Origin of the sequence: Paraburkholderia ribeironis, assembly GCF_900019265.1 — a bacterium.
GTDB classification, from domain to species: Bacteria; Pseudomonadota; Gammaproteobacteria; order Burkholderiales; family Burkholderiaceae; genus Paraburkholderia; species Paraburkholderia ribeironis.
The window spans coordinates 1-41,486 of sequence record NZ_CYGX02000077.1 but is presented as its reverse complement, the minus strand read 5'-3'; the positions used below and the strand labels follow the sequence as shown (position 1 = coordinate 41,486).

Annotated in this window: 41 protein-coding genes; 31 read left to right on the top strand and 10 right to left on the bottom strand. The window is 63.7% G+C overall.

The annotated features are described in order from the left end of the window. Nucleotides 1-288: 288 nt before the first annotated feature. The 5 genes from pncB (at nucleotide 289) to BN2475_RS28680 (ending at nucleotide 6,337) form a co-directional block, all read left to right on the top strand. Nucleotides 289-1,485: a nicotinate phosphoribosyltransferase gene (gene pncB, locus BN2475_RS28700; protein WP_094782815.1), complete on the top strand. Its 1,197-nt coding sequence runs from the start codon at nucleotides 289-291 to the stop codon at nucleotides 1,483-1,485. Nucleotides 1,486-1,693: 208 nt separating this feature from the next. Further along, the gene (locus tag BN2475_RS28695; protein ID WP_094782814.1) at nucleotides 1,694-2,356 is read left to right on the top strand and encodes a LutC/YkgG family protein; all 663 of its coding nucleotides are present in this window, start codon (nucleotides 1,694-1,696) and stop codon (nucleotides 2,354-2,356) included. A 64-nt stretch (nucleotides 2,357-2,420) separates the two neighbouring features. Continuing rightward, a complete protein-coding gene (locus BN2475_RS28690; RefSeq protein ID WP_174642065.1) occupies nucleotides 2,421-3,848 on the top strand; it encodes a sodium:proton antiporter in 1,428 nt (475 codons plus the stop codon). 54 nt (nucleotides 3,849-3,902) lie between these two features. Next, complete coding sequence (locus tag BN2475_RS28685) at nucleotides 3,903-4,892, top strand: 2-hydroxyacid dehydrogenase (RefSeq protein ID WP_094782812.1); 990 nt, start codon at nucleotides 3,903-3,905, stop codon at nucleotides 4,890-4,892. Continuing rightward, nucleotides 4,889-6,337 carry a DNA recombination protein RmuC gene (locus BN2475_RS28680; RefSeq protein WP_094782811.1) on the top strand — a complete coding sequence of 483 codons (1,449 nt, stop codon included), beginning with the start codon at nucleotides 4,889-4,891 and terminating at the stop codon, nucleotides 6,335-6,337. The genes BN2475_RS28685 and BN2475_RS28680 overlap by 4 nt, the downstream gene beginning before the upstream one ends. 54 nt (nucleotides 6,338-6,391) lie before the next feature. Here the strand turns inward: BN2475_RS28680 and BN2475_RS28675 are convergent, their stop codons facing one another. From BN2475_RS28675 to BN2475_RS28655, 5 genes are all read right to left on the bottom strand, one after another. Further along, nucleotides 6,392-6,667, bottom strand: coding sequence for a hypothetical protein (locus BN2475_RS28675; protein WP_094782810.1), 276 nt, complete (start codon nucleotides 6,665-6,667; stop codon nucleotides 6,392-6,394). Between the two features lie 80 nt (nucleotides 6,668-6,747). Then, nucleotides 6,748-8,049 (bottom strand): molybdopterin molybdotransferase MoeA, encoded by a 1,302-nt coding sequence (moeA, locus tag BN2475_RS28670; protein ID WP_094782809.1) that lies wholly within the window; start codon nucleotides 8,047-8,049, stop codon nucleotides 6,748-6,750. A 63-nt stretch (nucleotides 8,050-8,112) separates the two neighbouring features. Further along, nucleotides 8,113-8,739, bottom strand: a complete 627-nt coding sequence (mobA, locus tag BN2475_RS28665) for a molybdenum cofactor guanylyltransferase MobA (protein ID WP_094782808.1) — start codon at nucleotides 8,737-8,739, stop codon at nucleotides 8,113-8,115. Between the two features lie 11 nt (nucleotides 8,740-8,750). Then, nucleotides 8,751-9,860 carry a GTP 3',8-cyclase MoaA gene (gene moaA, locus BN2475_RS28660; protein WP_094782807.1) on the bottom strand — a complete coding sequence of 370 codons (1,110 nt, stop codon included), beginning with the start codon at nucleotides 9,858-9,860 and terminating at the stop codon, nucleotides 8,751-8,753. A gap of 257 nt (nucleotides 9,861-10,117) precedes the next feature. Next, on the bottom strand, nucleotides 10,118-13,309 hold the full coding sequence (locus BN2475_RS28655; protein ID WP_094782806.1) for an Rne/Rng family ribonuclease: 3,192 nt from the start codon (nucleotides 13,307-13,309) through the stop codon (nucleotides 10,118-10,120). Between the two features lie 734 nt (nucleotides 13,310-14,043). Here BN2475_RS28655 and BN2475_RS28650 point away from each other — a divergent pair. From BN2475_RS28650 to BN2475_RS28635, 4 genes are read left to right on the top strand one after another with little or no spacing between them, the layout of a single operon-like run. Beyond that, a complete protein-coding gene (locus tag BN2475_RS28650; RefSeq protein WP_094782805.1) occupies nucleotides 14,044-15,069 on the top strand; it encodes an RluA family pseudouridine synthase in 1,026 nt (341 codons plus the stop codon). Beyond that, nucleotides 15,062-15,721: an HAD-IA family hydrolase gene (locus tag BN2475_RS28645; protein WP_094782804.1), complete on the top strand. Its 660-nt coding sequence runs from the start codon at nucleotides 15,062-15,064 to the stop codon at nucleotides 15,719-15,721. Before BN2475_RS28650 ends, BN2475_RS28645 begins: the two co-directional genes overlap by 8 nt. Then, nucleotides 15,718-16,122, top strand: coding sequence for a Rieske (2Fe-2S) protein (locus BN2475_RS28640; RefSeq protein WP_094782803.1), 405 nt, complete (start codon nucleotides 15,718-15,720; stop codon nucleotides 16,120-16,122). Before BN2475_RS28645 ends, BN2475_RS28640 begins: the two co-directional genes overlap by 4 nt. Nucleotides 16,123-16,146: 24 nt before the next feature. Further along, on the top strand, nucleotides 16,147-17,151 hold the full coding sequence (locus BN2475_RS28635; protein WP_094782802.1) for a S49 family peptidase: 1,005 nt from the start codon (nucleotides 16,147-16,149) through the stop codon (nucleotides 17,149-17,151). Nucleotides 17,152-17,281: 130 nt separating this feature from the next. On the opposite strand, the gene BN2475_RS28630 is transcribed toward BN2475_RS28635, so the two are convergent. Together BN2475_RS28630 and BN2475_RS28625 are read right to left on the bottom strand one after the other, a co-directional pair. Beyond that, on the bottom strand, nucleotides 17,282-18,001 hold the full coding sequence (locus BN2475_RS28630) for an SAM-dependent methyltransferase (RefSeq protein ID WP_094782801.1): 720 nt from the start codon (nucleotides 17,999-18,001) through the stop codon (nucleotides 17,282-17,284). After that, nucleotides 17,998-18,615 (bottom strand): Maf-like protein, encoded by a 618-nt coding sequence (locus BN2475_RS28625; protein ID WP_094782800.1) that lies wholly within the window; start codon nucleotides 18,613-18,615, stop codon nucleotides 17,998-18,000. The genes BN2475_RS28630 and BN2475_RS28625 overlap by 4 nt, the downstream gene beginning before the upstream one ends. A 257-nt stretch (nucleotides 18,616-18,872) precedes the next feature. Here BN2475_RS28625 and BN2475_RS28620 point away from each other — a divergent pair, with 257 nt between their 5' ends. From BN2475_RS28620 to nagZ, 22 genes are all read left to right on the top strand, one after another. Then, the gene (locus BN2475_RS28620; protein WP_094782799.1) at nucleotides 18,873-19,502 is read left to right on the top strand and encodes a DUF177 domain-containing protein; all 630 of its coding nucleotides are present in this window, start codon (nucleotides 18,873-18,875) and stop codon (nucleotides 19,500-19,502) included. 101 nt (nucleotides 19,503-19,603) lie between these two features. Beyond that, nucleotides 19,604-19,783, top strand: a complete 180-nt coding sequence (rpmF, locus tag BN2475_RS28615; RefSeq protein ID WP_006401275.1) for a 50S ribosomal protein L32 — start codon at nucleotides 19,604-19,606, stop codon at nucleotides 19,781-19,783. Between the two features lie 222 nt (nucleotides 19,784-20,005). Next, nucleotides 20,006-21,112, top strand: coding sequence for a phosphate acyltransferase PlsX (gene plsX / locus BN2475_RS28610; protein ID WP_094782798.1), 1,107 nt, complete (start codon nucleotides 20,006-20,008; stop codon nucleotides 21,110-21,112). After that, nucleotides 21,112-22,101 (top strand): beta-ketoacyl-ACP synthase III, encoded by a 990-nt coding sequence (locus BN2475_RS28605; RefSeq protein ID WP_094782797.1) that lies wholly within the window; start codon nucleotides 21,112-21,114, stop codon nucleotides 22,099-22,101. The genes plsX and BN2475_RS28605 overlap by 1 nt, the downstream gene beginning before the upstream one ends. Nucleotides 22,102-22,205: 104 nt before the next feature. Further along, on the top strand, nucleotides 22,206-23,141 hold the full coding sequence (gene fabD / locus BN2475_RS28600) for an ACP S-malonyltransferase (protein WP_094782796.1): 936 nt from the start codon (nucleotides 22,206-22,208) through the stop codon (nucleotides 23,139-23,141). Between the two features lie 99 nt (nucleotides 23,142-23,240). After that, complete coding sequence (gene fabG, locus BN2475_RS28595; protein ID WP_094782795.1) at nucleotides 23,241-23,990, top strand: 3-oxoacyl-ACP reductase FabG; 750 nt, start codon at nucleotides 23,241-23,243, stop codon at nucleotides 23,988-23,990. A gap of 150 nt (nucleotides 23,991-24,140) precedes the next feature. Beyond that, on the top strand, nucleotides 24,141-24,380 hold the full coding sequence (gene acpP / locus BN2475_RS28590; RefSeq protein ID WP_004197638.1) for an acyl carrier protein: 240 nt from the start codon (nucleotides 24,141-24,143) through the stop codon (nucleotides 24,378-24,380). 255 nt (nucleotides 24,381-24,635) lie between these two features. Then, on the top strand, nucleotides 24,636-25,874 hold the full coding sequence (gene fabF / locus BN2475_RS28585; RefSeq protein WP_094782819.1) for a beta-ketoacyl-ACP synthase II: 1,239 nt from the start codon (nucleotides 24,636-24,638) through the stop codon (nucleotides 25,872-25,874). A gap of 140 nt (nucleotides 25,875-26,014) precedes the next feature. Beyond that, the gene (locus BN2475_RS28580; protein WP_342744662.1) at nucleotides 26,015-26,374 is read left to right on the top strand and encodes a protein YgfX; all 360 of its coding nucleotides are present in this window, start codon (nucleotides 26,015-26,017) and stop codon (nucleotides 26,372-26,374) included. Nucleotides 26,375-26,474: 100 nt separating this feature from the next. Beyond that, nucleotides 26,475-27,074: an RNA polymerase sigma factor RpoE gene (rpoE, locus tag BN2475_RS28575; RefSeq protein ID WP_006051939.1), complete on the top strand. Its 600-nt coding sequence runs from the start codon at nucleotides 26,475-26,477 to the stop codon at nucleotides 27,072-27,074. 83 nt (nucleotides 27,075-27,157) lie between these two features. Next, nucleotides 27,158-27,787 carry a sigma-E factor negative regulatory protein gene (locus BN2475_RS28570; protein WP_094782794.1) on the top strand — a complete coding sequence of 210 codons (630 nt, stop codon included), beginning with the start codon at nucleotides 27,158-27,160 and terminating at the stop codon, nucleotides 27,785-27,787. 4 nt (nucleotides 27,788-27,791) lie between these two features. Continuing rightward, a complete protein-coding gene (locus BN2475_RS28565) occupies nucleotides 27,792-28,835 on the top strand; it encodes a MucB/RseB C-terminal domain-containing protein (protein ID WP_094782817.1) in 1,044 nt (347 codons plus the stop codon). A gap of 34 nt (nucleotides 28,836-28,869) precedes the next feature. Beyond that, complete coding sequence (locus tag BN2475_RS28560) at nucleotides 28,870-30,384, top strand: DegQ family serine endoprotease (RefSeq protein WP_094782793.1); 1,515 nt, start codon at nucleotides 28,870-28,872, stop codon at nucleotides 30,382-30,384. Continuing rightward, nucleotides 30,381-30,644 carry a glutaredoxin family protein gene (locus BN2475_RS28555; protein ID WP_094782792.1) on the top strand — a complete coding sequence of 88 codons (264 nt, stop codon included), beginning with the start codon at nucleotides 30,381-30,383 and terminating at the stop codon, nucleotides 30,642-30,644. Before BN2475_RS28560 ends, BN2475_RS28555 begins: the two co-directional genes overlap by 4 nt. Before the next feature lie 203 nt (nucleotides 30,645-30,847). Beyond that, complete coding sequence (gene lepA, locus BN2475_RS28550) at nucleotides 30,848-32,641, top strand: translation elongation factor 4 (RefSeq protein ID WP_094782791.1); 1,794 nt, start codon at nucleotides 30,848-30,850, stop codon at nucleotides 32,639-32,641. A gap of 18 nt (nucleotides 32,642-32,659) precedes the next feature. Continuing rightward, complete coding sequence (gene lepB / locus BN2475_RS28545) at nucleotides 32,660-33,553, top strand: signal peptidase I (RefSeq protein WP_094782790.1); 894 nt, start codon at nucleotides 32,660-32,662, stop codon at nucleotides 33,551-33,553. A 174-nt stretch (nucleotides 33,554-33,727) separates the two neighbouring features. Continuing rightward, nucleotides 33,728-34,981 (top strand): ribonuclease III, encoded by a 1,254-nt coding sequence (gene rnc, locus BN2475_RS28540; RefSeq protein WP_094782789.1) that lies wholly within the window; start codon nucleotides 33,728-33,730, stop codon nucleotides 34,979-34,981. A 54-nt stretch (nucleotides 34,982-35,035) separates the two neighbouring features. After that, nucleotides 35,036-35,935 carry a GTPase Era gene (gene era / locus BN2475_RS28535; RefSeq protein ID WP_094782788.1) on the top strand — a complete coding sequence of 300 codons (900 nt, stop codon included), beginning with the start codon at nucleotides 35,036-35,038 and terminating at the stop codon, nucleotides 35,933-35,935. Continuing rightward, on the top strand, nucleotides 35,922-36,869 hold the full coding sequence (recO, locus tag BN2475_RS28530; RefSeq protein ID WP_094782787.1) for a DNA repair protein RecO: 948 nt from the start codon (nucleotides 35,922-35,924) through the stop codon (nucleotides 36,867-36,869). The genes era and recO overlap by 14 nt, the downstream gene beginning before the upstream one ends. Then, on the top strand, nucleotides 36,866-37,630 hold the full coding sequence (gene pdxJ / locus BN2475_RS28525) for a pyridoxine 5'-phosphate synthase (protein ID WP_094782786.1): 765 nt from the start codon (nucleotides 36,866-36,868) through the stop codon (nucleotides 37,628-37,630). Before recO ends, pdxJ begins: the two co-directional genes overlap by 4 nt. A gap of 26 nt (nucleotides 37,631-37,656) precedes the next feature. After that, nucleotides 37,657-38,106 (top strand): holo-ACP synthase, encoded by a 450-nt coding sequence (gene acpS / locus BN2475_RS28520; RefSeq protein WP_094782816.1) that lies wholly within the window; start codon nucleotides 37,657-37,659, stop codon nucleotides 38,104-38,106. Between the two features lie 67 nt (nucleotides 38,107-38,173). Next, nucleotides 38,174-39,202, top strand: a complete 1,029-nt coding sequence (gene nagZ, locus BN2475_RS28515) for a beta-N-acetylhexosaminidase (RefSeq protein WP_094782785.1) — start codon at nucleotides 38,174-38,176, stop codon at nucleotides 39,200-39,202. A gap of 112 nt (nucleotides 39,203-39,314) precedes the next feature. On the opposite strand, the gene BN2475_RS28510 is transcribed toward nagZ, so the two are convergent. The 3 genes from BN2475_RS28510 to BN2475_RS35120 form a co-directional block, all read right to left on the bottom strand. Continuing rightward, a complete protein-coding gene (locus tag BN2475_RS28510; protein WP_094782784.1) occupies nucleotides 39,315-40,697 on the bottom strand; it encodes a sigma-54-dependent transcriptional regulator in 1,383 nt (460 codons plus the stop codon). Nucleotides 40,698-41,044: 347 nt separating this feature from the next. Then, nucleotides 41,045-41,251 (bottom strand): CsbD family protein, encoded by a 207-nt coding sequence (locus BN2475_RS28505; protein ID WP_094782783.1) that lies wholly within the window; start codon nucleotides 41,249-41,251, stop codon nucleotides 41,045-41,047. A gap of 52 nt (nucleotides 41,252-41,303) precedes the next feature. Further along, on the bottom strand, nucleotides 41,304-41,486 hold a 183-nt coding region (locus BN2475_RS35120; RefSeq protein ID WP_218023735.1), incomplete at its 5' end, for a hypothetical protein.

Here is a 41,486-nt window from a genome sequence, read left to right as displayed (position 1 = left end):
TTAATCAGCGTTTCCTTAGGGGGACGTTTTTCGCAACGTCCCCCGAGGTGACTTTGACTTCCTTCGGTGTGCCCCCAGTGGGCTTCCTTCGAGGCGCCCCCCAAGGGGACTTCCTTCGCGGCGCCCCCCCAAGGGGACTTCCTTCGGGGCGCCGGCGCGGGAGCCCGGCGGCGCGCTGAATCCGGGCGCATTCGGGTAACATGCAGCAGGTCGGCGCGCACGGGCGTGCCGTACGCGCAAGACTCGAGTCAGGCCTTGCGTTTTTCCAGCGGTCCAGTTCGCACCATCATGATTATTACTTCGCTGCTCGATACCGATCTGTACAAGTTCACGATGATGCAAGTGGTGTTGCATCATTTTCCCGCCGCGAACGTGGAGTACCGTTTCCGCTGCCGCACGCAGAACGTCGATCTCGTGCCGTATATCGGCGAGATTCGCGACGAAGTGCGCAAGCTCTGTGAGCTGCGTTTTGCCGACGACGAACTCGACTACCTGCGGCGCATGCGCTTCATCAAGGGCGACTTCATCGAGTTTCTCGCGCTGTTCCATCTGAACGAGAAATACATTTCGATCGAACCGTCGTCGAAGGGCAACGGCGAAATCGACATCGAGATCAAGGGACCCTGGTTGCATACGATCCTGTTCGAGATTCCGATGCTCGCGATCGTCAACGAGGTCTATTTCCGCAACACCCAGCAACAGCCCGACTACAGCGAAGGGCGCGGCCGTCTTCTGGAGAAGATCCAGCTGCTGGGGGCGCGGCCGGAGTTCGCCGACTGCAAGATCGCCGACTACGGCACGCGCCGCCGCTTCTCGAAGCAATGGCACGAGGAAGTGATCCTCACGCTGAAAGACGGCCTGGGCGAGCAATTCGCCGGCACCAGCAATGTCTTCTACGCGATGAAGCACAGTCTCACGCCACTCGGCACGATGGCGCATGAATACCTGCAGGCGTGCCAGGCGCTCGGCCCGCGGTTGCGCGACTCGCAGATCTTCGGCTTCGAGATGTGGGCGAAGGAATATCGCGGCGACCTCGGTATTGCGCTGTCCGACGTGTACGGCATGCAGGCGTTCCTGCGCGACTTCGACATGTACTTCTGCAAGCTGTTCGACGGCGCGCGCCACGATTCCGGCGATCCGTTCGACTGGGGTGAACGCCTGCTCAAGCACTACGAAGCGAATCGCTGCGACCCGCGCACCAAGGTCCTTGTGTTCTCCGACGCGCTCGACATTCCAAAGGTGCTGCAACTGTACGAACGTTTCCGCGGCCGCTGCAAGCTGGCCTTCGGCGTCGGTACCAATCTGACCAACGACCTCGGCTACAACCCGCTGCAGATCGTCATCAAGATGGTTCGCTGCAATGGTCAGCCGGTGGCGAAGCTGTCGGATTCGCCCGGCAAGAACATGTGCGAAGACAAGGCCTATCTCGCGTATTTGCGCCAGGTGTTCGGCATTGCTCAGCCGGACGAAGAGGCCGCGAAGTAGCGCGGGTAGCGGGCGGGCGGCGGGCTCTCGCTCGCGTTGCTTCACACGCTGCCGCACGCTTTGATCGTCTGCCGATGCGCGCGGTGATGAGAAGTTTGACCGCGCGTTCGATGCGTGACAATACGCCGTTCGGCCAGGGTGTCCGCGCGGAAGGCGGTCGGTATAATCCTCGACATATCGCACGGCTGTCGACACGAGGATTCCGTATATGGACACATCGAGTGCCCGCCGCAACATCCTGGCACGCATCCGCGCAGCGCAAGGGCGCGAGCCTGAACCGGCGGCTGCCGAGCGCGAGGCCGCGGCAGACTATCTGGCGCGTCATCCGCGCGGGCCGCGTCCGGAGATGCCCGCCGATCTAACCGCGCGTTTCATCGAAGAAGCGCTGAAACTGGCGACGACGGTCGACACGGTTCAGACGCTGAACGACGTACCGGCCGCAGCGCATCGCTACCTCACGGAACATGCGCTGCCGCTGCAGGCCATCGCCTGGCAAACGCTGCAGGATCTGCGTTGGGCCGACGCCGGCCTCGCAGTCGAATTCCGCAAGCCGCAAGACAGCGGCGTGGTCGGCCTTACCGGCTGCTTCTGTGCGACCGCCGAGACCGGCACGCTCGTGTTGCTGTCCGGACCGCAAACCTATGCGTCAGCCGGGCTGCTTCCCGAAACTCACATTGCCATCGTGCCGGCCTCGCGCATCGTCGCCGGTCATGAAGAGGCGTTCGACCTGATCCGTAAGGAGCGCGACGAACTGCCCCGCGCGGTCAATTTTGTTTCCGGGCCTTCGCGCACGGGCGATATCGAACAGACCATCGTGCTGGGCGCTCATGGTCCTTACCGGGTGCACGTGATCATCGTCAAGGATGCCTGAGCGTGCAGCGCGGCTGCGTCCCGACGCGCACGCGGCCGTGAGCAATAACAAGGACTTTAACGATATGAAAGGACATGCCGTGTGGGCGAGCATGGTGCCCACGGCTGTACTGCTGGCTGGGTGGTCTGAACTGGCGTCTGCCGCAACATTCGATGGCGCGCGTTTGTCGGCGCTGTGGGGCCTGCCGTTTGCAGGCATGCTGCTGTCGATCGCGGTGTTTCCGTTGATCGCGCCGGCGTTCTGGCATCACCATTTTGGCAAGATCTCGGCCGCGTGGGCGCTCGCGCTTCTCGGGCCGTTCGCACTCTGGTTCGGCATCGACCTGGCGCTCGCGAAGCTGGTGCACGCGATGCTCGACGAATACATTCCGTTCATCGTTTTATTGACGGCACTCTATACGGTGGCAGGCGGCATCTGTGTGCGCGGCAATCTGCATGGCACGCCACGCCTGAACACGGCGATTCTCGCGCTCGGCACGTTGCTGGCAAGCGTGATGGGCACGACCGGCGCGGCGATGCTGCTGATCCGCCCGTTGCTGCGCGCCAACGACAATCGCCGGCATGTGGTGCATGTGGTCGTGTTCTTCATCTTCCTCGTTGCGAACGTGGGCGGTTCGCTGTCGCCGCTGGGCGATCCGCCGCTCTTTCTGGGGTTTCTCGAGGGCGTCAGCTTCTTCTGGACCACGAAGCATCTCGCGCTGCCGATGCTATTCGTCAGTGGCGTCCTGCTGGCTGCCTTCTACGCGCTCGACTCGTACTATTTTCACCAGCGTGAAGAGGAGCGCTCGCGCTTTTTCGATCCGACGCCTGACAGTTCGTTTGGCGGTATCGACGGCAAGATCAACTTCGTGTTTCTCGCCGCGGTGGTCGCGCTGGTGCTGATGAGCGGATTGTGGCGGCCGCAAATCGCCTTCGACGTATTCGGCACGCAGGTGGCCTTGCAGAATGCGGTGCGCGATGTCGCGCTGATCGGCGTCACGTTGCTGTCGCTCGCATCGACGCCCCGTGCGGCGCGTGCGGCCAATGACTTCAACTGGGCGCCGATCCAGGAAGTCGCCAAACTGTTTGCCGGCATCTTCGTGACGATCGTGCCAGTCATTACGATGCTGCGCGCCGGCGAATCCGGAGCGTTCGCAGGCCTCGTTCATCTGGTCAACGACTCGTCGGGCCACCCGCGCGACATCATGTACTTCTGGGCGACCGGCCTGCTGTCGTCGTTTCTCGACAACGCGCCGACCTATCTCGTGTTCTTCAACCTGGCCGGCGGCGATGCGCAGACGCTGATGACCACCGGTGCGACCACGCTCGCCGCGATTTCGGCCGGCGCGGTGTTCATGGGCGCCAATACGTATATCGGCAATGCGCCGAACTTCATGGTCAAAGCGATCGCACAATCGCGCGGCGTACCCATGCCGAGTTTTTTCGCCTATCTGGGCTGGTCCGGCGCGGTGCTGCTGCCGCTCTTTATCGTGACCGGGTGGCTCTTTTTTTGACGTTGATGTCGACGCCGAGACGCTCCGACTCGACGCGCCATACGGAGAATTGCAATGCAGAAGATCCTCGTCGCCCGTTCGATCTTTCCCGATGTGATCGAACGGCTCAAACAGTATTTCGACGTCGACTGGAATCAGGGCGACGTGTTGCCCGCCGACGAACTGAAGCGCCGTCTCGCTGATAAAGACGGCGCACTGACCGCAGGCGAGCCGATCGACGCAAGCGTGCTGGCGGCGGCGCCGCGTCTGCGGGTGGTGTCGAATATGGCGGTGGGCTATAACAACTTCGACATGGCGGCGTTCAATGCCGCGAACGTGCTCGGCACCAACACGCCGGACGTGCTGAACGAATCGACCGCCGATTTCGGCTGGGCGTTGATGATGGCCGCAGCGAGGCGCATCACCGAATCGGAGCACTGGCTGCGCGCGGGCAAGTGGCAGAAGTGGAGCTACGACAGCTTTCTCGGCAGCGACCTGTACGGCTCGACGCTCGGTGTGATCGGCATGGGCCGGATCGGCCAGGCGCTCGCGCGTCGCGCGCGCGGCTTCAACATGCAGGTGATCTATCACAACCGCTCGCGCGTGGCGCCGCAGATCGAGGCCGAGTTGAACGCCGCATACGTGTCGAAGCAGGATCTGTTGCGGCGCGCCGATCATGTCGTGCTGGTTCTGCCGTACACGCAGGAAAACCATCACACGATCGGTGCGGCCGAACTCGCGCTGATGAAGCCGACCGCGACCCTCACCAACATCGCCCGCGGCGGTATCGTCGACGACGCGGCGCTCGCCGACGCGCTTCGTTCGCGACAGATTGCGGCTGCGGGTCTGGACGTGTTCGAAGGCGAGCCGAATCTGCATCCCGCTCTGCTGAGCGTGCCGAATATCGTGTTGACGCCGCACATTGCCAGCGCGACCGAAGCCACGCGTCGCGCAATGGCGAATCTCGCCGCCGACAACCTGATTGCGGCGCTCGGCGAGGGACCGCGCGCCGGCCAGCCGCCGAATCCGATCAACCCCGACGTGATCGGCAAGGCGCGTTCATGACCATGATTCTGGTGGCGGCCGTCGCGGTGCTGGCGGTCGCATTGGTCGTCGCGTTGGCGTTGCTGATGCGCGGACAGAGCGGCGCCGAACAGCATGAGCAGTTCGAGTTGCTCAACCAACGCATCGACGTTGCGGCGGATGCGCAGTCCCATGCGTATGAACGCCTCGAACGGCAACTGCGTAATGACATCACCGAGACGGCACGCATGTCGCGTACCGAGCAGAGCAGCGGCTTCGCGCACTTTCAACAGACGCTGGCCTCGCAGTTCAGCAGCATGACCACGGTGCAGGGCGGCAAGATCGACGGCTTCGCGCAGCAGCTCGACGCGGTGCGCCACAGTCTGCAAGTGCAGGCGCAACAGGCGCGCGACGAACAGAGCCGCACGCTCAAGCAGTTCGGCGACACGCTGAGCCTGCAGCTGGGGCAACTGACCGAGGCGAACGACCGGCGCTTCGCCGAAGTGCGCGCGACCCTCGAACAGCGGCTCAAGGATATCGAGGCGAACAACGCGGCGAAGCTCGAGGAGATGCGCCGAACCGTCGACGAGAAGCTGCACGCCACGCTCGAACAGCGTCTCGGCGAGTCGTTCAAGCTGGTGTCGGACCGGCTCGAGCAGGTGCATCGCGGCTTGGGCGAAATGCAGACGCTGGCGGCCGGCGTCGGCGATCTGAAGAAGGTGCTGACCAACGTCAAGACCCGCGGCACGTGGGGCGAAGTGCAACTGGAAGCGTTGCTCGAGCAACTGCTCACCGCCGATCAATATGCAAAGAATGTTGCGACGGTGCCCAATAGTACGGAGCGCGTCGAGTTTGCGATCAGGTTGCCGGGACGCGCGGAGCAGGGCGGCGCGGCCACGCCCGTCTGGCTGCCGATCGATGCGAAGTTTCCGCGCGAGGACTACGAGCGTCTGATCGACGCGCAGGAGCGCGCCGATCCAGTCGCGGTGGAAGAGGCATCGCGCGCACTCGAAGCGCGGATTCGGGCTGAGGCTCGCACGATCGCCGAGAAATACGTAGCGCCGCCGCATACAACCGACTTCGCGCTGCTGTTCCTGCCCACCGAAGGGCTATACGCCGAAGTGCTGCGCCGGCCGGGGCTCACGGACCTGCTGCAACGCGACTATCGCGTGACGATCGCGGGACCGACCACGCTGACCGCGTTGCTCAATAGTTTGCAGATGGGTTTCCGCACCCTCGCGATCGAGAAACGCTCGAGCGAGGTGTGGCAGGTGCTCGGTGCGGTGAAAGCGGAGTTCGGCAAATTCGGCGACGTGCTGGCGAAGACCAAGGCGCAACTCGAAACCGTCACGCGTTCGATCGAAGCGGCGCAAACGCGCACCCGCGTGATGAGCCGCAAGCTGCGCGACGTCGAGGCGTTGCCCGGCGACGAGGCGAGCGGGTTGCTCGGCGACGCGCTGTCGGGTATGGATCCCGACGAGCAATAGGGCTGCGGGGTGGGCTGGATGATCCGCGGGCGGCAGCGCGGATCGTCGCGGGCATTACGCCTCTTCCGGTGCGTCGGCGAGATGAATTTCGATGCCACCGAAGCGCGATGCCACCCAGTTGTACGCATGGCACGCGATCCACAGCAGCACGAACCCGAGGATCGCATTGAGCAGCAGCGCGCTGAACACTGTGCTCAATTCCACCGAGCCATAGCGCACGAACGCAACCAGCACGCCGAGCAGCACGATCGGCACCGAGAAAGTCAGGTACACGAGGATAAGCGCTTTGGCTGTCTGGCCAGGTGCGATGAACGAGATCTGTTTTTTCATGTAAGTCCAACCCGTGTGTCGTAGTGGTAATGGGTAAAACTGCAAATGACCGCGCTGGCCGGCGCCGCGTCAGTGAGGCGTCAGATGAGACCGTCGAACAGCATGATCGCCACGCGTTCTCCTTGCTCAATCTCCCCTTCGTCGTGTCCGAGCACGATAAAGCAATTGGCTTCGCTCATCGAACTCAGCACGCCCGAGCTTTGCGAGCCGGTTGGCGTGACATGCCAGTGACCGTGCGCGTCCTGTTCGGCGACACCGCGCTGGAATTCGGTGCGGCCGGCGCGCTTGCGAATCGGCCGACGGCTGGCAGCGTGAATCACCGGCAGCGGCCGTGTCGTTGCGCCTGACATCAGCAGCAGCACGTCCCGCACGATCTGATAGAACGCCACCATCACGGCGACCGGATTGCCCGGCAAACCGAAAAATAGTGCGGGTGCCCCGGCGCCTGGCCGCGCGCCGGACCAGACGCGGCCAAATGCGAATGGCCGGCCCGGGCGCATCGCCAGACTCCAGAAGGCGACGTCGCCGAACGTCTGCAGTAGTTGCCGCGTGAAATCGGCTTCGCCGACCGAGATGCCGCCCGAGGTCAGCACGACGTCGGCGCTCGCCGCGGCGCTGCGCAACGCGGCTTCCAGCGCGGCGGGCTCGTCGCGCACCACGCCGAGGTCGAGCATGTCGACGTTCAGGCGGCGCAGCATCGCAAACAGCGTATAGCGGTTGCTGTCGTACACGGAGCCCGGGTCGAGCGGCTCGCCGAGCGAGCGCAATTCGTCGCCGGTCGAGAAGAACGCGACGCGCAACCGTCGCCGCACCTCGACCTCGCCGATGCCGAGCGACGCCAGCAGACCGAGGTCCGATGCCCGCATGATGCGGCCGGCCCGTAGTGCGGCATGGCCGCGGGCGAGGTCTTCGCCGGCCAGGCGCCGATTGGCGCCCGCCGTCACGGCGTCGGCCGCAAAGCGGATCGACGCGGCGTCGGCGCTGCGTTCGACGAGTTCCTGCGGCACGACCGTATCGCAGTCCGCGGGCATTGAGGCACCCGTCATCACGCGCACGCATTGGCTCGCATCGACGCGGCCCGCGAACGGATGCCCGGCCAGCGCCTTGCCGGCAATGGAGAGGTGAACGCTGCCCGTGCCGTTTGCCAGTGCCGCCTGGTTGAACGCATAGCCGTCCATCGCGGAGTTGTCGTGCGATGGGACGTCGATCGGCGACACGATATCGGCCGCCAGCACACGGTCGAGCGCGTCGCGCAACGCCACGCGCTCGATGGCCGTGACCGGCGTGGCCCACTGGCGAACAATCGCCTGAGCGGCCGAAACCGGCAGCGCATGAGGATCGTACTGCGCGACGCAGCGGGAAAATTCGTTAAGCGTGGTCATGAAGAGGACTGGGCGTCGCGACCGGAGACGGGTGTGGCTGTTGCCGTGCGGCCGGAGCGGATGTCAACCGGGGCCTCGATTGCGTTCGAGATCGGCGAGTTCTTGCAACGAGTTGGCATTGTAAAACGCGCGCTCGTCGGTAAAGACGACTTCCACTGTCCTGTGGCGCGCGTACCACGCGCGAACCTTGCGTTCACCAGCGTCCAGAAACGCCGCGAGGTCGTCCGCGAGCTCTGTGCGCAGCAGCGCGAACACAGGGTGCAAGGACTGTTCGCCATGGGCGTCGATGGTCGCGACAGTGGCGATGTCGGCCTCGTTCGAGTCCAGCGCGTGCGCGAGGCGGACGGCGAGGTCGATGGGCAGCCAGGGCGAGTCGCAGGGCACGCTCAGTAGATACGCGGTGCTGGCCGCGCGCAGCCCGGCGAGCAAGCCTGCCAGCGGTCCCGCAAAGCCGGCCAGCGTATCGGCGACGATCGCGGCGTGAAACGGTGCGCCGAGTGCGGCGTAGGTGTCGGGATGACGGTTGGCGCTGATCAGCAGCGCGCCGGTTTGCGGCGCGAGGCGCTTGAGTACATGCGCGGCGAGCGGCTCGCCGTGCAGCGGTTGAAGTCCCTTGTCGACGCCGCCCATGCGCATGCCACGGCCGCCCGCAAGCAGCAGGCCGGTGATCTGTTCACGGGTGGGTTGCATGCGCCGGCCGTTCAGCCGCCGATGTACGACATTTCGACGCGGCGGCCGGCCTGTTCGCGTGAGTCGGCCGTCTGGCTGCCGCGCAATTGCGAATAGCGGTCGCCGCGGCCCTGCCAGATTTCGGCGACGGCCGTGGCGATGTCGGCGTCGCTCGCGCCGCCGCGCAGCAACGCGCGCAGATCGTGACCGGACGACGCGAACAGGCACAGGTACAGCTTGCCTTCGGTTGACAGGCGCGCCCGCGTGCAACTGCCGCAAAACGCCCGCGTGACGCTCGAGATCACGCCGATTTCGCCGCTGCCGTCCGCATAACCCCAGCGCTGCGCGGTCTCGGCGGCGCTGTGCGCTTCGAGCGCAACGAGCGGGAATTGCTCGGCGATGCGTTCCACGACGTCGGCCGACGGCAGGACTTCGGCCATGTTCCAGCCATTCGAGGTGCCGACGTCCATGTATTCGATGAAGCGCAGCACGGTGCCCGAGCCTTTGAAATGGCGCGCCATCGGCACGATTTCGCTGTCGTTGGTGCCGCGCTTGACGACCATGTTGACCTTGACCGGCGCGAGACCGACCGCGTGCGCCGCGGCGATACCGTCCAGCACGTCGGCGGCCGCGAAGTCGGCGTCGTTCATGCGGCGAAACAATGCGTCGTCGAGCGCATCGAGGCTGACTGTCACGCGGGTCAGGCCGGCGTCTTTCAGGCTGCGCGCCTTGCGCTCCAGCAGCGAGCCGTTGGTGGTCAGCGTCAGGTCGAGCGGGCAGCCTGCTGGCGTGGTCAGCCGCGCGAGCCGCTCGATCAGGAATTCCAGATTTTTACGCAGCAGCGGTTCACCGCCCGTCAGACGGATTTTCTCGACACCGTGTGCGACGAACAGCTGCGCCAGCCGTTCGATTTCCTCGAAGCTCAGCAACGCGCTGTGCGGCAGGAACGCGTAGTCCTTGTCGAATACCGCGCGAGGCATGCAATAGACGCAGCGAAAATTGCAGCGGTCCGTCACCGAAATGCGCAGGTCGCGCAGCGGGCGCGCAAGCGTATCGTGCAGCGCGCCGCTGGGCGTCTGCACCGGGCCGGCAATGACCGGCGCCGCGCTGAGGTCGGCTACTGGAATGATGCGTCGGGACATGAAGCGCTTCGTTTGTTGCTCGAATGGACAGCGGATTATTCATTTTATCGGAAATGCGTCCAACCGCAGGCCGGCCCGAGGCCTTATCGGGGTATACGGGGAGCGCTGTTCCACGACGCGCCGCCCTCGAATACAAAACGCCAGATGCGGTGTATCGGGCGTTTCGGTGAACAACGACCGTCAACCTATTTCAGGGCGGGTCAATCGCAAAAAAAAGCCCGCCGGTGATGGCGGGCTTTCTCGATGGCGGCGGCAGCTTACTGCGGATGCTTGGCCGTTTCCACCTGTTGCATCGGGGCGTTGTCGAGCGGCGGCAACGCCTTGCGCTCACGCACCACGCGAGCTGGCTTGACGACCTGCGCAGCTGCTTGCTGCGCGGCGCGCAGCTTGTCGGCGTCGGTGTTCACCCAGACGAGACCGGCCTGTTCCAGCACCGGCTTCAGGGCTTCCGCCGACACAGCGCCGCTACGCGGAGCCTGCGTCGTTTGCGGCGCGGCCGCGATCGGCGCCGGCTCGACCACCGCCGGTTCCTCGGCCACGGTCGGTTGCGGCTCGACGATCTCGGCTTGCGGCACCGGCGTCACCACCGGTGCTTCGACCGTGGCAGCCGGGGCAGCAGTTTCGACCGGAGCCGGTGCGGCTTGCGCTTCGACAGCCGGCACGGCGGCCGGCGTTTCGGCCGGCGCCTGAGCCGGAACCTCGACATGCGCCGCCGGTTCGACCAGCGAGACCGTCTCGCTCGCGGCCGGCGCGGCTTGTGCGGCCGGTGCGCCTTGTGCGGCCGGTGCGGCCTCGACCGGCGCGCCGGCTTCCGCCACCGGCGCTTGCGCAGCCTGCTCGACCGCCGGTGCCTGCTCGACCGGTACGACCGTTTCCATCTTCGCAGCCTTCTCGGCGGCGAGCGCCGGCGATTCGGCTGCAGCGTGCAGTTCGGGCACAACAGCGGTTTCGGTTGCGACAGCGGTGACCACCGCTTCCACCGGCGTCACCGGCTTCGCTTCGGTGGCGACGGTGTCGCCTTCGGCTTCCGCAACGTCCGCTGCGAGGTTGCCGTTCACGTCCTCTTCACGCTCACGACGGCCACCGCGACGGCCGCGACGGCGGCGACGGCGCTCTTCGCCTTCACGCGCCACCGCTTCCTGATCGACCGGCGCACCACTTTCGACGCCAACGGTCTGGTTGCGCACCAGTTCCTCAGCCGGTTGCGCGTCGGGTTGCGTCAGTGCGTCGGCCATTTCCGCCTGCTGCTTACGGCGTTCACCGCGCTCGGCACGCTCGACCCGGTCACGGCGCTCGCCGCGTTCCTGACGTTCGCCACGCTCGGCGCGCGGCGCGCCTTCCACTGCTTCCGCACGTTCGGCACCACGAGTGTCGCGATCGCGGGTCTCGCGACCCTCACGCGCCTCGCGCGGCTCACGCGCTTCACGACTGCCACGCGGCTCGCGGGCTTCGCGCGGTTCACGGCCTTCGCGTGCCTCGCGGGTGTCACGCGCCTCACGACCTTCACGCGGTTCGCGTTCCTCGCGGCGCTGCGACGGCTGCTGGCCTTGAGCCTGACGGCCACCGGCGCCTTCGCCGCGACCTGCCGCATCGCGACCGCCAGCGCCGCCACGGCGATTGCGGTTGCGCTCGCCACCGCGTTCGCCGACGCGCTCACCACGCTCTGCGCGTTCGCCGCGCTGCGGACGCGCCTGCTTTTCGGTGGCTGCCGGTGCGGCGGGCTGCATGCCGAACAGGTTCTTCAGCCAGCCGATGAAACCGCCGCTCGCCGGCGCTGCCGCGACCGGAGCCGGGGCGGTCGCCCGGCGCACCGGCGCGCTCGGCGCCGGCTTTTCGGGTGTGATGCCTTTGACCGCCGCTTCCTGCTTCGGCTTCACTTCTTCGGTGCGCTTGCTGTAGCCGGTTTCCGATTCCAGTTCGCGGGCCGCTTCTTCGGCCATCTTCCACGAAGCGCGCGGGTCGTCGAGGCGCGCATCGTCGTGACGCAGGCGCTCGAGCTTGTAATGCGGCGTGTCGAGGTGCTTGTTCGGGATCAGCACAACGTTGACCTTGAAGCGCGACTCGATCTTGTTGATTTCGGCGCGCTTTTCGTTCAACAGGAAGGCGGTCACTTCGACCGGCACCTGGCAGTGGATCGCCGCGGTGTTTTCCTTCATCGCTTCTTCCTGAATGATCCGCAGCACTTGCAGCGCGGACGATTCGGTATCGCGGATGTGACCCGTGCCGTTGCAGCGCGGGCAGGTTACGTGGCTGCCTTCCGACAGGGCCGGGCGCAGCCGTTGACGCGACAGCTCCATCAGGCCGAAGCGCGAGATCTTGCCCATCTGGACGCGCGCGCGGTCGTGCTTCAGCGCGTCTTTCAGGCGCTGTTCGACTTCGCGCTGGCTCTTGGCCGATTCCATGTCGATGAAGTCGATCACGATCAGGCCGCCCAGGTCGCGCAGACGCAGCTGGCGGGCGACTTCGTCGGCGGCTTCGAGGTTGGTGCGGGCCGCCGTTTCCTCGATGTCCGCACCCTTGGTGGCGCGCGCCGAGTTCACGTCGATCGCCACCAGCGCTTCGGTGTGGTCGATCACGATCGCGCCGCCCGAGGGCAGCGGCACCGTGCGCGAATAGGCCGTTTCGATCTGGTGTTCGATCTGGAAGCGCGAGAAGAGCGGCACGTCGTCGTGATACCGCTTCACCTTGCTGACATTGTCCGGCATCACGATGTCCATGAAGGCGCGGGCCTGGTCATGGATTTCGGTGGTGTCGATCAGGATTTCGCCGATATCCGGCTGGAAGTAGTCGCGAATCGCGCGGATGACGAGGCTCGACTCGAGGTAGATCAGCATCGGCTGACCGCTGGTACCGCTTTGCGACGCGGCTTCGATCGCGCGCCACAGCTGCATCAGGTAGTTCAGGTCCCACTGCAGTTCTTCCGCGCTGCGGCCGATGCCGGCCGTGCGCGCGATGATGCTCATGCCGTCCGGCAGTTGCAGCTGCGCCATGGTTTCGCGCAGTTCCTGGCGGTCGTCGCCCTCGATGCGGCGCGACACGCCGCCGCCGCGCGGGTTGTTCGGCATCAGGACCAGATACCGGCCGGCCAGCGAGATGAAGGTGGTGAGGGCTGCGCCCTTGTTGCCGCGCTCTTCCTTTTCGACCTGGACGATCAGCTCCTGGCCTTCCTTCAGCGCGTCCTGGATGCGTGCGGAACGCATGTCGACGCCGTCGCGGAAATACTGGCGCGCGACTTCCTTGAACGGCAGGAAGCCGTGGCGGTCTTCGCCGTAATTGACGAAACACGCTTCGAGCGACGGCTCGATGCGGGTAATGATGCCCTTGTAAATATTGCCTTTGCGCTGTTCGCGACCGGCGGTTTCTATGTCGATGTCGATGAGTTTTTGCCCATCGACGATGGCGACGCGCAGCTCTTCCTGCTGCGTCGCATTGAACAACATGCGTTTCATTGAACGGCTCCAGAGCGGCTTGGCCTTCCCCCTGAGCTGCGCGGTTGTCAGTCGCGAGAGCGCAGAGGACAGCGGCATGCCGCGCCTCATTGTGTTTTCACAAGCACGCTGGAGCGGAAAAAATGGCGGGAGAATTGCCTGAGAGGGGCCGGCCCCAATTGAAAATGGGCGCGGTGCCGCAGGGCACATGCGAACACGGCTTCAAATAACGACCCGACACGCCGCGGGTTCTGCCGGCAGACCTTCATGAGCCTTCGTCCACTCACGCCGGTGCGCCAACTGGGCGCGTGACCGGAGGGCCGAAGGCTGCGGTCATGCCGCAACGGGAAGTTCGCGCAGGCGGCGCGTCTTTTCCTGCTGGGGGTGTCTCGCCTCATTTTGACGTCGCCATGTCTTGTATTTTCTACAAGACGCCTTGGGCGCACGCCGTATTTTCGCGACTTGCAGCTTCGTACAGCAGGGCGTCAGACCGCCCGATACCGAAGCTGGAAGTTAAATTCTTTTTTACCAAAATTCCGTTACCGTCGAAGCCGACCTTGACCGAACGCGCCTGTGGGCGCCGTCCCTGCCGGGCACTGACTTCGTGCGTGCAACTTGTTGCATCTCATTTGCGGGGTGAGCAACCAGACCCCGGCGCAAGTAAAATACCCGTTTAGCGCTTGCGCCTGCGCAATCCGCCCGGATTCCGGACACTACGCCGGCCGCCGCAGACTGCTGGGCAAATTATATTCAGAATGAAAGAGTTAGGCAAAATATCCCAGAAATCGGTCGCAAGCGACCAGGTGTCGCTGATCGAGATCGACGACAGCGCGGCCGGACAGCGTATCGACAACTTCCTGCTGCGCGTCTGTAAGGGCGTGCCGAAAAGCCATATTTATCGCATCCTGCGCAGCGGGGAAGTGCGGGTGAATAAGGGCCGGATAGACGCGCAATACCGTCTCGAGCTGGGCGATCTGGTGCGCGTGCCGCCCATCCGCGTCGCGCAGCCGAACGAGGCCGTCGCTCAGGCGCCGGTGCCGGCTGCGGACTTCCACATCATTTTCGAAGACGACCATCTCCTCGTCATCGACAAGCCCGCTGGCGTGGCGGTGCATGGTGGCAGCGGCGTCGCATTCGGCGTGATCGAGCAGATTCGCGAAGCGCGGCCCCAGGCGAAATTCCTCGAACTGGTGCATCGGCTCGATCGCGAGACCTCCGGCATCCTGATGCTCGCGAAGAAGCGGGCCGCGCTCGTCAATCTGCACGAGCAGATCCGCGAGAACAAAATGGATAAGCGCTACTATGCTTGCGTTCACGGCGAGTGGGCGAGCGACTGGGGCCGGCGCCGTGCGGTGAAGGAGCCGCTGCACAAGTATCTGACCGCGGACGGCGAGCGCCGCGTGCGTGTCCAGGCTGACGGCCTCGCGTCGCACACGGTTTTCAATCTGATCGAGCGCTGGCCGGAGTATGCGCTGCTCGAGGCGGAACTGAAGACCGGCCGCACGCATCAGATTCGCGTCCATTTGCAGCATCTGGAACTGCCGATCGTCGGCGACGCCAAATACGGCGACTTCGCGCTGAACAAGGCGCTGGCGCGCGCCAACGCGAAGCCTGGCCTGAAGCGCATGTTTCTGCATGCCTACCGGCTGAAGCTCGCGCATCCGGCTACCGGCGCGCCGTTGCAGCTCGAGGCGCCGTTGCCGGCCGACTGCCGCGGCTTCATCGCGCAGCTCAACGAATTACGAAATGGGTCAAACCCGGAGACGACACCGCATGGCTAGAGAGCAATTTGATCTGATCGTCTTCGACTGGGACGGCACGCTGATGGATTCGACCGCGCACATCACGCGCAGCATTCAGGCCGCATGTCGCGATTTCGGTTTGCCGGTTCCCGCCGACGAAGCCGCGAGTTACGTCATCGGGCTAGGCTTGCGCGATGCGCTGCAGATCGCCGCACCCACCCTCGCGCCGGCCGACTATCCACGTCTGGCCGAGCGTTACCGCTTCCATTATCTGGTGAAGGATCAGACCACCGAGCTGTTCGCCGGCGTGCGCGAAATGCTGCAGGAATTGCGCGATCAGGGCTACCTGCTCGCCGTGGCGACGGGCAAGAGCCGCGTCGGGCTGAACCGCGCGCTCGACCAGTCGCGCCTGACCAGCCTGTTCGACGGCACCCGCTGCGCCGACGAGACGTTCTCAAAGCCGCATCCCGCGATGCTGCATGAACTGACGCGCGAACTGGGGCAGGATACGTTGCGCACGGTGATGGTCGGCGATACGACGCATGATCTGCAGATGGCGATCAATGCGGGCGTCGCGGGTATCGGCGTTACCTATGGAGCGCATCCGGCCGGCTCGCTGAGCGCGTTGTCGCCGAAATTTGTCGCGTCGAGCGTGAGCGCGTTGTCCGGCTGGCTCCGAGAAAACGCATGAGCGCGGATACGGCTGAGACGGCTGCGCAAGCGGTGCGCATTTGCGCGGCGCAGGAGCTGATCGACGGCGGCGCCGGCGTGCGGCGCGCCGCACGGCTCGGCGGCGGCGATGTCGTAGTATTTTTCGTCCGCTACGACGGTCGCGCGTACGGTTATCTGAACCGCTGCGCGCACGTGCCGATGGAGCTCGACTGGGCAGAAGGCCAGTTCTTCGAATCGTCCGGTTTATACTTGATGTGCGCGACACATGGCGCGATTTACGCCCCGGATACCGGCAAATGCGTTGGTGGTCCGTGTCGCGGCAGCAGATTGCGTCCCGTGCAGGTCGAGGAACGCGACACGCCTGACGGCCGCGCGGTATTCTGGCTGCCTGACGGTGAATTGCGCCCGGCCACGCCCTGATCTCCCTTTCTCTTCACTGCCCGCATGTCCGACAATTTGACTCCTGAGCCACAGGATCCGGCCCCGGCCAGCCGCTCCCGCACGCCTGCCAACGAGCCCGGCTGGGAGCGGGCAGCGCTCGAGCGCATCGCGCTCGCGGCGATTGCCGAGCAGCGCGCGGCGCGTCGCTGGAAGATCTTCTTCCGCTTTGTGTTTCTGATCATTCTGGTGCTGATTGCGTGGGCCGCGCTCTCTTTCTCCGGCGACAGGGTGGCTACCACCGGCCGCCATACGGCGATGGTGGCAATTGACGGCGAAATCTCCGCTGATTCGAATGCGAACGCCGAAGATATCAACACAGCGCTGCAAGCTGCGTTCGACGATAGCGATACGGCGGGCGTGATCCTGCGCTGCAATAGCCCGGGCGGCAGTCCGGTGCAGGCGGGCATCATTTACAACGAGATCCGCCGTTTGCGCGCCAAATATCCGTCGATTCCGCTCTATGCGGTGGTTGGCGACATGTGCGCGTCGGGCGGCTACTACGCGGCTGCGGCGGCCGACAAGATTTACGTCGACAAGGCGAGCATCGTCGGTTCGATCGGCGTCCTCATGGAGGGCTTCGGTTTCACCGGTCTGATGGACAAGCTCGGGATTCAACGCCGTTTGCACACATCGGGGGAGAACAAAGGCTTTTTCGATCCGTTTTCGCCGGAAACGCCGAAGATGGATGAACATGCGCAAAGCATGCTGGATCAGATCCACGCGCAGTTCATCGAGGCGGTGCGTCAGAGCCGCGGCAAGCGTCTGCATGAAACTCCGGACATGTTCTCGGGCCTGTTCTGGACGGGCCAGAAGAGCGTTGAACTGGGCCTTGCCGATGGCTTCGGCAATCCGGATTACGTTGCGCGCGAGCTCTTCAAAGCACCGGATATTGTCGATTACACGGTGAAAGAGAGCATTACGGATCGCGTGGCACGCAAATTCGGTGCGGCGGTCGGCAGTGGCGCTGTCCACGCGATGGCGCTGGGCGGCAAGTTCGGCCTGCGCTGAGAAGCCGTATGCAAAAAAGCCCCGCGCGATCGCCAGCGATCGCGCGGGGCTTTTTCACGCGTTTTTTTTCATTTTCCAGCTACGTTTTTGCGCGCTCAACCGACGATCAAACCACGATCGGGGGTGGGCATTAGCATGCCAGAATCAGGAAAATCGCCGGACGCTTATGCAGGTCGATCGCTGGCTTTTTCTTCCAGTCGGCTACGGTGTAGCTGGCGATCTTTTCCGTCTCCAGCGTCAGATCGACCGCGACACACACCAGCGTGGACGGCGCGCATGTTGCCAGCAAGGTGTCGAGCAGCGCGCGATTCCGGTACGGCGTCTCGATAAAAATCTGCGTCTGCTTGCCCTTGCGCGACTGTTGCTCGAGTTCGCGCAGACGCTTGGCCCGTTCAGTGGCATCAACCGGCAAATAGCCGTGAAACGCGAAGCTCTGGCCGTTGAGCCCCGAGGCCATCAAGGCCAGCAGAATCGAACTGGGTCCGACAAACGGCACGACCTTCACGCCGCGCTCATGCGCGCGGCGCACCAGCAACGCGCCCGGGTCCGCGACCGCCGGGCAGCCGGCTTCGGAGACGAGCCCCGCGTCGGTGCCGGCAAGCAGCGGCGCGAGCAGCTTGTCGATCTCGCCCGCCGGCGTATTGACGTTCAGTTCGCGAATCTCGATTTCCTGGATCGGCCGTTCGGTGCCGACTCTCTTCAGGAACGCGCGGGTGGTTTTCGCGTTCTCGCCAATGTAGTAGTGCAGCGCCGCCGCGCGGGCGCGCACCGGTGCGGGCAGCACGGCGTCAAGCGCGTCGGCGTCGCCTTCGCCGAGCGTGTTCGGAATCAGATATAGCGTGCCGCTCATTTCGCCTCCAGAAGTGGATAACCCACTGCCAGCAGCATGCGCGACAGGGCAATCAACGGCAGACCGACGAGGGCGGTGGGGTCGTCGGAATGGATGGCGTCCAGCAACGCGATGCCGAGCCCTTCCGATTTGGCGCTGCCCGCGACGTCGTACGGCGTTTCGGCACGCAGATAAGCCTCGAGCGCAGCGTCCGGCAGGTCGCGAAACCGTACGCGGGTAATCACGTCGACGCTTTGCGCCGATTCCGAACCGCTGTCGAACAGGCACAGCGCACTATGAAACAGCACTTCGCGGCCGCGCATCGCCTGCAATTGCGCGAGCGCTTTTTCGTGCGAACCTGGTTTGCCGATCTGCAAACCGTCATAGGTGGCGACCTGGTCGGAGCCGATCACGAGCGCGCGTGTCGCGGTGCCGAGTCCGCTGGCCACCGTGCGCGCTTTGGCTTCGGCGAGCCGCAACGCGGTAATTTCTGGCGTTTCGCCGGCGAGCGGCGCCTCGTCGATGGCGGGCACGACGACTTCGAACGGCACCCGCAGGCGTTCGAGCAACTCGCGGCGATACGGCGAGCTCGACGCCAGAATCAGGCGTGGCGGGCCATTGGGGGAATCTTGCATGGTCAATCTGCGGCTAGGGAGGCGGGGCGTACGGGGCTGCGTGGAGCTTGTGTGCGTACGGGCTTAAGTGTTTGACTCGAAAAGACAAAGCGGATATCATTTCGGGCTTTTCATCGGTATGCTTGCGCTAGACGGGTTTCAGTGTGTTCGCTAGAACCCACACCGCGAACTTCGCGGGCTGTCTCGCAGACCGGTGTAGCCCCGCGGTTGATCCCGCGGTTCACCCCGGCGAAATCCTTGCCGACGCAGGAGCGCACATGACTCAACATCCTGGCAACCCTGCTGGTCTGTCCGACCCGCATGAGCTCGATCTGTTCGAATTTGCGCGAAGTGGGCGTCAGGCTGCGGGTGTCGTGCGCGTCTCGCAACTGCCGCGCATGTTAAACGAAGTGCCGGCCGAAGCGCCAGATCGCGATACCGCGTTCACCTGGCAAGCCGAAGGGGCGACGCAGCCGGAATTGCAGGATGACGGCACCGAGGGTCCCCAGCCTTACTTGAGGATGGCGATCCACGGCGCTGCATGGCTCGAATGTCAGCGGTGCATGACACCGTATTCGCAGGCGTTCAACGTCGATGCAACTTACCGGATCGTCAGCACTGAGGCGGAAGCCGAAGAGTTTCCGCTCGACGAGGATGAAGTCGAAGTGATCGTGGGCTCGCGCCAGTTCGATCTCATCGACTTGATCGAAGAAGAGTTGCTGCTTTCCTTGCCGCTCGTGCCAAAACACGAGGTCTGTCCCAAGGTGCACGAGAGTCTCGTCTCGGGTGTGGCCGGTACCGAAGGCAAGGGCGACGAAGCCGACGAGGGTGACGAACCCAAACGGCCCAATCCGTTCGCGGCGCTCGACAGCCTCAAGCGCGGTGAGCCGGGCGACAAGAAGCACTGAACAGTTGCATGGGAGCGCGATGCGGGCGCATTGGCCATTCGGCCAATGGCGGAGACCGGGTCGGGCTGTGTTAGAATTCGGAAAATTTTTAGGAGTTAGTCATGGCAGTTCAACAAAATAAGAAGTCGCCGTCGAAGCGCGGCATGCACCGTTCGCACGATTTCCTGACGGCAGCGCCGCTGGCCGTGGAACCGAGCACGGGCGAAGTGCATCTGCGTCACCACATTAGCCCGAACGGCTACTATCGCGGCAAGAAAGTCGTCAAGACGAAGAACGACTAATCGTTTCGTTGCGTTGCGCCCTTTGGCGTTGCGCGTGGCGATCGGCTCGCTTGACATTTTCCCGGCTCGGCAAAAATGCGGCATTCAACTGCCGCTTTTTTGTGTCGATCGCAGTTAGCGCTTTAGCGCTTACTGCGGTCCCACGCAGAGCGTTCGATCGCAGTTGGCGCATTAGCGTTTACAGCGGTCCCACGCAGAGCGCCCTGAAATTCGTCGCATTCCATGACAGTAAAGCTCACGATAGATTGCATGGGAGGCGACCACGGCCCGTCCGTGACCGTTCCCGCTGCCGTCAACTTCGTTCGTTCGCATCCCGACGCGCAGTTGTTGCTCGTCGGCATTGAAAGTGCGATTCGTGCGCAGCTGAAGAAGTTGAAGGCTCAGGACCTGCCGGCGTTGACCGTCGTGCCTGCCTCCGAGATCGTCGCGATGGACGATCCGATCGAGGTCGCGCTGCGCAAGAAAAAAGATTCGTCGATGCGCGTGGCGTTGAATCGCGTCAAGGAAGGCGACGCGCAAGCCTGCATTTCCGCCGGTAACACCGGCGCGCTGATGGCGGTCTCGCGCTACGTGCTGAAGACGCTGTCGGGCATCGAACGCCCGGCCATTGCGTTCGCACTGCCCAATCCCAATGGCTACACGATGATGCTCGACCTGGGCGCCAACGTCGATTGCGAACCGCAGCATCTGCTGCAGTTCGCGGAGATGGGGCACGCGCTCGTGTCCGCGCTCGAAGGCCGCGAGCGACCCACCATCGGGCTGCTCAACATCGGCGAAGAAGTCATCAAGGGCAACGACACCATCAAGCGTGCCGGCGAATTGCTGCGTGCGAGTACACTTAACTTTCACGGTAACGTTGAAGGTAACGATATCTTCAAGGGCACGGTCGACGTGATCGTCTGCGATGGCTTCGTCGGCAATGTCGCGTTGAAGACATCGGAAGGTCTCGCGCAGATGTTGTCCAACATCATCAAGGAAGAGTTCGGCCGTTCGTGGCTCACCAAGGTGATGGCGCTGCTCGCGTTGCCGGTATTGATGCGTTTCAAGAAACGCGTCGATCATCGGCAATACAATGGCGCCGCGCTTCTCGGCCTGCGCGGACTGGTGATTAAAAGTCACGGCTCCGCCGATGCCTACGGGTTTGAGTGGGCTATCAAACGCGGGTATGATGCCGTCAAAAACGGCGTGCTGGAGCGCCTTGCGCGAGCGATGGAAGAGAACGCGAGTTCTCTCGCACAGGCAGCGCGCGACGCAAGCGGTGCGGGTCACGCAAGCCCGATCGCAGGCCAGCCAGCCGAGCCCTACGCTGCGCAATCCTCGAAGGCATAATGGCTCAATCCACAATTTATTCCCGTGTGCTGGGTACCGGCAGCTATCTGCCGCCCGCGCGCGTCACCAATCAGGATCTGGCTGAACGTCTCGCCAGCCAACGCGTCGAGACGAGCGACGAATGGATCGTTGCCCGCACGGGCATCCACGCGCGCCACTTCGCCGAACCCGATGTCACGACCAGCGACCTGGCGTTGATCGCCGCGCAGCGCGCGATCGACGCGGCGGATATCGATCCGCAATCCATCGATCTGATCATCGTCGCAACTTCCACGCCGGACTTCGTGTTTCCGAGCACGGCGTGCCTGTTGCAGAGCAAGCTCGGCATCAAGAACCATGGCGCCGCGTTCGACGTGCAGGCCGTCTGTTCCGGCTTTGCTTACGCGGTGGCGACGGCTGACAGCTTCATTCGCAGCGGTCAACATCGCACGGCGCTCGTGATCGGCGCGGAAACCTTCTCGCGCATTCTCGACTTCAACGACCGCACCACCTGCGTGCTGTTCGGCGACGGCGCGGGCGCGGTGATCCTGCAGGCGTCCGCAGAACCAGGCGTGCTCGCGAGCGCATTGCACGCGGACGGCAGCCATGCGGACATTCTCTGTACGCCGGGCAACGTGAATGGCGGCGTGGTGGCCGGCAGCGCGTTCCTGCATATGGACGGCCAGGCGGTGTTCAAGCTGGCCGTGAACGTGCTCGAAAAGGTCGCGGTCGAAGCGCTCGAAAAGGCCAATCTGAAGGCCGAGCAGATCGACTGGCTGATTCCGCACCAGGCCAATATCCGCATCATGCAAAGCACCTGCCGCAAGCTCGGCTTGCCGCAGGAGCGCATGGTCGTCACGGTGGGCGAGCACGGCAATACGTCGGCTGCGTCCATTCCGCTCGCATTCGACGTCGCGGTGCGCGATGGCCGCATCAAGCGTGGCCAGAACGTGCTGATCGAAGGCGTCGGCGGCGGCTTCACGTGGGGCGCGTCGGTGATCCGCTACTGATAGCGGCGACGCATCGACGGGCGCTGCTCGCGGCGCCCGCGCGCCGGCGCGATGTCGACGCCCGTGCAGCACCCGCATCTGACTAAATCGATTTTGGGGACGATATGAAATTTGCGTTCGTTTTTCCTGGCCAGGGTTCGCAGTCGGTCGGCATGCTCAATGCATTTGCCGATCACGCAATCGTGCGCGAGACCGTTCAGGAAGCGTCCGACGCGCTCAATCAGGACCTCGGCAAGCTGATCGCCGAAGGTCCCGTGGAAGATCTGAACCTCACCACCAACACGCAACCGGTCATGCTGACAGCGGCCTACGCGATCTATCGCGTATGGCAGCAGGCTGGCGGCCCGGCGCCGGCGCTGGTCGCGGGGCATAGCCTCGGCGAATACACCGCGCTAGTCGCGGCCGGCGCGATCGCGTTTCGCGACGCCGTGCCGCTCGTGCGCTTTCGCGCGCAAGCGATGCAAACGGCGGTGCCGGTCGGCGAGGGTGGCATGGCCGCGATTCTCGGCCTCGACGACGACACGGTGCGCGCGGTGTGCGCCGAAGCGTCGGTGGCGGGGGTCGTCGAAGCGGTCAATTTCAATGCGCCGGCGCAGGTCGTGATCGCGGGCCATAAGGCCGCGGTCGAAAAGGCCTGCGAAGTCGCCAAGACAAAGGGCGCCAAGCGCGCGTTGCCGCTGCCTGTGTCGGCGCCGTTCCACTCGTCGCTGCTCAAGCCGGCGTCGGATCAGCTGCGCGAGTATCTGGCGAGCGTCAACGTGCAGGTGCCGGCAATTCCGGTGGTCAATAACGTCGACGTCGCGGTGGTCAACGAGCCGGCCCAGATCAAGGATGCACTGGTGCGCCAGGCGGCCGGCGCCGTGCGCTGGGTCGAAAGCGTTCAGGCAATGGCGGCGCAAGGCGTCACGCACGTAATCGAGTGTGGTCCGGGCAAGGTCCTTGCGGGTTTGACCAAGCGGATCGATGGCAACCTGGTTGGCGCGTCGGTGTCCGATCCGGCGTCGCTCGAAGAAACGCTGAAGCTCGTGACGGCAGGCTGAACGCCGCGCCGTTGGCGCCCCAAAGAGCGGCGCCGCGGAGCTGCATCACGTATCGGCAACAAGATCAATCAGCCCTCCGAAGGGCATCCGGACTGACAGATGGAAAAGACTCTCGACAAGCAGATCGCAATCGTCACGGGCGCGTCGCGCGGCATTGGCCGTGCGATCGCAATGGAACTGGCGCGCCAAGGCGCGACGGTGATCGGCACGGCAACCAGCGAAAGCGGCGCGGCGGCGATCACCGAAGCGTTTAACGCGGCCGGGGTGAACGGTCGCGGCGCGGTGCTCAACGTGAACGACGCGGCTGCGGCGGAAGCGCTGATCGACGGCACGGTCAAGGAATTTGGCGCGCTGCACGTGCTGGTGAATAACGCCGGCATCACGCAGGATCAGCTCGCAATGCGCATGAAGGACGACGACTGGGACGCGGTGATCGATACCAACCTGAAGTCGGTGTTCCGCCTGTCGCGCGCTGTGCTGCGCCCGATGATGAAGGCAAGAGGCGGGCGCATCATCAATATCACCTCGGTGGTCGGCTCGGCCGGCAACCCGGGGCAGATCAATTACGCGGCGGCCAAAGCGGGCGTCGCGGGTATGTCACGCGCGCTGGCACGCGAGATCGGCAGCCGTGGCATCACCGTGAATTGCATCGCGCCAGGCTTCATCGATACCGACATGACCCGGACCCTGCCGGAAGAGCAGCAGGCCGCGTTGAAGACGCAGATTCCGCTCGGCCGTCTCGGCAGCCCGGAAGATATCGCGCATGCGGTCGTGTTCCTCGCGTCGCCGCAAGCGGGCTATATCACCGGCACGACGCTGCACGTGAACGGCGGAATGTACATGTCGTAACCAAATTCGGTTACTATCCGCGCCTTGATGCGTTTGCAAAGCACAAGGCGCATGCCTTGACAGCAACCCGATGCGCCGCTTTTTTGCCGGGTCAAACCTGATAAAATGCGCGCACCTGTATTTTTGAACTTCTTTTCCCTTGGAGGGGTAATGGACAATATCGAACAGCGCGTCAAGAAGATCGTCGCGGAACAACTGGGCGTTGCGGAAGCGGAAATCAAGAACGAAGCTTCGTTCGTGAACGACCTCGGCGCCGACTCGCTCGACACCGTTGAGCTCGTGATGGCCCTCGAAGACGAATTCGGCATGGAAATTCCGGATGAAGAAGCCGAGAAGATCACCACCGTCCAGCAAGCGATCGACTACGCTCGCGCGAACGTCAAGGCCTAAGGTCATTCGCGCCTGCGCTTCTGCGTTGGCGGCGTATGACGCCCTGCCGTGTCGGTTGCCGACGCCAGCAGGGCTGGCGTTTTTTGGCGGGCCGGTTTGTGTACCGTTCGCCGCGCCGTTTGCCGAGCAGGAGCCAGCGATGTTGACAGCGCAACTTTCCGCGCGATTGCCGACTTAACAGCCACAGGGCACACAGGGCAGATTCCTGTGGCCGCTGTGGCTTTTGCTTTTGTCATCTATGAAAAAGGGGTTACCGTGAGCCGCCGTCGTGTTGTTGTTACAGGCCTGGGGCTGATTTCGCCTGTTGGCAATAATGTTGCCGACGGCTGGGCCAATCTGGTCGCCGGCAAGTCTGGTATTGCCAATATCACGAAGTTCGATGCGTCGAACTTTTCGACTCGTTTCGCCGGCGAGGTGAAGGGCTTCAATATCGAGGACTACATCCCCGGTAAGGAAGCGCGCCACATGGATACGTTCATCCATTACGGCGTGGCTGCGGGCATCCAGGCGATGCAGGACAGCGGCCTCGAGGTCACCGACGAGAATTCGGAGCGTATCGGTGTGGTGGTCGGTTCGGGTATCGGCGGTCTGCCGATGATCGAAGTGACGCAAACCGAACTGCTCAATCGCGGCCCGCGCCGCATTTCGCCGTTCTTCGTGCCGGCGTCGATCATCAACATGATCTCCGGCCATCTGTCGATCAAGTTCGGCATCAAGGGCCCGAATCTCGCCATCGTCACTGCGTGTACCACGGGTCTGCATTGCATCGGTGAGGCTTCGCGCCTGATCGAATACGGCGACGCCGACGTGATGATCGCGGGCGGCGCGGAATCCACCGTGTCGCCGCTCGGTATCGGTGGCTTTGCGGCGGCGCGTGCGCTGTCGCAGCGCAATGACGATCCGGCTACCGCGAGCCGTCCGTGGGACATCGATCGCGATGGTTTCGTGCTGGGCGAGGGCGCCGGCGTGATGGTGCTCGAAGAGTACGAACACGCGAAAGCGCGCGGCGCGAAGATCTATGCCGAAGTCGGCGGTTACGGAATGAGCGGCGACGCCTACCACATGACCGCGCCGCTGGAAGATGGCGACGGCGCACGCCGTTGCATGCTGGCCGCGATGAAAAATGCGGGCGTCAATGCCGACCAGGTGCACTACCTGAACGCGCACGGCACGTCCACGCCGCTCGGCGATCTGGCTGAAACGACCGGCATCAAGCGCGCGTTTGGCGATCACGCGAAAGACATGGTGGTGAACTCGACCAAATCGATGACAGGTCACCTGTTGGGCGGCGCCGGCGGTCTGGAGTCGGTGTTCACGGTGCTCGCCGTGCATCATCAGGTGTCGCCGCCGACCATCAACATCTTCAACCAGGACCCCGCCTGCGATCTCGACTACTGCGCCAACACCGCGCGGGAGATGAAGATCGACGTCGCGCTGAAGAACTCGTTCGGGTTCGGCGGCACGAACGGCACGCTGGTCTTCAAGCGCGCCTGATCGCCTGCTAGCGGGTGACGCGCCAGTCGACGACGCCGGCTTTGCCGGCACTCTCCCAAGAATCGGCCATGCCCGACGGAGCGGCGCAGCGGATTGCGCTGCACTGCTCCGTCTCCATGCGCGTTGCATTGGGAGTTTGCATGCTGACGGCAACCGTGGCCGTCTACAGCTGCCTCGCGTCGCACCTGGGCGCCGGGCAGGCCGTGCCGCTGACGCTCGCCGTAGCGGCGCTGCTCGCGCTTTGCGCGCTAAGGCATGAGCGTTCGCAGCCGCTCGCGCTGCGGATCGGGGCGGGCGAGCTATCCGTCTGGGGCCGAACAGGCACCCTGGTGGCACAGGGACGCATTGTTGGCTGTTCGCAGTGGAGTGACCGTTTGCTGGTCCTCGCGCTCAGGCCGGCAGAGGGGCGTGCGCGCACGTTATTGCTGGCTGCCGACGCACTTCCGCGATCCGCCTTCCGGGCACTGTCGGTGCTCGGCCGGCGCGCCGCCGGCGCCTGACTGTAACGACTGTAACCGCTGTTTCCGGAGTAACGTGCCCTCTGATGGGGACGCTACAATGGTCCCCCGTCATGCGCCCTATAGTTAACGGATTTATCAGGTGAGCGAAAAAGAGATTGATCAGGTACTGGTCGAACGCGTCCAGAAGGGCGACAAGGCCGCGTTCGAGCTTCTGGTCTCAAAATACCACCGCAAGATTCTCCGGCTGATCTCGCGCCTCGTGCGGGACCCGGCCGAAGTGGAAGACGTCGCACAGGACGCCTTCATCAAGGCATACCGGGCTTTGCCGCAGTTTCGCGGGGAATCGGCCTTCTATACGTGGTTGTACCGGATTGCGGTCAACACCGCGAAGAATTACCTTGCCACCCAGGGCCGGCGCGCGCCGACCTCGACCGAAGCAGATGCTGAAGAAGCTGAAACTTTCTCGGACGCCGACCAACTAAGGGATATCAACACGCCTGAGTCGATGTTGATGAGCAAGCAGATCGCCGAGACGGTCAATGCTGCGATGGCGGTTTTACCGGAAGAGTTGCGCACCGCCATTACTCTTCGTGAAATTGAAGGTTTGAGCTACGAGGAAATTGCAGAGATGATGGGTTGCCCGATCGGCACCGTCAGATCACGAATTTTCCGCGCTCGCGAAGCCATTGCGGCAAAATTGCGTCCATTGCTTGACACACCCGAAGGCAAGCGCTGGTAAATTCCCGGCCGGCCAACTGGGGCACGGATGCAATATCTGGATTAGTGGTGTCACTACGGGGTATTTGTAAGATGGGGAGCATCATGGGGTCGGTCTCGATGCAATCGCAAGCCAGTCCGCGCGGTGAGCGGCTGTCCGCACTTGTCGACGGCGAGCTGTTCGGCGAAGAGCATCTGAATCTGGACGCGCTGGTTGCCGGGCTGGACGGCGAAGAGCGCGCCGCCTGGTCCAGCTATCACCTGATCGGTGACGCATTGCGTTCCGACGAACTGGCGATCAAGCCGGCGGCGAGCAGCGCATTTCTGCGCGGTTTCGCAGCACGCTTCGAAAACGAGCCGCATGTGCTGGCGCCTGCCGCGATGCCGGTTGCGCGCCGTCTGCTGGCGCTGCGCCGCCGCGTCGTGCCGGCCTTTGCGGTGGCTGCCGCCGCGGCTACGTTGACATGGATCGTGGTGCCGCAATTGCAAGGCGTGCCGGGCGGTCCGGGCGCGCAGATCGCGTCGCTCCAGTCGAGTGGCGACACGGTGCAGCGCGTGGCGATGGCGCCGGTGCCGGGGGCAACGGCCCAGCCGATCGCGCAGGACGCCAACATCATCCGTGACGCAAGTCTCGATCAATATCTGGAAGCTCATCAGCAATTCGCGCAACAACCGGTCATGGCGGGCTCCATGCCGGTGATTCGCGCTGCCTCAGTCTCTACGCAAGGCCACTAGTTTGATGCAGACTCCGCGGTTGAATAAAACGACTATCTGGGGGCGGCTGCCGGCATTTCTGTTCTGCGCAGCTGTATTGTTGTCCGCTACACCGCGGGTCTTTGCGCAAACCGACGATCCGATCGTCGCGCATCGCACGGCCGCGGATCTGCTCGATCGCATCCATCAGGCTGCCCAGCAGCAAAACTATGAGGGCGCGTTCGTCTATCAGCGCGGCAATTTTGTGCAGACGTCGCGCATCGCGCACTACGCGACCCATACCGATGGCGAATTCGAGCAGCTCGAAAGTCTCGACGGCAAGCCACGCAAGATGCTGCGTCATAACGACGACCTCTACACGTTCGTGCCGGAGCGGCGTCTGTGTGTGGTCGAGAAGCGCCAGAACAAAGACGCTTTTCCGGCACTGCTGGCGGTCAGTGGCGAGCAGGTGCTGTCCGTCTACGAGCCCAAACTGCTCGGCGAAGACCGCGTCGCGGGTGTCGATAGTCACGTGATCGAACTCGATCCGAAAGACGCCTACCGCTTTGCCTACAAGCTGTGGGCCGACAAGAAGACGGGCTTGCTGCTGCGCGCGCAGACCCTCGACCCGAACGGCCAGGTGCTCGAACAGCTGTCGTTTTCGCAGGTCCGCATCGGCGTGCCGGTCGACAAGGCGGCCATCGTCAACGGCATTCGTAATACTTCGGGGTGGACCGTGGTGCGCCCTCCGGTCGAGCCGGTCGACATGGCCGCGCACGGCTGGCAGATCACGCCAGCGGTGCCGGGCTTCCACATGATTCGTCAGTTGCGCCGTCCGATGGCAGCGCGTGAAGCGGGCCAACCCACCATTCCGGTTGACCAGGCGGTGTTCTCCGACGGCCTTGCGGCCATTTCGGTGTTCGTCGAGCCAACCGAGAACAACACACGCAAGGAAGGTGCGGGTAGCAGTGGGGCCACGCATGTGCTCGTGAAGCGCCGGGGCGACTTCTGGATTACCCTGCTGGGTGAAGTGCCCCAGACCACATTGCAGCAATTTGCGGCTGCCATAGAATACAAATCTCCGAAGTAACCCCCCGAATCCTGATTCCTCGGCTTGCAACGATATGACGACTTTCTCGGTGCGCAAATTCCTCGCGGCCGCGGTGGTAGCGGCGTGTTTGCCGCTCGTACCGCATACGGCATCAGCGGCTCCCGCCGCCAATCTGCCTGACTTCACTGATCTGGTCGACAAGGTCGGCCCGGCGGTCGTCAACATTCGCACAACTACCCGCGCGTCGAACAACAGTGCTCGCGGCGGCTTGCCGCCGGGTATGGACGACGGCGACATGTCGGAGTTCTTCCGCCGCTTCTTCGGCATTCCATTGCCGCAGTCGCCTCAATCGCCGCCCGGTTCGCCGCGTGGCGGTGACAACGGCGGCGGCAGTGGCGGCAGCCAGGAGGCGCCGGACAGCAACGATCCGGAACAGAACAGCGGTGTCGGATCGGGCTTCATCATGTCGGCGGACGGTTACGTGATGACCAACGCTCACGTCATCGACGACGCGGACACGATCTACGTCACGCTGACCGACAAGCGCGAATTCAAGGCGAAGCTGATCGGCGTCGACGAGCGGACCGACGTCGCTGTCGTGAAGATCAGCGCTGCCAACCTGCCGACCATCACGATCGGCGACTCGAACAAGGTGCGCGTCGGCGAGTGGGTGGTCGCGATCGGTTCGCCGTTCGGTCTCGAAAATACGGTGACGGCGGGCATCGTCAGCGCCAAGGGGCGCGACACCGGCGACTATCTGCCGTTCATCCAGACGGACGTCGCTGTCAATCCGGGCAATTCGGGCGGTCCGTTGATCAACATGCAGGGCGAGGTGATCGGCATCAACTCGCAGATCTACAGCCGCACCGGCGGTTTCATGGGCATCTCGTTCGCGATTCCGATCGACGAGGCGATGCGCGTGGCCGATCAGCTGAAGGCCTCTGGCAAGGTTGTGCGCGGCCGGATCGCGGTGGCGATCGGCGAAGTCACTAAAGATGTCGCCGATTCGCTCGGTCTGCAGAAGGCGCAGGGCGCGCTGGTCAGCAGCGTCGAACCGGGTGGCCCGGCGGATAAAGCCGGCGTGCAGCCGGGCGACATCATCCTGAAGTTCAACGGTCATTCGGTCGACACCGCAACCGACTTGCCGCGCATGGTCGGCGATACGAAGCCGGGCACCAAGTCGACGATCACGATCTGGCGCAAGGGTCAAACGCACGACCTGCCGGTCACGATCGCCGAGATGCAGCCGGACAAGACCGCCAAGGCGGATCTGAAGAAGCCACAGGCACCGAAGCAGCGCGCGACCAACGCGCTGGGTCTTGCGGTCAGCGACATCCCGGCCGATCAGTTGAAGGCGCTCAAGCTCCACAACGGCGTGCAGATCGACGCGGCGGATGGTCCGGCGGCGCGCGTGGGGCTGCAGAAGGGTGACATCGTCCTGCGCGTGGGCGATACGGACATCACGAGCGCCAAGCAGTTCGACGAACTGACCTCGCATCTCGACTCGCAGAAGATGGTCGCGCTGCTGGTGCGTCGTGGCGAGAACACGCAATTCGTGCCGGTCCGCCCGCGTAGCACGCAGAAATGATCACCACGGCGCCGCTCACGCTCTACGGGCGAGCGTGGTGCCACCTGTGCGAAGACATGCGCGCCGCGCTCGAGCCGTTGCTGGCCGAGTTCGGCGCGCAGGTCGTGGTGGTCGACGTCGACCACGATCCGTTGCTGGAAGCACGGTACAACGAACGGGTGCCGGTTCTGGTCTGCGACGGTGTCGAGCTGTGCCACTATCATCTCGACGTCGCGTGCGTGCGGGCCGCGCTGGCCGCACGTGTGGCCGCGGCATCCTGAGATTATCCGGGGGCTCACACGGCGTGCAAACGCGCGTCATTCCTACCGGCTTGCATGCCTTTCCCGAGCCGTCTTTTCCGCCGGAGCTTCGCAAGATGCGCCGGGCGATAGCCTTTTCGGCTAAAATAGATAGGTTTTTCACCTACTTACAAGGCGTGCTCCGCTATTGTCCGAGCGCGCCTTTTTTGCTTGATCGGCACTGAATGGATCATATTCGTAACTTCTCGATCATTGCGCACATCGACCATGGCAAGTCGACGCTCGCCGATCGCATCATCCAGATCTGCGGCGGCCTGTCCGACCGCGAGATGGAATCCCAGGTCCTCGACTCGATGGATCTCGAGCGCGAGCGCGGCATCACCATCAAGGCACAAACCGCTGCACTGACATACCGCGCCCGCGACGGCCAGGTCTACAACCTGAACATGATCGACACGCCGGGCCACGTCGACTTCTCGTATGAAGTCAGCCGCTCGCTGTCCGCATGCGAGGGCGCGCTGCTGGTGGTCGACGCGAGCCAGGGCGTGGAGGCGCAGACCGTCGCCAACTGCTACACGGCGATCGAACTCGGCGTCGACGTGATTCCGGTGCTCAACAAGATTGACTTGCCGGCGGCGAACCCCGAGAACGCGATTGCCGAAATCGAGGACGTAATCGGCATTGACGCAACCGACGCTACGCGTTGCAGCGCGAAGACCGGCTTGGGCGTCGAAGACGTGCTCGAAGCGTTGATCGCGAAAGTGCCGCCGCCGAAGGGCGATCCTGAAGCGCCGCTGCAGGCGCTGATCATCGACTCGTGGTTCGACAACTACGTGGGCGTGGTGATGCTGGTGCGCATCGTCAACGGCACGCTGCGTCCGAAGGACAAGATCCGCCTGATGGCGACCGCCGCGCAGTACCCGGTCGAGCATATCGGTGTGTTCACGCCGAAGTCGAAGAATCTGGAGTCGTTGTCGGCGGGGCAGGTGGGTTTCATCATCGCCGGCATCAAGGAATTGGCCGCGGCGAAGGTGGGCGACACTGTCATGCTGGTGAACCGTCCGGCCCCTGAGCCGCTGCCCGGTTTCAAGGAAGTGAAGCCGCAGGTGTTCGCGGGTCTCTATCCGGTCGAAGCGAACCAGTACGACGCGCTGCGCGACTCGCTCGAAAAGCTCAAGCTGAACGACGCGTCGCTACAATACGAGCCGGAAGTTTCGCAGGCGCTCGGTTTCGGTTTCCGTTGCGGCTTCCTCGGTCTGCTGCATATGGAGATCGTGCAGGAACGTCTGGAGCGCGAGTTCGACATGGACCTGATCACCACGGCGCCGACCGTGGTGTACGAAGTCCTGCAGCGCGACGGCACGACCATCATGGTCGAGAATCCGGCCAAGATGCCGGAGCCATCGAAGATCGAAGAAGTGCGCGAGCCGATCGTCACCGTGAATCTCTATATGCCGCAAGACTACGTCGGCTCGGTGATCACGCTGTGTACGCAGAAGCGCGGCACGCAGGTCAACATGCAGTACCACGGCCGTCAGGTGCAGTTGACCTATGAAATTCCGATGGGCGAAGTCGTGCTCGACTTCTTCGATCGTCTGAAGTCGATCTCGCGCGGCTATGCGTCGATGGACTACGAGTTCAAGGAATATCGCGCGTCCGACGTCGTGAAGGTCGACATGCTGATCAACGGCGACAAGGTGGACGCGCTGTCGGTCATCGTGCACCGTTCGCAAAGCCAGTATCGCGGCCGCGAAGTGGCGGCGAAAATGCGCGAGCTGATTCCGCGACAAATGTACGATGTGGCGATTCAGGCCACCATCGGCTCGAACATTATTGCGCGTGAAAACATTAAAGCGTTGCGTAAGAACGTGCTGGCAAAATGCTACGGCGGTGACATTTCGCGTAAGAAGAAGCTGCTGGAAAAGCAGAAGGCAGGCAAGAAGCGAATGAAGCAGGTGGGCTCGGTCGAGATTCCGCAAGAAGCTTTCCTCGCGATCCTGCGTGTCGAAGACAAATAAGTTGAATAACGGAACCCTATGAATTTTGCGCTGATTCTTTTTGTGCTCGTCGTTGTGACGGGCGTCGCATGGGTCGCGGATAAACTGGTTTTCCTGCCGAAACGGCGCCGCGCGGCGGAGGCCGCGGTCGCGGAGTTCGACCGTCAGCAGGCGCGCATCGGTGAACGTTTCGCCGATGAGAACGCAGCGCAAACGCGTGCGCGGCTGCGTGACGACAAGCTGCGTCAACCGTGGTGGCTCGAGTATTCGGCGAGCTTCTTTCCGGTGATTCTGGTGGTGTTCGTGGTGCGCTCGTTCGTGGTCGAGCCATTCAAGATTCCTTCGGGTTCGATGGTGCCGACACTGCTGGTGGGCGACTTCATCCTCGTCAATAAATTCGAGTACGGCATCCGCCTGCCGATCACCAATACGAAGATCACCCAGGGCCGGCAGCCTTCACGGGGCGACGTGGTGGTGTTCCGTTACCCGAAAGACGAGTCGGTCGACTACATCAAGCGCGTGATCGGCCTGCCGGGCGACGTTGTCGAGTATCAGGACAAGAAGCTCACGGTCAACGGCAAGCCGGTGCCGGAAACGCCGCTGCCCGATTACCTCGACGAAGAGCGCCTCGGTTACGCGAAACAGTTCGTACAGGATATCAGCGGCCACAAGAACGCGATTCTGAACAACCCCGCCGTGCCGCCGTTCATCGTCGGCGCCGAAGATTTTCCGTATCGCGACAACTGCACGTACAACGCGCGTGGCGTGATTTGTAAAGTGCCGCCTGGCAATTACTTCATGATGGGCGACAACCGCGACAACAGTGCGGATAGCCGCTACTGGGGTTTCGTGCCTGACGGCAATATCGTCGGCCGCGCATTTTTTATCTGGATGAACTTCAGCGACCTACGACGCGTCGGCTCATTCAAGTGAGTTCGTGTGCGCTGATTGCATCACACGCCGCGCGGATAATCGTTACTTCGGTCACGTGAGTCGCGGCGTGTTATCACGCTACATTAAATCCCGCGGTAACCTCGCCTCACCACGCTTTTTCCGCAGGCCGCCCCGCGTTTTCGCCGGGTCAGGCGCCCGCGTTATACTCTGCCCATGCCCCTATCTCCGTTGGAAAGCCGTTTGCGCTACGAATTTCGCAATGCGGAATTGTTGCGCCAGGCTTTAACGCACCGTAGTCACAGTTCCACGCATAACGAACGGCTCGAGTTTCTCGGCGACTCCGTTCTGAATTGCGCGGTGGCTGCGCTTTTGTTCCAACGTTTCGGCAAACTGGACGAAGGCGATCTGTCGCGCGTGCGCGCCAATCTGGTCAAGCAGCAGTCGCTATATGAAATCGCTCAGGCCCTCAATATTTCCGAAGGTCTGCGGCTGGGCGAAGGCGAGTTGCGCAGCGGTGGCTTCCGGCGGCCGTCAATCCTCGCTGACACGCTCGAAGCGGTGCTGGGTGCAGTATTCCTCGACGGCGGCTTCGACGCCGCCCAGACGGTCATCAAGCGCCTCTACGTGCCGATTCTCGATCACATCGACCCGCGTACGCTCGGCAAGGACGCCAAGACGCTGCTGCAGGAGTATTTGCAGGGTCACAAGATCGCTTTGCCCACATACACGGTCGTCGCGACGCATGGTGCAGCGCACAATCAGCAATTCGAAGTTGAGTGCACGGTTCCAAAGCTGGACGTGAAAGTGTCCGGTTCCGGCGCGAGCCGCCGCGCGGCGGAGCAGGCGGCCGCCAAAAAGGCGCTCGACGAAGTGATGGCCGCGGCGCCCGCCGTTACTGCCAGGTCCAAGCGCTCGAAGGGTGCGCGGGCGGCGAAAAACGCGGACCCCGAGATCGTGCCCGGCGTGACCGGTGTGCAGGCAGCGTTGGATTTGCGCAGCCCCGAGCGCAAGAACGAGCGCGGCGCGGCGCGTGGCGAACCGCGCGCAACCGCGGCGGCGGATTCTGCCGCTGAGAAACCCGCAGCCGCTGAACGGCCGACGCTGACCGCCACGGGTGCGCCGCTCGCCGTGATTCGCGCCGCGCATGTCGAGTACAGCGGACAAGACAAAGCCGAGCGCGCCGACAAGACCGAAAAATCAGACAAGGCGACGGACAAGGCAGCGGACAAATCGACGGACAAAGCGATCGTCCATGCAAGCGACCGGTCCGCTGACAAGTCCGCCGCGGACAAGCCCGCCGACGGCAAAACCGAAGCCACATCCGTGCGCGGCGTCGACCGGCACCGCGGTCGCGACACCACATCTGCGGCAGCGGCTCCATCCGCACCGACCGCACCGGTATCCACCGAACACGAACCCGGCGTAGCCGACGCGCTGCAAACGCGCGTCGCCGACGCGGGCCATTGACTGCCATCGGCGCGCCAATCCCGCGTGCCGACCTGAACCTGCTGTAGCCCGAATATGAACGCTCCCACTCCCACTGGTTTTCGCTGCGGCATGGTCGCGATCGTCGGTCGCCCCAACGTCGGCAAGTCCACGCTGATGAACGCGCTGGTCGGCCAGAAGGTCAGCATCACGTCGCGCAAGGCGCAGACCACGCGCCATCGCATCACCGGGATTCACACGCTGGAAGACGCGCAGTACGTGTTCGTCGACACGCCGGGTTTCCAGACCAAACACAGCGGCGCGCTGAACCGTTCGCTCAATCGCGCGGTGACGTCCACGCTGACCTCGGTCGATGCGATCCTGTTCGTGATCGAGGCAGGCCGTTTCGGCGCGGACGACCAGAAGGTGCTCGACCTGATTCCGCCGTCGGTGCCGACGCTGCTGATCGCGAACAAGCTCGACCGTGTATCGGACAAGGAGTCGCTCTTCCCGTTCATGCAGCAGATGAGCACGCTGCGCGAGTTCAACGAGATCGTGCCGCTGTCGGCGAAGCATCCCGACGACATCAAGCGCCTGATGGCGACCATCAAGCCGTTCCTGCCGGAGGGCGCGCCGATCTACGGCGAAGACGATCTGACCGATTGCAGCGAGCGCTTCCTTGCCGCGGAAATCCTGCGCGAAAAAGTGTTCCGCTGGACCGGCGACGAACTGCCGTACACCAGCACCGTGCTGATCGACAAGTTCGAAACCGAAGGGCGCCTGCGCCGCATTTTCGCGACCATCCTGGTCGACCGCGATACGCACAAGGCGATGATCATCGGCCAGAAGGGCGCCAAGCTGAAGCAGATCAGCACCGAAGCGCGCCTCGACATGGAAAAGCTGTTCGACGGGCCGGTCTATCTGGAAACCTTCATCAAGGTGAAGAGCGGCTGGGCCGACAACGAAGCCGGACTTCGCGCGTATGGGTACGAATGACGCGTGGATGACGCTGAATTCCGACGCTGCCCCGGACGACCCGAAACCGGCCGCGTCGGCACGCGAGCCATCCAGACCGGCTCGCGGCGCCAAAAAATCCGCCGCTAAAAATGCCGGGAGCGCCGCGGGCGCCCCGGGCGTCGCAGACGAGCCGCGTGAATCGGCCACCCGCGCGCCGGCCCGCCCGCCAGCCCGCCGTGCATCCCGCAGCTCCGCGTCCGAATACCGGATCGCGGAACAACCCGCTTTCGTTCTACATAGCTACCCGTATCGCGAGACCAGCCTGATCATCGACGTGCTGTCGCGCGATCACGGCCGTCTCGCGTTGGTCGCGAAGGGCGCGAAGCGTCCGCACTCCGCGCTGCGCGGCGTGTTGCAGACGTTCCAGCCGCTCTCGCTGTCGTGGTCGGGCAAATCCGAAGTGCGCACGCTGACCGGCGCCGAGTGGGTCGGCGGCATGCTGCCGCTGACCGGCGACGCGCTGCTATGCGGCTTCTACGTCAACGAGCTGCTAGTCAAATTCTGCGCGCGCGAAGATCCGCATCCGCAGCTATTCCATCACTACGTCGTCACGCTGACGCGTCTCGCGCACGACGAGCCGCCCGTGCAGGTGCTGCGGTCGTTCGAGCGCGTGCTGTTGCGCGAGACGGGTTACGCGATGGCGCTCGATCGCACCGTCACGCGTCAGGCGGTGCTGCCTGACGGCCGCTATGTGTTCGACCCGGAGCGCGGCGTGCGCGAAGCCTCGGACGATTGGCCCGCGTATTGGCCGGTAGTCGCGGGACAAACCTTGCTTGATATGGAACAGGACGATTACCATCGAGCGCAGACCGTGGCGCAAAGCAAAACGCTGATGCGCTTTCTGCTCAATACTTATCTTGGCGGCACGCCGCTCGCGACGCGCCAGATCCTGATCGACTTGCAGAACTTATGAGCTTCTTTCTTACGTCGCCGACTGTGATTGACCTGGGCGTGAACATCGATCACGTCGCCACGCTGCGCAATGCGCGCGGCACATCCTACCCCGATCCGATCCGCGCGGCGCTGATGGCCGAGGAAGCGGGCGCGGACGCAATCACGCTGCATCTGCGCGAGGACCGCCGTCATATCGTCGACGCCGACGTGCGCAAGCTGCGGCCGCTCCTGAAGACGCGTATGAATCTCGAATGCGCGGTCACCCAGGAAATGCTCGACATTGCCTGCGAAGTGCAGCCACATGACGTGTGCCTCGTGCCGGAAAAGCGCCAGGAACTGACCACCGAAGGCGGCCTCGATGTCGCCGGCCAGTTCGAAGCGGTGCGTGCCGCGTGCCAGCAACTCGCCGCGGCGAGCTCGCGCGTGTCGCTCTTCATCGATCCGGACGAAACGCAGATTCGCGCCGCACATGAAGCCGGTGCGCCGGTGATCGAACTGCACACGGGCCGTTATGCAGAAGCGCACGATCCCGCCGAGCAGCAACGCGAATACGAGCGCATCGTGCGCGCGGTCGAATTCGGCGCGACGCTCGGCATCAAGGTCAATGCGGGTCATGGCCTGCACTACACCAACGTGCAGCAGATCGCCGCGATCGAGGGCATCGAGGAGCTGAATATCGGTCATGCGATCGTCGCGCACGCGATCTTCGCCGGCTGGGACAACGCGGTGCGCGAGATGAAGGCGATCATGGTCGCCGCGCGTCTCGGCGCACGCGCCTGATGCGGCCTGAGGCGGCGGTGCCGCGCATGGCGATCTACGGCATCGGTACCGACATCGTGCAGGTGAGCCGCGTGGCCGCGGTGATGGAGCGCACCAACGGCCGCTTTGCCGAGAAGGTCCTCGGCCCCGACGAACTGCGCGTCTATCATGCGCGCCAGGCCCGTTCGGCGGCGCGTGGTCTCGCGTTTCTCGCCACGCGGTTCTCGGCCAAAGAAGCGTTCTCCAAAGCAATCGGCCTCGGCATGCATTGGCCGATGACCTGGCGCGCGCTGCAAACGCTCAACAAGCCGAGCGGCGAACCGATGGTCGTCGCGTCCGGCGAGCTGGCCGAATGGCTCGACGCGCGTGGCATCACGGCGCGCGTCACGATCAGCGACGAGCGCGATTACGCGGTGTCGTTCGTGATCGCGGAAACGGCGCAGGCGGGCGGGGCGGACGCCACGAATGCACCCGTGGCACCGGCCAGGGACGAATAAGAAACGTCGAACGCGGCCCATGTCGGCCGCGTCTCTCCTTGCTCAACGCTTTTTCCAGCGGAATTCGATGAAAAACACTCCCGGACCGGTGATGCTCGACGTGGTCGGCAAAACGCTGAACGACGACGACAGGCGCCGCCTCGCTCATCCGATGACCGGCGGCGTGATCCTGTTCGCGCGCCACTACGAGAGCCGTGCGCAACTGATTGAGCTGACCAATTCGATCCGTGCGATCCGCAAGGATCTGCTGATCGCCGTCGATCACGAAGGCGGCCGCGTGCAGCGCTTTCGCACCGATGGCTTCACGGTGCTGCCGGCGATGGGCAAGCTCGGCGCGCTATGGGACAGCGATGTGTTGCACGCCACCAAGGTGACCACCGCGATCGGTTATATCCTGGCGGCGGAGTTGCGCGCGTGCGGTGTGGACATGAGCTTTACGCCGGTGCTCGATCTGAACTATGGGCAGTCGCAGGTGATCGGCGACCGCGCGTTCCACCGCGATCCGCGCGTGGTGACCCTGCTTGCGAAGAGCCTGAACCATGGGCTCGCGCTGGCTGGCATGAGCAATTGCGGCAAGCACTTTCCGGGGCATGGTTTCGCCCACGCGGACTCGCACGTCGCGATGCCCGTCGACGACCGGTCGCTCGACGAGATCCTGCGCGACGACGTGGCGCCGTATGACTGGCTTGGTTTGTCGTTGGGTTCGGTGATTCCCGCGCACGTGATCTATCCGCAAGTCGACTCGAAACCGGCCGGTTTCTCGCGCGTCTGGCTGCAGGACATCCTGCGCGACAAGCTGCGTTTCGAAGGCGCGATTTTCAGCGACGACCTGTCGATGGAAGCCGCCCGCCAGGGCGGCACGTTGACCGAAGGGGCGAGCGCCGCGCTGCAGGCCGGCTGCGACATGGTGCTGATCTGCAATCAGCCTGACGAAGCGGAGAAGGTGTTGGATGCGCTGCGCTTCACGCCGTCGAAGGCATCGCGGCGTCGCATGAAGCGCATGCGGCCGCGCGGCAAGGCGCTGAAGTGGAGCAAGCTGGTTGCCGAGCCGCAATACCTCGAAGCGCAGGCTTTGCTGCGCAGCGCGTTCGCATAAGCTGCGCGAGACGCGTGTCGGTGAACCGGAAAACGGCGCCCTGAGCCGCTCTGAGCGAAACACAGAGCGCCGTTTTTTATTGGCTCGAGCCGGCCGCGATCGGCCGTCGAACTCAGTTCAGCCGCATGCGCTGCAGCTTGTTGTAGAGCGTCTTCGGACTGATCCCCAGCAGCGATGCCGCGCGGTGACGCGTACCGCCGACTGCATCGAGCGTGGCGCGAATCAGCATTTCCTCGACGTCCGCGAGCGGCGTGCCGACCGTGACCTGCACGCGGCTGCCGTTCAGCTCGCGACCATTCGCCGAACCCGCTTCGTCGGCGCGCAACGATTCCAGCACGTCGCCCGACGCGCGGTACGCGCGCCGCACGCGCTCCTGCAATTCGCGCACATTGCCCGGCCAGTCGTACGCGAGACACTCGCGCAGGAAGTTCGGCGCGACCTGCTTCACACCGTCGGACGTGCCGTGCGCGGCTGGCTCGCGATTCAGGTCGTCGATGACTGCCTGAGCGATCAGCGCCGCATCTTCGCCGCGTTCGCGCAACGGCGGCAGCATCACCGCGGCGGCTTCGAGCCGCAACGCGAGGTCTTGATGCAGACTGCCGTCGGCCACCGCGGCGCGCGGCGCCTTGCGCGTCGATGCGATCAGCCGGAAGTCCGTCACGACCTGATTCGTGCCGCCGACCCGCATGAACGTCTGCGAGTCGAGCGCCCGCAGCAGCGCTTCCTGCTGCACGCGCGGCAATTCGGCGATCTCGTCGATGAACAGCGTACCGCCGCTGGCCTGTTCGAACATGCCCGGCTCGCGCTGCTCGGCGCCGCCGAATGCACCGCGTTCGTGACCGAACAGCAGGCTGTCGAGCGGGCGAAGCGCGCCGACACTGGCCGCGTCGCGGCAATCCAGCGTGACGAACGGACCTTTGCGGCGGCGGCTCATTTCATGCAGCGTGTGCGCCGCGACCTGCTTGCCAGTGCCGGCTTCACCCGAGATCAGCACGGCGGCTTCGGTCGGCGCGATGTGTTCGATCGTGTCGTACACGTGCTGGATCGCGCTGCTGCGGCCGAGCATCGAGCCGAATCGGCCGAGCCGGCGCAACGCTGCGCGCAGCATCTGCACTTCCTCTGTCAGTTCGTATGGACGCGGAATGCGCGCCAGCAGACTCCGCAAGCGCGGGATGTTGACTGGCTTGAGCAGGTAATCCCAGATGCCATGCCGCAGACCTTCGATCGCGCTCTCGACCGTTGCATTGCCGGTCATCACGATGACTGGCAATGCGCCGCCAGGTGGATGCGCGGGCAAATACTGCAACAGGTCGAGCCCGCTGCCGTCCGGCAGATTCAGGTCGACCAGCACGGCGTCGGGAATGAAGCGCGTCAACGCGGCCCGGGCCTCGGCGATGGTGGTCGCGGTGTCGACGGAGAAGCCATCGGCAGCGAGGATGGCGGACAGGCCTGACAGGCTATTAGGATCGTCTTCGACAATCAGGGCGTGTGGCATGGCGAGCGCAATTTTTCTGGATGGATGGAATACCCGGTGTGGCGCGCGGCGAGGTCGGCTCGCGCGCAATACGGGCGATATGAGCGATACGGGCGCGGCGGCTGGCCGGTACGGTCGGTCGGATGCCGCGTCGCGTCGGCCGCGACCGGCCACGCGGCAAGCCGGCAGCCGCGCGGTTGGCGTGGGCGCAGTGCCCGGCATGGACGACGCCGGGCGCGACGGAGGGCGATTCGACTCATGTAGTTCTGGTCCTTTGCTGCCTGGTCAGGCTCCCGGCCTGCGCGATCCGATACATCCGATACGTATCCGATAAGCAGTCGGGCGCCTGTAGCTCTTCATCCGGTCTGTCAAATATCCCGGTTGCTGTCGAAAAACCGGCGTACTTCGCGTACCGCCTCGTCGCGGGTCCTGCCGTATCGTTCCTGGATCAGGCCGGCGAGCTTGTCGGCGCGACCTTCGGCCTTGGTCAATTCATCGTCTGTCAGTTCGCCCCACGCAGCCTTCGCTTTACCGATCATCTGCTTCCATTTGCCTTCAGCAATGTCGTTATTCACGGTGCATCTCCCGGATTGAAGAAAATTCGCCGTACTGGCGTACCCTTCACGATCAGCACGGACTGTGCCAAAGACGTTTACTTAAACTTATCAAGGCCTTGACCGATGCCGGGCAACTGGAAGTTAGAGCGGGAGCAGCAATTTCGGGAAGGTCGCCGGTAAAGTTTTCCTCGACAATACACGGCGCTACAAAAAAGAAAAAGCGCCCATGATGGGCGCTTTTCAGACTGCTGAC

What these genes read in the sequence shown, in the direction of transcription:
- lepA (WP_094782791.1), top strand. Translation starts at nt 30,848, where the DNA reads ATGGATCATATTCGTAACTTCTCGATCATTGCGCACATCGACCATGGC.
- BN2475_RS28675 (WP_094782810.1), bottom strand. Translation starts at nt 6,667, where the DNA reads ATGAAAAAACAGATCTCGTTCATCGCACCTGGCCAGACAGCCAAAGCG.
- BN2475_RS28690 (WP_174642065.1), top strand. Translation starts at nt 2,421, where the DNA reads ATGAAAGGACATGCCGTGTGGGCGAGCATGGTGCCCACGGCTGTACTG.
- plsX (WP_094782798.1), top strand. Translation starts at nt 20,006, where the DNA reads ATGACAGTAAAGCTCACGATAGATTGCATGGGAGGCGACCACGGCCCG.
- BN2475_RS28560 (WP_094782793.1), top strand. Translation starts at nt 28,870, where the DNA reads ATGACGACTTTCTCGGTGCGCAAATTCCTCGCGGCCGCGGTGGTAGCG.
- nagZ (WP_094782785.1), top strand. Translation starts at nt 38,174, where the DNA reads ATGAAAAACACTCCCGGACCGGTGATGCTCGACGTGGTCGGCAAAACG.
- pncB (WP_094782815.1), top strand. Translation starts at nt 289, where the DNA reads ATGATTATTACTTCGCTGCTCGATACCGATCTGTACAAGTTCACGATG.
- era (WP_094782788.1), top strand. Translation starts at nt 35,036, where the DNA reads ATGAACGCTCCCACTCCCACTGGTTTTCGCTGCGGCATGGTCGCGATC.
- moaA (WP_094782807.1), bottom strand. Translation starts at nt 9,860, where the DNA reads ATGTCCCGACGCATCATTCCAGTAGCCGACCTCAGCGCGGCGCCGGTC.
- lepB (WP_094782790.1), top strand. Translation starts at nt 32,660, where the DNA reads ATGAATTTTGCGCTGATTCTTTTTGTGCTCGTCGTTGTGACGGGCGTC.
- BN2475_RS28605 (WP_094782797.1), top strand. Translation starts at nt 21,112, where the DNA reads ATGGCTCAATCCACAATTTATTCCCGTGTGCTGGGTACCGGCAGCTAT.
- fabD (WP_094782796.1), top strand. Translation starts at nt 22,206, where the DNA reads ATGAAATTTGCGTTCGTTTTTCCTGGCCAGGGTTCGCAGTCGGTCGGC.
- BN2475_RS28645 (WP_094782804.1), top strand. Translation starts at nt 15,062, where the DNA reads ATGGCTAGAGAGCAATTTGATCTGATCGTCTTCGACTGGGACGGCACG.
- fabG (WP_094782795.1), top strand. Translation starts at nt 23,241, where the DNA reads ATGGAAAAGACTCTCGACAAGCAGATCGCAATCGTCACGGGCGCGTCG.
- moeA (WP_094782809.1), bottom strand. Translation starts at nt 8,049, where the DNA reads ATGACCACGCTTAACGAATTTTCCCGCTGCGTCGCGCAGTACGATCCT.
- recO (WP_094782787.1), top strand. Translation starts at nt 35,922, where the DNA reads ATGGGTACGAATGACGCGTGGATGACGCTGAATTCCGACGCTGCCCCG.
- BN2475_RS28685 (WP_094782812.1), top strand. Translation starts at nt 3,903, where the DNA reads ATGCAGAAGATCCTCGTCGCCCGTTCGATCTTTCCCGATGTGATCGAA.
- acpS (WP_094782816.1), top strand. Translation starts at nt 37,657, where the DNA reads ATGGCGATCTACGGCATCGGTACCGACATCGTGCAGGTGAGCCGCGTG.
- mobA (WP_094782808.1), bottom strand. Translation starts at nt 8,739, where the DNA reads ATGCAACCCACCCGTGAACAGATCACCGGCCTGCTGCTTGCGGGCGGC.
- pdxJ (WP_094782786.1), top strand. Translation starts at nt 36,866, where the DNA reads ATGAGCTTCTTTCTTACGTCGCCGACTGTGATTGACCTGGGCGTGAAC.
- BN2475_RS28680 (WP_094782811.1), top strand. Translation starts at nt 4,889, where the DNA reads ATGACCATGATTCTGGTGGCGGCCGTCGCGGTGCTGGCGGTCGCATTG.
- BN2475_RS28510 (WP_094782784.1), bottom strand. Translation starts at nt 40,697, where the DNA reads ATGCCACACGCCCTGATTGTCGAAGACGATCCTAATAGCCTGTCAGGC.
- BN2475_RS28635 (WP_094782802.1), top strand. Translation starts at nt 16,147, where the DNA reads ATGTCCGACAATTTGACTCCTGAGCCACAGGATCCGGCCCCGGCCAGC.
- acpP (WP_004197638.1), top strand. Translation starts at nt 24,141, where the DNA reads ATGGACAATATCGAACAGCGCGTCAAGAAGATCGTCGCGGAACAACTG.
- BN2475_RS28640 (WP_094782803.1), top strand. Translation starts at nt 15,718, where the DNA reads ATGAGCGCGGATACGGCTGAGACGGCTGCGCAAGCGGTGCGCATTTGC.
- BN2475_RS28695 (WP_094782814.1), top strand. Translation starts at nt 1,694, where the DNA reads ATGGACACATCGAGTGCCCGCCGCAACATCCTGGCACGCATCCGCGCA.
- BN2475_RS28565 (WP_094782817.1), top strand. Translation starts at nt 27,792, where the DNA reads ATGCAGACTCCGCGGTTGAATAAAACGACTATCTGGGGGCGGCTGCCG.
- BN2475_RS28630 (WP_094782801.1), bottom strand. Translation starts at nt 18,001, where the DNA reads ATGAGCGGCACGCTATATCTGATTCCGAACACGCTCGGCGAAGGCGAC.
- BN2475_RS28580 (WP_342744662.1), top strand. Translation starts at nt 26,015, where the DNA reads ATGCTGACGGCAACCGTGGCCGTCTACAGCTGCCTCGCGTCGCACCTG.
- BN2475_RS28555 (WP_094782792.1), top strand. Translation starts at nt 30,381, where the DNA reads ATGATCACCACGGCGCCGCTCACGCTCTACGGGCGAGCGTGGTGCCAC.
- BN2475_RS28650 (WP_094782805.1), top strand. Translation starts at nt 14,044, where the DNA reads ATGAAAGAGTTAGGCAAAATATCCCAGAAATCGGTCGCAAGCGACCAG.
- rpmF (WP_006401275.1), top strand. Translation starts at nt 19,604, where the DNA reads ATGGCAGTTCAACAAAATAAGAAGTCGCCGTCGAAGCGCGGCATGCAC.
- BN2475_RS28655 (WP_094782806.1), bottom strand. Translation starts at nt 13,309, where the DNA reads ATGAAACGCATGTTGTTCAATGCGACGCAGCAGGAAGAGCTGCGCGTC.
- BN2475_RS28570 (WP_094782794.1), top strand. Translation starts at nt 27,158, where the DNA reads ATGGGGTCGGTCTCGATGCAATCGCAAGCCAGTCCGCGCGGTGAGCGG.
- BN2475_RS28620 (WP_094782799.1), top strand. Translation starts at nt 18,873, where the DNA reads ATGACTCAACATCCTGGCAACCCTGCTGGTCTGTCCGACCCGCATGAG.
- BN2475_RS28625 (WP_094782800.1), bottom strand. Translation starts at nt 18,615, where the DNA reads ATGCAAGATTCCCCCAATGGCCCGCCACGCCTGATTCTGGCGTCGAGC.
- rnc (WP_094782789.1), top strand. Translation starts at nt 33,728, where the DNA reads ATGCCCCTATCTCCGTTGGAAAGCCGTTTGCGCTACGAATTTCGCAAT.